Consider the following 56,802-nt stretch of genomic DNA (forward strand, 5'->3'; position numbering starts at 1 on the left):
CCCAAGAGCGGCTTCCAGCTCCTCCTCGAGGATCGCCTCGATGCAGGCCCGGACACGACCGCGCACCCCATCCTCGATCGGATCGCTCCAGCCTTCCAGCATTGGCGCAGTTGCGCACCCCATCGTAGTCTCGTCCATGGCGTGGTCTCCACGGCGGCGGCAACCGCCGTTCTGCGTTGGTTTCAAACCCGGAGACTACGCCAACCTCAAATCTCCACCACCTTCACGACAGCACCTCATCGGAGGCTGGCGCCAGCACTACCACGCCAGGCGGGACAGGACGCGGGGCCGCCCCGGCTGTCAAATGGCGCGGGTGTTGACCCCCTATCTGGAGCCCGACCGCGGCAATCTCGAAAATCGCCGCCCCTTTGGGGATCGTCGCTGACCCGACCTGGCACATCACAAGCCATCGGGGGCGCTCACACGATCAATGCCAAGCTGCCCCGGACGCCAGGTTGCGCATATATGCGCCCTGTGATTATCCAGTGTCACATCCATCTGTGAGTGTGTTCTCCAGCCTGCAGTCAGCGCGCCATCAGCGGCTGCCTGACTGACGACCTGGACGTGTTTTCCGGTTTCCGCTCGGCTGCCCACTGGCAAGAGAGACAAAATGTCGTCCGTTGTCCCACACGAGAAGCCAGAGGAGATGCCGTCCGAAGGGTTGGGTAGGATTGTCTCGAAGCCGCGCTTCATGTTTCGTCCCGATCCCGTGATTGGCTGGACACTGACGCCCCGCCACGGTGTCCGCCCCCTCATCCGCAAGTCCGTCGTGCAGACCGTCGATGGCGATGGCTGGCGCCATGTGCCGGGCCGCCCGTCCACAGGGCCGCGCGTTGGGATCTACGGATGCTCCTTCGTCTATGGGACCTGCCTCGCCGACGAGGAGACGTTCGTGGCCCGGCTCCAGCACGCCCGCCCCGATCTCCGGATGCTGAACCGAGGCATCGGCGGTCACGGCACGGTCCAGAACCTGCTGCAGATGCGTCGGGACATCGCGTCGGGTCTCGTCGATGCCGCGATCTTCGCCACGATCACGGACCACCGGTTCCGTATCGTGCCGCATCCCGCGCGGATGCGGGCCTTCCTGTCTCCGGAATGGCACGACCTCGGGGTGGAGCACCTGCCCGTCGCCCGCCATCGACCGGACGGGACCTTGCGTATCGACTACGTTCGGATCTGGCAACCGGCGCTCGGCGCGGCCGCGTTCGGCCCGTTCCTGCCCGACGATCACCTTTTGCTGCGCACGCTCTGCGATGTGCTGGACCTCGCCGAGGCCACGGCGCGGGCCGCCGGCCTCCCCGTCGGGACGGTGCTGCTGGACCGCGTCGAGCCCGAGGTTTCGGACGCCTTGCTTGGAATGCGTCCGGACATGCTCGACGCATCCGTCCCCTATGACAGCGACCATCACTTCCTGCCGCGCGACGCGCATCCGAATGCGCGCGGCAACGAGATCTTCGCCGCTCGCATCCTGCCCCTGGTCGATCGACTCCTGTCGGAGCGCGGCCAGTGACCGCGCCGATCGTCCTCGGGGTTTCGTCCCACTTCCACGACTCTGCGGCCGCGCTCGTGCAGGGTGACCGCATCCTCGCGGCGGCGCAGGAGGAACGGTTCACCCGCCGCAAGGGCGACTGGCGCTTTCCGGAGAACGCGATCGGTTTCTGCCTTTCGCGGCTGCCCGCGGGGGCGACGCTCGACCGCGTCGCGTATTTCGAGGATCCGGTGCTGAAGGTTCGCCGGATGGTCGAGACGGCGGCGTCGGTCGCCCCCTCGGGCGCGCGGCTCTGGCCGCGACTCATCGAGACCCTGGCTGAGCTGTCGGACGAGCTGCCGGGCCGGCTCGCCGCACTGGCCGGCGCCGAGAAGGTGGCCTTCGTCCCGCATCATCGGTCCCATGCGGCGTCCGCCTTCTATCCCTCGCCCTTCGAGGCGGCGGCGGTCCTCGTGGTGGATGGCGTGGGCGAAGGCGCGTCGACGACGATCTGGGACGGAACCGCCGAGGGACTGGTCCCGGTCGGCGAAGTCCGGTTTCCCCACTCGCTTGGTCTGTTCTACAGCGCCTTCACGCAGTTCTGCGGGTTCAGGGTCAACTCGGGCGAATACAAGCTCATGGGGCTGGCCCCGTTCGGCGCGCCGATCCTGGCGGACCGCCTCCGGGACGAGGTGATCGAGCTTCGCGCGGATGGCGGCTTTGCGTTGAACCTGTCCTACTTCGATCATCACCGCGGCCCGAGCACGATGTCGCGCAAGCTGGAGACGATGTTCGCTCAGCCCCCCCGCCGTCCCGAGGATCCGATCACGCCGTTCCACATGAACGTCGCGGCGTCGGTGCAGGCGGTTCTGGAGGAGGCGGTTCTCGGCCTCGCGCGGGCGGCGCTGCGGCGGACCGGGCGCGCCGATCTCTGCCTTGCCGGCGGCGTCGCATTGAACTGCGTGGCGAATGCGCGTCTGAGGCGCGAGGTGCGGAATCTCTGGGTCCAGCCTGCGGCGGGCGATGCGGGCGGCGCGCTCGGCGCCGCGCTGGAGGTCGCGCGGCAGGACGGCGCGCCGCGCAGACCGCAGAGGCCGGATGGCATGCGGCATGCGCTGCTCGGCCCGGCCTACGGCGCTGACGCCTGCCGGGCCGCGCTGGAGGCGGAAGATCTGGTCTTCGAACGGATCGAGGACGACGCCTGCGCCGACCGTCTCGCCACGCTGCTGGCCGAAGGCGGCATCGTCGGACATTTCGACGGACCGATGGAGTTCGGGCCCCGCGCCCTGGGCAATCGGTCCATCCTCGCCGATCCCCGAGGGAAGGACACGCTGAACCACGTCAACAGATCGATCAAGTTCCGCGAAGGCTGGCGGCCTTTCGCTCCGATCGTGCTGGCCGACGAAGCGTCCGCGCTCTTCGAGGGGGAGACGGACGATCCCTACATGCTCCATGTCGCGAAGCTGCGACCGGCCTGGCGCGGCAAGGGGGACATCGCCGCGGCCCGCGCGACCGGCGCCCAGCACCCCGGCGCCCTGAAGAGCCTGGTCGAAAGCCGGTTCAACGCGGCGATCCACGTCGATTACAGCGCGCGGCTTCAGACGATCCGGCGCGACGACGCACGGCGGGTGGCGGCGATCCTGGCGGCGTTCCACCGCAAGACCGGATGCCCAATGTTGCTCAACACGTCGTTCAACGTGCGGGGCGAACCCATCGTCTGCACGCCGGCGGATGCGGTGAACGCCTTTCTGAACACCCGGCTGGATGCGCTGGCCCTCGGTCCATACCTCGTGCTGCGTGCCGCGCAGAGGGTAGGGATCGATGCCCGCGTCGGAAAGGACCGCTTTGCCGAAGATTGACGCCCCGACCTTCCTGGAGCGCATGTGGGCGCTTCTCGGACCTGCCGCGGACGCCGCCGGACCCCTGCCGGAAGGCGGCCTATCGGAGCCGGCCGACGCCCATCGCACCGCGTTCCGGCCGATGACCGAGGCGCTGGGCCCCGGGATGCGGCCATTGCTGGCGGTCGCCGCCGAATCCGGCGGCGCGCTGGCCGAGACCTGCGTCGCGCTGGACGCGGCCCTGCGGGAGGGGGCGCTGGATCTGGAGGACGGGCCGGTAGAGGCGGGGCGCGACAGCCGCTTCGTCTACCCGGTCGTGTGATCGGTCCAGGGGCATTGCGTAAAACTCGACACAATTCGGGTTTCGAGAATCATGGCATTGAAACTGGCGCTTGTTATCGTCCGGGAAGCTGACGCTACGTCGCCGGCGCAGTTCCGCAAGCCAAACGAGAGTTCTCATGATGAGACCGTCCATTTCATTCCGCCTCCTGGCGGCCGCCGTCTTCGCGTCGGCAGCCATTCCCGACCGCGCCGCCGCCCAACTCGACGATTATATCGGCGACATCTTCCCGGTCGCCTTCACCTTCTGTCCACGCGGCTCGGTCGAGGCGGGGGGTCAGCTTATGGCGATCGCCATGAATACGGCGCTCTTCTCGCTTTATGGGACGACCTTCGGCGGCGACGGCCGCACGACCTTCGGCCTGCCGGACCTGCGGGGGCGCACCCCGATCCATGCGGGGACCGGCCCCGGTCTCGCCCCGCGTCAAAGCGGATCGGAGCAGGGCGCAGTCGAGCAGATCCTGACCGTCGGCCAGATCCCGAACCACAGCCATGCCGTCAGGGCCAACAACCTCGACGGCGACCTGCCGGGACCGGGCGGCAAACTGCTGGCGGCGGCCCCGACCGGAGGGACGGGAAACGAGACGATCTACTCGACTCAGCCGCCGACGGTGACGATGTCCGACCAGATGATCTCGCCCGAGGGCGGCGGGCAGCCGATCGCGACCATCGATCCGACCATCGTCATCCGGTACTGCATCGCGACCGTCGGCATCTATCCCCAACGTCCCTGACCCGTCTGATCCTCAAGCAGCATTGCGAGCCCATTCCATGATCCGAGTCGTTCCCTTGTCCCTGGCAGCCATCGCCCTGGGTGCCGCCGCCCTCAGCCCGGCGCCCGCGCAGGCGCAGCGCTACATCGGAGAAGTCGTCTCCAACGGCTACAGCTTCTGCCCGCTTGGCACCGCCCCCGCGGACGGGCAGCTTCTTTCGATTTCCAACAACGACGCGCTGTTTTCCCTGATCGGAACCACCTATGGCGGTGACGGTATCACGACCTTCGGTCTGCCCGACCTGCGCGGTCGTGCGCCGCTGCACTCCGGGACCGGTCCGGGCCTGGCCCCCGTCGGTTGGGGCCAGAGCGGCGGCGTCCAGCAGATCACCCTGAGCGAAGCGAACCTGGCGAACCATTCGCATACCGTGAACGCCAACAACCTCGACGGCGACCGTCCCGGCCCGGGGGACAAGTTGCTGGCGGCCGCCCCGCCCAGCGGGACCGGAAGCGAGACGATCTATTCCGACCAGGCACCAACCGTGACGATGAGCCCGCTGATGATCGCGCCCGTCGGAGGGGGACAGCCCGTCGCGGTCGAGGATCCCAACACGGTCGTCAATTTCTGCGTCGTGACCGAGGGTATCTACCCTCCCCGCTCCTGATGCGCCCGGAAAGGAGACACATCATGAAGACCTTCAAGCCTCTTCCCGCCCTCGCCCTTGCCGCCGCCCTGGCCGCTCCGGGCATGATCAAGGCGCAGGACTACTATCTCGGCGAGATCATCACGGTCGCCTTCGACTTCTGCCCGCGCGGCACCCTGGCGCTGGAGGGGCAAGTTCTGTCGATCAGCAACAGCTCGGCGCTCTTCTCGCTGCTCGGCACCACCTATGGAGGCGATGGCGCCAGTACCTTCGGCATTCCGGAGGCGCGGGGCCGACGCCTGATGGGAGAGGGGACCGGGACGGTCGGCCCGACCCGGGTTCAGGGGCAGCGCTTCGGCGCCGGGCCGACGGCCACGATGACCGTTGCGCAGATGCCGGCGCACAGCCACGCGGTCAATGCCAACAACCTCGACGGCGACATGCCGGGACCGGGCGGCAAGCTGTTGGCCGCCGCGCCCGATGAGGGGACGGGAACCGAGACGATCTATTCCGATCAGCCACCGACCGTCACGATGTCGGCCCAGATGATCGCCACGACCGGCGGGGGGCAGCCCTTCCAGATCCAGGACCCGTATCTCGGGATGCGGCAATGCATCGTCACGGACGGGATCTACCCGTCGCGCGACTGACCGGATCGGCCGGCGCGCCTCGGCGGGCCGGCCCTACCGCTCCAGCGCTGCAGAGGCGGAGCCGGTCCTGAGCTTCCAGTCCTCGATCAGCGTTCCCTCGGTCTCCAACCGGCTGGCGAGATAGTAGAGCCGCTGCGTCGCCGGTCCGTCCGGCGCCGTCTGGAACCGCTGCCGCAGGTAGTAGGGCGGGATCGCCTGCGAATAGAGCGTGGCCGTCACCGTCACGGAGGCCGGATCGGTGCCTTGGGGCAGGGGGATCCGGTACTCGGTGCGATCCGATCCCGGCAGGAAATCCGGGTCTTTGGTCGCGCCGCCCTCCGGACGGGTCGCCTTCATGAAGGCCGCCGTCACCTCGCTGTCGCCGAACTTGGCGCGGAAGGTGTCCGTGCCGGGCATCAGCATGCCCAGCGGGGTCAGCCGGTTGTCCTTGGGGTGATGGACCCGCTGAACGAAGCTGGTGGTGAAGACCTTCTCGGCGTTCTGCGTCAGCTCTTCGTAGATCTGGACCTGGTCCTGATCGGTGACGACCAGGTGGTGCGGCTGGAACAGGGCTTCGGTCGCGCCGGGCGGCACGACGTCCAGAAACTCGGTCACGAGCGGCACGCCGTTGCCGTCGACGATCACCCCGGCTCCGTTCGTGCAGCCCGAGCACCAGAGCAGGGACCCGTCCTGTCCGGCCGCGCGCACCTCGAGGAAGGCGCGGCGAAAACCGACCCCCGAGGGCATCCTGTGGCCCGTCAGGTTGGCGACCGTCACCTCCGCGACGAGCCCGCCGTAGCCCTCGGCCAGGGAAAGCGACACGTCCACGGTCTCCTCCGCCGCCTGCCGCGCCATCGTGTCGATCGTCAGTTCCGCGCCGTTGGTCGCGTAGGTCATCGGGTCGGTGCGGCTCATCCCCATCTCCTCGGCGAACTGGCGCAGCATCTCGACCATGAAGACGTTGAGCCCGACGAAGTTGTGGCGCTTGTAGGTGTCGCGGAAGGGCACGTCGATCTGATCGGCGGGGACGCGGTTGGCGACGTCCGGATAGGTGCTGTCCTGGATCGAGGCGATCTGCGTCGTGACTTGGTCGATGTCGATCTCTCCGTCCGCGCTCCGGAAGCCGCCGCTCATGTGGCAGTCTTGGCAGGACCGGGCGGTGCCCGGCTCGTTGAACTGGCTGTTCACCCATTCGAGGTAGGTGGCCTGCTCGACCGAATGCTGGAACTCCGTCAGCGCCTCGGGGAAGGTCACGCCGTATTCGGCATTGAGGAACGCCGCGCCGTTGCGGGCGGCCTGGTTGAAGATCTCCTGATCGGCTTCGCTGTAGCCTTCCAGCGGGTCGAAGGTGTCCGCGTCGACGTTGGGCAGGTTGATCGTGTGGCAGGCCCCGCAGAGCTCGCTTTCCTTGATATAGGGGTTGCCGACCGGCGCGATGCCCATCGCGTTCCGCATCGGGGTCTGGGCTACGTCGTCATAGGGGCCGTACAGCTCGTCGGCCGCGCCCATCCGGAAGACGCCCGTCGTGCCGTTCATCAGGTAGGTTTCGAGCGCGGTGTAATCCGGCTGGCCCTCGGCCCGCTCGGGCGGCTGGATGCGGTGGCAGACCGCGCAGGAGATGCCCTCGCGGGCGAGATTGCCGTATTCATGATAGGCAAAGGTGCCGTCGGCGACCTGCGCCTCCTTCTCGGCTTGGGTCAGTGGCGCGTGGAGCTGGGCGTAGGAGGGCTTGAAGTCGTTCGGATCCAGGCCCGCCCCGGGGTTGGCATGGGCGTCGAGCTGAAGCTGACGTTGTCCCATCGCGCCGTGGCAGGACAGGCAGGTGGTGCCGAGATCCGCCGAAAGATGGCCCGCGCCCAGCTGCTCCAGCAGCGCGAACTCGCTTTCGAGCTGGGCGAAGAACACTGGGTCCCGTCCCGCCAGCCCCATCGGAGACCAGCGCCATTCGCCGTATTCGGAGATGTTGTAGCCGTCGCCATAGGCCGGGCCGGTCTGCAGGAACATCGTCGTGCCCGATGGCGGGCCGCCGAGACCGCCATGGCAGCCGACGCAATTGTCCGACGTCAGGAAATGCTGCGGAGCGCCCGGACGGGACGGGACGCTGTCGAGCCACTGGCTGGGCAGCGTCTGCAGGTCGTCGCGTGTCGGGTCGATCCCCTCAGGCGGGAAGGTCGCGGCGAAGGCCGGGTCGATCTCGGTCGGCGAAGCGGGCAGACCGGCATTGGAGGCCGCGACGGCGTCGTCCCCGTGGAAGAGATAGTCGATCAGCGCCTGCTCGGTCCGCCCCATGGCGGGGCGCTGCACCGCCGGCAGGTCGCGCCAGCTTTCGTCGACGCGGAAGATCAGCGGCTCCCCGTCGTAGCCCTCCACGTTGTCGAGCGTCGAGAAGATCAGTTCTTCGGCGGCCGAGGCGTGGCAGCGCATGCAGAACCCGTCGCCCGCCGCCCCGCTGGGCGGCGCGAAGGGCGCATCGAACGTGTCGATCGCCGCATCCTGCCCCACGGAGGCGAAGAACCAGCCGCCATGGCTGAGGCCGCTGTCCTTGACCATTACCGTCCAGTTCAGGGCGCCGTCCGCCTTGAGGTAGGACAGTATCTCCGCCTCGACCCGCTGCGGATCGTCGGGATGGGCCCGGTCCAGCGCGGCCCGATGCTCGACGTAGCGCGCGGCGGGCGGCGTCGCCATTTCCTTGACGACGATGGCGCCATCGGGAATGCGCCCTTCGCGCCCAGCCTCCAGCCAGTCGACGATCCCGGGGGAGTAGTAGATCCGCACGGCCGGATGCACCCCGTAGTTCGAGTCGAGGATATAGGGTCCGGTGTCCCGCCAGCTCTTGTCCCGCGCCCAGCCCGCCGTCGCGAAGGCGCGGTCTGCGACGAAGGGATAGAGTTGCGCCTCGTAGTCGAGCAGCGGCAGCGTCGAAGGAAGCGGCAGGTCCTGGGCCGCAGCCGGATTGCTCGACGCCAGGGCGAAGATGCCGGTCAGGATCGCCTTCTTGAAGGACATGTCCAGGCCTCTCTGCCATGGCATGCGTCGACGCTAACGACGGACCTCCGTTCGTTCAACGAATTTCCCGGCCGGGCCTGCCGTGAGGGCGTAGGGGTCTGTCCCCTTGAGGGATCAGGGGCCGGGGCTGATCTGTCGTGGACTACGTTCCGGATGCGCAGGGCGGAGGCGGCTGCCCGGCATTCGCTTCCCCACGACCTGCGGCGGCAACCGGCCGCCTCAGCCCCCCACGCCAAGCCCGCCCGAGGTCCGCGCGCCGCCGAAGCCGCCGGAGCGGGCGACGGTCGAGCGGGTGAGGGGGGCGGCGTTGCGCGTGCTCGCCGCCTGGGTCGTCAGCGCGGAGGCGCCGACCGATCCGCGGCCCGACAGGCTGGACGCGCGCGTGGCACCGTCGGTCGTGGCGAAGCCCCCGCCGGCGGCCGGCACCATCGCGCGCGCGGCGTAGCCGCGGCCCGACAGCAGCTGGCCCATCAGGAACCCCGCCATCAGCGGCATGAAGATCGACGGGCGCGACTCGTCCTCGATGCAGGCGCCGTCCCCGTGCTCCGCCTCGCAGACCGCCAGCGCGTCGTAGCGCGGGGCCGTCTCCTCGTGCTCGGCCAGAGCTTCGGCATATTGCTCGGCGCAGAGCTCCGCCTCCAGCCCGCCCGTGGCGCAAGCCTCGGGGTCGTCGAAGATCACGACGTCCGCGCGCTCCTCCTGGCAGCCGGCGAGCGCGATCACGCTCGCCGCGCCCAGCAGCACGATCCGTTTGGGTGCCGATGCCTTCATGTCGTCCTCCTCGGGCGTGTCATGCCTCTATGTAATGCGGCTTGAAGCGGCTGAGGTCCTGCGTGATCCGCGACCTATCTTCGCGGATGCCGAGGGCCACGCAGGTCTCGCCCACGATCCAGGTCCCCATCACCGGCCGGAATCCGTCCATCTCGGGAAGGGGCGCATGCGCCTGCACCACCATCGGATGCGCGTCATAGGTCGCGTTTCCGGACGTCTCCAGCGGCGCGCCGTCCGGCCCCACGATGCGCACGCCCGCCCCCTCTCGCGAGAAGATGGGCTTTCGCACGGTGCCCTGCGCAAAGTGGCCCACGGCCTCGGCCCGGTCCCAGGCGGGCGTGCCCCCGGCGATCTCGGCTTCGAGGAAGGCGGGCAGCAGGTTCGGGTGGCCCTCGAACATCTCCCAGAGCACCGCGAGCAGCGCCTTGTTGGAGACGAGCGCCTTCCAGGGCGGCTCCAGGAAGCGTGTGCCCGAGGCGGCGAGCGCGTCCGCCGCCTCGTCGCGCAGGAAATCCTCCCACGGGTAGAGCTTGAAGAGCGTGCCGATGATCCGCGCCTCCGCGTCCACCAGCCGCCCCGACGGGTCGATCCCGATGGCGCCCATGTCCACGTAATGCGCGCCCAAACCTGCGTCGCGCGCAGCGTAAGCCATCGTCTCCACGGTCGCGTAATCCTCGGCCGCGCCCGCCATGGCGGCGAAATGAAGCTGCTCGCCCGGCGCGCAGATCTCCGCCAGCCGCTCGGCCAGCGCTTCCTGCAGGCGGTTGAGCTGGTCGGCGCCCTCGGGGATCAGCCCGGCGTCGCGCGCGCCCTCCAGCCAGTCCCACTGGAACTGAGCCGACTCGTAGAGGGAGGTTGGCGTGTCGGCGTTGTATTCCAGCAGCCTGGCCGGACCTTTGCCGTCATAGGCGAGGTCCATGCGGCCGTAGAGCTCCGGCTCGCCGTCCCGCCAGGAGCCCGCGACGAAGTCCATGTGCTCCTCGAGGATGCCGAGCCGTGCCATCTGCGCCTCGTCGCCCGCAATCCGCCCGACCGCCTCGCGCACCATGGCGTGAAGCTCGGTCGACGGGTCCTCGAGCCGCGTCTCGATCTCGTCCAGCGTGAAGGCATAGGCGCTGGTCTCGTCCCAGTAGGGCTCCCCATGCATCGAATGGAAGGTGAAGCCCGCAGCCTCCGCCCGCGCCTGCCAGTCCGCCCGCTCCGTTCCCGTGACTTTCCGCATGCCTGATCCTGCCTGTCCTGCTTCCAACTAGGGCCGACGGCCCCGGGGACGACGCGCGAGACGTCCTGCGCGATCCATGCGGCGCGGTCGATCTCTGCCGCTTCATGCCGCGCAGGCCGCAACGCGCATTCTTGACGGATTCGTCGCAAGGCGCGGAAGAGCCACCCGCCGCCGTCTCACGTCGGCCGCGGCGACGGGTTCCGACCCTGGATCGCCTTCAGCGCGCGTTCGAGGTCCCAGGGGCCGTAGGGCTTCTTGATGAACGGTCTGACCTCCCCGAACTGCCGCAGCTCGGCGGAGGCGTAACCGGAGGCGAGCGCGAAGGGGATGCCGGCCGCGCGAAGCGCCTCGACGATCGGCAGGGCGGATCGGCCGCCGAGATTGGCGTCGACGATCGCGGCATCCGGGTCGGACTGGCCGAGCAACCTGAGGGCCGCGTCGACATTTGCGACAGGTCCCAGAACCTCGTGGCCGAGATCCTCGAGCATGTCCTGGAGCTCGAAGGCGATCATCGCCTCATCCTCGACGGCGAGGATGCGGAGGCGGTCAATCTTCATCGGCGAGGGCGTTCTCGGCCGGCAGCGACATTCGACAGATGACCCCAGCCGGCGCGTAGTCCAGGTCCACGTTTCCGTCGAGCTCGTGCGCGATCCCGCGCTCCAGCATGCGCCGTCCGAACCCCTCGCGGGTCGGCGGCGCCACGGTCGGTCCGCCCTGTTCCTTCCAGATCACCTGCAACTGCCTGTCCCTGCCTTTCCCTTCAAGCTCCCAGGTCAGCAGAATTGTTCCCGCCGGCACCGAGAAGGCGCCGTACTTCACCGCGTTCGTGGCCAGCTCGTGCAGTGCCATCGACATCGGGATGGCGGCGACCGGTGCGAGCCGCACCCGCGGTCCCTCGATCCGAAGCTTGGCGTCCGCGTCCGTGAAGCTGCCGAGCAGGGCCTCGGCGAGCTTGCGCAGATCGGTGCCGCGCCAATGCTGTTCCGTCAACAGGGCGTGCGCCCGACCCAGCGCCCGCACACGCTCTCCGAAGGCGGCGGTGAACTTCGCCGGCTCGGGCGTCGACCGCAGCGTCTGGTTCGCGATCGACTGGACCACCGCGAGCATGTTCTTCACCCGGTGGTTCAGTTCGCCCATCATCAGTTCACGCTCGCGCTCGTGGCGCTTCCGCTCGGTGATGTCCTGAAACAGGATCGCGACCTGCCTTGCGTCGACCTTGGTGACGTTGATCTCGAACCAGCTGCCGAGCTGCTGGGCGAAGAGCTCGGCATGCGCCGGCTCCCCGCTCTCCAAGACCTGCGCCGGCACCGTCCGCCAATGCGGCTCGAAATCGTTGCTGATCTCGGACATGCGCCGGCCCGTGAGGTCGGCGTGCACCATCCGGATCGCCGCCGGGTTCGCATCGGCGTAGTGGATGTCGATGGCCTCGCCGGCCTCGTCGCGGATCACCTCGGCGAGCAGATAGCCCTCGTCCATGGAGTCGAAGAGCCGGCGATAGCGCGCCTCGCTCTCGCGCAGGCGTCCTTCGGCCTCGCGCCGCGCAGAGATGTCGACGAAGCTGAGGACCACGCCCTCGATCTTGTCCTCGACCGTCCGGTAGGGACGCAGGCGCATCATCAGCCAGCGGCCGTCCCGCGTCTCGACCTCCGTCTCGACCGGGGTCAGTTCGCGCAGGACCTTGGCCGCGTCCTTCTCCACGCCGTCATAGGCCAGCTTGTGGGTGAAGTCGGTGATCGGCCGGCCGACATCGCTGTCGGTGACGCTGAAGAGCTGCTCGACGGCCGGGGTCAGCATCTTGATCCGGAGCTTGGGGTCGAGGAACAGCGTGCCGATCTCGGTCGCGTTGATCAGGTTCTGAAGGTCGCTATGCGCCGAGGCGATGGCGTCGAGCTTGCCCTTCAGCTCGCTGTTGACGGTCGAGAGTTCCTCGTTGATCGACTGGAGCTCTTCCTTGCTGGTCTCGAGCTCCTCTGCGGTCGAGCGGTATTCCTCGTTGATCGACTGGAGTTCCTCGTTGGCGATCCGAAGCTCCTGGATCGACGCCTCGTGCTCGCGGCGGCTGGCGCTCAGCCGCTCCTGCGTCGTCTTGAGCTCCTCCGCCAGCTTTCGGACGCGTTCGGCATCGCCGGTATCGCCCGACGTCTCGACCGGCAGGCCCTCCGCCGAGGCGGCCCCCCCGTCGATGAACAGCACGAGCGCATGCCGCCCCGGCGAGCGCTGGCTGGCGACCGGCTGGACGTGCAGCACGACCCGCCGCCTCGAGCCGTTGAACCCGACCGAGACGGGCAGCGACAACGTCGTCTCGTCGGCCGCGAAGGCGCGATGCAGCGCGCGCGACAGCTCCGACCGAAGCTCGGGACGCACGAGGACCGGCAACTCGGAACTGAGGGGCCCCTCCGGCGGCCGGATGAAGTGTCCGGCGGTCTTGGAGAGATTGACGATGCGATGCTCCTCGTCGACCAGCGCGCTGGGCGGGGCGAACTCCTCCAGGGCCGTGGCATGGACCGAGGACGGAGCCTTCGGCGGCTGTTCGGGCTCGTGCTTGCGCCCGCCCGGCATCGGGGGCCGCTGCTCCCGCGGGAGCTGCGTCAGGAGGTCGGCGTGCCGCCCGCTCATGAGCTTCGCCGTGTAGACCCGCGCTTCGCGGTCGCAGGCGGTGAAGAGCTCGGGCTTCATGTCGACGCTCTCGGCCGAGCCGAGGAACAGGTACCGTCCCGGCTTCAGCGCGTAGTGGAAGAGCGCGAGGAGCTGACGTTGCAGTTCCCGCTCGAGATAGATCAGCAGGTTGCGGCAGACGATCAGGTCCAGGTTGATGAACGGAGGGTCCTTCAGCGCGCTGTGACGCGCGAACAGGACGAGGTCACGGATCTCCTGCCTGATCCGGTAATGCGTGCCTTCGTCGATGAAAAAGCGTTTGAGCCGGTCCTCGGAGACATCGGCCTCGATGGCCTTCGGGTAACGACCCTCCCGCGCGGTGGCGAGCGCGCCGTCGTCGAGATCGGTGGCGAAGATCTGGATGGCGGGGACCTCGCGCTGCCGCTCCGCCTCCTCGACGGCGAGCATGGCGAGGGTATACGCCTCTTCGCCCGTGGCGCAGCCGGCCGACCAGATGCGGATCTTCTCGTCCGCGTTCAGGTTGCGGAAAAGCGGCGCGATGGCCTGCTCGACCAGGCTCTCGAAGGCGCCGGGATCGCGGAAGAAGGCGGTGACCGAGATCAGCAGGTCCCCGAAGAGGTCCTGCGCCTCCTCCGGGTTCTCGCGCAGATATTGCGCGTAGGCGGCGAGGCTCGTCTGCCGCGTCACCTGCATCCGGCGGGTGATCCGCCGCAGTACCGTGGCGCGCTTGTAGCTTGAGAAGTCGTGCCCGGTGCGGGCGTGCAGGAAGGCGATGATCTGACGGACCTGGACCTCCGCCTCGTCGTCGTCCAGCCGCCGGAGCGCGGTCTTGCTTCTGGCGACCTCGGCGATCCGATCGATCAGGCGCTCCAGGGGTTCGATGAAATCGGCGACGCCGGTCGCGATGGCGCTGCGCGGCATCATCCCGTACTCCGCCTCGGCCGGATCCTGCACGAAGATGACGCCCCCCGCCTCCTTCATCTTGCGGACCCCCATCGCCCCGTCCGACCCCGCGCCGGTCAGCACGACGGCGAGCCCGTCTCCCCGCCCGGCGGCGACGGAGCGGAAGAACATGTCGATCGACGCGCGCATGTGGCGCGGCTCGGTGAAGGGCCGCGAGTGGACGTTGTTCCCTTCGATCACGAGCTCGCGGTCGGGCGCGATGACGTAGACGCAGTTCGGCTCCAGCTTCGGCGTATCGTCGACCTGACGGACCGGCATCTTCGTGCGCCCGGCCAGGATCTCGCTCATCTGGCTTTCGTGGTCCGGCGAAAGGTGCATGATCACGACGTAGGCAAGCCCCAGGTCGCCTTCGATCCGCTCGAAGAACTTCTGAAGCGCCTGCACACCCCCGGCGGATGTGCCGATCGCGCAGATCGGCGTCAGCGGCTCCTGCCGCTTCCGCGCCTCCTTGTCGACTTCAACCATCGCTGGCCTCGCTTGTTTCTTCGAGGAGACGTGCGGTCGCTTGTCTCACCCCAGCCGCGTGCTGTCGAGGCGTCCCCCGCGCCGGGCCTTGCCACGCTGTCGACGGTCCGCAGCATCTTGTGCCGTGAGCGGACCGCTTGCGAAGCATCCGGGGCCGGAGCAGGGCATATGCGACGCCGGCGGACGAGGGAGGGACGGACCGGGTCCGGAAGACCGCGTGCAGGGGGCTGAAGGAAAGGGGCCGGCGTCGAGCCGGCCAAGCGGACGGGGCATGACGGCGCTCCTGCTCGGCGATGGGATCGCCGGTTTCGCCCGCACCGAGGGGTGGCCCCGGCGAACGGGTTTCCGCGGCACACCAGTCCGGTTCGCCTCCGTCCTGGAGGAGATCCCTGACCCCGCGCCGAGAAGACCGGTCAGACCGGCTCCGCCGCGACGGTGCCGACCTCTTCGAGGATCACGAGGCCGGGCGTCACCAGGCGGAAGAGGCCCCGGCCGGTGCGTTCGATGCGCAGGCAGGCGCCGCGCTCCTCCAGGCGGCGGCGCAGCAGCACGAGCCGGGCGTCGAGGTTCTCGGCATGGGCGGGCAGCCTGAGGCGCGGGTCGAGGCGCAACTCGCGGGTGGTGAACTCGGTGCGTCCCGTCGCGGCCTGCTCCGAGAGCAGCAGCCACAGGATCGCGCCCGCGACGCCCTTGATGAGGTAGTCGTGGTCGAGGAACAGGCTGTCGTCGCGCGGGTAGTGCTGCACGGTGACCGAACTCTGCGCGCAGCCGGCGGGCAGGGGGGCGGGCGTGCCGCCCGGCACCGGCTCCTCGCGCCGCAAGAGCGCGCCCATCAGCCCCAGATGCCCCGCGACCAAAGCCAGCGCGTCCTCGTCCTCGTGGGCGAAGCGCATGATCTCGTGCGACTCCGCAAACAGCACGCCCGCGACGCGGCCCTCGGCCAGGATCGGCACGGCGATCTGGCTGTGCGGCGTCTGCAGCCCGGGCATCGGCACGCCCGCAGGCGCCTCGGCCAGTAGCCCCGCGCTGAGCGCGGCCGCCTTCAGCGCCGCACCGTAGCGGTAGTCGGCGCTGGCATGGCCGATGCGGATCGGCACGCCCTCGCGCGCGGCGGTGCCGATCACGCCTTCGCCGGGCAGGATCTCGGCGCCCGCGCCCGAGCGGCCATAGCCGCGCGAGTCGACCGCGAAGAGCCGCCCGTCCCCTTCTGCGAGGAACAGCATGACGTGCTCGATCCGCAGGTGACGCACCAGCCCGTCGAGCGCCGCGTCGACGAGCGCGTCGAAGTCCTCCGCCGCGGCCATGTCGGCGCAGCAGGCCCGCGCCGCCGCCAGCAGGCAGAGCCCGCGACGCGGCGGCACGAGGCGCGCCGGGGCGGTCTGCTCGACGCTCTCGACACTGAAGACGTCCGCGCCGAGCAGGCGGAACACGCCCTCCAGCCCGTGATGCGAGGCGATGCCCGAGAGCTTGGCGCGCATCATCTCGAACAGCGGCCCGGACTCGCGCGTCTCGACATAGTCGAGCTGCAGCCGGTACTGCGCCATGGTGCTCGGGTCGATGGCGATGACCGAGGCGCGGCGGGTGGCCAGCAGGTTGCGGCGCGTCTTGTTGAAGAACTGGTAGGAGAGCGCGACGTGCTGCTCGTCGACCCAGTGCACCTGGCTGATCATCGAGGCATTGGGCATCCCCTCCGCATCGCAGGTGCACAGGTAGGACACGCAGATGCCGTCCATCGCGCCGCGGATCGCGCGCAGGTCGAGCGCGGTCATGCGGCGGGCTCCGCGCGCAGCTCCGTGCCCGCGCCGGGGCCGGGGGTCTGCGTGAACACCTGCTCGGGGAGGAACTCGACGGAGACGAGGTCGTCCGCGTCGAAAGCCGAGATGCCGCGCGCCTGGGCGGGCTCGTAGCCGAGCCGCAGCAGGTAGTCCGTCAGCACGGCGACCTGGCGCGCCGCCTCGGTGGCGTCGTCCGGCCGGGCGGGGGTGACGGTGACAGCGCGCGCCTTGAGCTGGATGGAGCGGTGGTCGCGCGGGTGGCTGAAGGTGGCCGCGATCGCGGCGCCGGCCGCCAGCGCCTCCAGCAGGGGACCGTTGCCGAGCCGCTGGGCAAGCACACGCACCGTGCCGTCCGCCTCGACGCGGGCGGCGGTGCCGCTGCCGACCAGGGGCCGCCCGTCGGCGCCGCGCGTGCCGAGGATCGGATGCGCGCCCGATTGCAGGAAGGCGCGCAGATGCGGGGGAAGCGTGCCGGGCGCGGGCGCGGCGCCGCGCCAGGCGGCGATGTCGTCGAGGGGGGTGGCATAGCCTTGGTGGCCCATGGGCAGCGTCCGCACGCGCGGCCGCGCGACAGGATGCGGCCCGTAACAGGCCGACGATACCGCACGAGCCGCCCGCGGAGAAGCGTAATGTTCGGGCCGAGCACATGGCGACGCGCCCGGCCTCCCGCGGGGGCGGCCGGACGCAGGGCAGGGGCACGTCCCCGGGCGGTGCAAGGCCGCCCGGGGCGACAGCTCAGTTCGTGACCGGCGCCGCGTCGGGCGTGCGCGCCACGAGGCCGTCGATCGAGACGACATGCGTGCCCGCTTCCTCGTCCCAGGAGACGCTCCAGCTATCCGGCAGCGCGACCTCGCGGGCGACCTTCGCGGGCTGGTCCAGCTTGCCCCCGAACTCCCGCTTCGACGCGAGCAGGTCGCGCGTGACCATCGGCTCGACGAAGGTGACCTCTCCGTCCCAGGCGCCGTAGATCAGCACCGCCTCGAAACGCGCGCCCGCGAAGACCGGGTCCATCGCGTCGAGCCAGTGCTCGCCCATCGCCGGGATCGGCTCGGGCTGCGGGGGCGCCATGAAGGTGGCGGGCAGGTAAGACGCGTCGGGCCGGTTGGCGGCCTTCTCCTGGAAGAGCGGGTCGGCCGGGTCGATGGCCAGCCGCTCGGCTTCCGTGGTCATGTAGAAGTGAACGTCGAAATGGGGCGTGTCGAACAGGCCCGCGGGCTCGTGGCCATGCGGCATCCAGTCCAGCGAGACGTGGTCGTAGCCCGCCGCGCGCGCGGCTTCGGGCAGCGGCACGGTAACGAAGACCATGTCATGGGCGAGCGAGGCGACGGCCGCCTCGGTCATGGCGACGCCGATGCGCGTGGCGCGGCCTTCGGCGTCGGTCTCGGCGAAGGCGTGGACGGTGCCCTCGCCGAGCGACATCGCGGGGCCGGTCTGGATTTCCTGCGCCAGCGCGGGGAAGGGGGCGAGGGCGAGGCCGGCGAAAAGCGCGGCGCGGATGGAACGGGTCACTGGAGTTTCCTTCATGGTTGGGTGTTCGGGTTGGGCTCCGCCTGGCGCGCGGCCGGACAGAGGGTCGTGGGGGCCGCGCTCAGGCGGCGGCGTCCGTCCTGAGCGTGCGCAGCAGGGCGAGCTTCTCGGCGTCGCCCGGGGCGGGCGTCGTGTCGTGGCGGAAGGCGTGGGCCGCGGCCAGCGTCCGCTCGGGCGCGTCCGGCAGCGGGTCGGGACCGGACAGCCGGTAGGAGACCGGCGAGAGCGGCCCGAGCATCAGCGCATGCTCCAGCGCCGGGTGGCGGCGCGGATCGGGCTCCACCCCCGCCCCGGCGGCGAAGATCGCCGCGGCGAGGTGCATCGGCGGCTCCGGCGGCAGGACGGCGTCGAGGCCTGCGCGCATCTGCGCCTCCGACGGCATCGGCACCGCACCCGACCAGGCATAGGCGATCCAGCGGGCCTGAAGCTCCAGCGTCGGGAAGTAGGGGCCGGCCTGCGGGTAGAGCCCGAGGAAGGCGAGGCCCGGCAGGTCCGGGTGGAAGGTCAGCCCGTGCAGTCTCAGGTCGCCCTCCGGGCAGGCGGTGCTGCGGGTCTCGTCGTCGAGGAAGGGCAGCGAGACGTCGTAGCCCGTGCCCAGCACGATCGCGTCGTAGACCGACATCGCATGGTCGGTGAAGGCGACGGCGTGGCCCTCGATCCGCTCGATCCAGGGGCGTACGCGGATGCGGCCCTCGGCGACGAGCGGCAGGAAGTTCTGCGACAGCGCCAATCCCGCGGCGAAGACGTCCGCGTCGGGGGCGGGCGCGCCGACCTGCGCGGGCGAGCCGGTCCAGTCGAGGATCATCGCCTTCAGCGCATCGGCGAATGCCGAAGGCGGCAGGGTGGCGCCCGCGATGGCCGCGAAGCGGGTGAAGGCGATCAGGTCGTTGGGCACCCCGCGCACCAGCTTCGGCGCGATCCAGCGCATCCTGCGGCAGGCGAGCGTGACGCTGCGCGCGCCACCCTGGGCGAGTTCGCAGGCGATCTCCAGCGCGGAGATCGAGCAGCCCGCGACCAGCACGTCCCGCCCGCGATGGGCCGCCGCGCCCTGATAATCGAAGCTGTGGATCACGCCGCCCGCACCGGTGAAGCCGGAGAGACCGGGGATATCTGGCCGCCGCGGCGCGTTGTAGCGGCCGGAGGCGACGACCACCCGGGCGAAGACCTCCTGGCGCCGGCCATCCGGGCCGTCCGAGGCGACCAGCCAGCCCGCGCCGTCGCGGGCCACCCGCTCGACGCGGGTGTCGAGCCGGATCGCGCGGGTCAGGTCCTGCTGGCGGGCGTAGCGCTCCAGGTAGGCGAGCACGTCCTCCTGCGCCGGGAAGACCGGCGTGCCGGGCGCATGGTCGAGGTCGGAGAAGGCGGTCGTCACGCGGCTCGTGTTGGCGCGCATGCCGGGCCAGACGCCGCTCAGGGGCTGGCCGGCATTCCACTGGCCGCCGAGGCGGGAGGCGGCCTCGAAGACCGTGGGGCGGAAGCCCGCGCGCTTGAGCCAGGCCGCGGCGGCGAGACCGCCGGGACCGGCGCCGATGACGGCGACGGCGCGCGGGTCGTGGCGGAAGAAGGTGAGGGACATGGGGGTGCTCCTTGATGAGAGAGGGAAGGGGATCACTCGGCCGGCATCGCGACGGCGCGGGGCGCGCGGCGGCCCCTGAGGGCGCGGAAGCCGACCGTGAGGAACAGCGCGACGGAAAGCACGGTCAGCGCCTCGCCCGGCAGCATGATCGGCAGGCCGAGATCGGGGCGGCCCGAGACGAGCAGGCCGAGCCCGACCATGAAGGGCGGCAGGCCGATCAGCGCGGTCCAGAAATGCGCCTGCGACAGCCGCCACGACGCGGCCTCGGGGAAGAAGCGGTGGAACGCGCCGTAGAGGAAGAACGACACCCAGCCGAGCAGGTTGAGATGCGCGTGCACGGGCCGGAGCGTGAAGTCCTGGGTCTGGCCCATGTACACGGCGACGCCCACGCCGCCTGCGAAGAAGCAGAGCGCGCCGGCGAAGAAGCGGTTGGACAGGTCGGTCATGTTGGTCTCCTGGGTTCTGTCGATGTGAAGGGATCAGTCCGCCGCCGCGACACGCACGGGGGCGGGCAGGGGCGTCAGCCTTTCGGCGCCGGTCCCCGCGATCAGGGCGATCTCGGGCGTGCTCGCGACCCCGCTCCGCCGCATGCCCTCGGCAAGGAGGTCGGAGGAGGCGAAGGCGCGGGCCTCGGCGGCAGAGCGCCAGAGGAACACGGCCGTGACGGCCGCCTGGTCGCGCGGGTCCGTGACGAGATGCGCGGCCAGCTCTCCCGCCTCCCGCCGCAGGGGCAGGGCGCCGTCGAAGGCGCGGCGCCACGCGGTCAGGTCGGCGACGTCGTGGCGGACGACCAGCAGGGCCGGGGCGTCCGGCTCCGCGCCGGGTCCGATTGCGAGGGCGAACAGCAGTCCGGCCATCGCAGTCATCAGTCCGAGCTTCAGCGCGGCGTCGCGCCGTGCGGGGGCGAGATTGGCGGGGACATGGGTCGGCGGGAACATGGCGGCTCTCGGCATCGGGGCGAGCGACGCCGTCCCGCGCATCGCGGGGGCGCCGTGTCATCGGGCGGGTTCGGGGTCGGTCCGCGCATCGCGCGGAGGGTGGGATCGGCCGGTCCGCCTTCGTTTCGGCAGCGGACCGGCCGTGAGCGGTCCTCTAGAACGCAACGGGCGCTGGCGCCTGCTAGAAGGTTCCTAACCGGATGCTAAAAGACCGCTAAGCGCGGCGTCAGGCGGCCCGCTCCTCCGAATCCGGCGTGGGCGCGCGCGGAGCGGCATGGTCGAGGAAGAAGTCCTCGAAGCCACCCGGCGTGACCCGGGCCAGCATCCGCCCCGGACCGGCTTTGGAAGGGGCCGGTCGGCCGTATCGAGGGCACCCTCGGTCCGTGAAGCGCCCTGGCGCGGCGGAACAGGGAACGTCGCCGTCTGGCGGATGCCGGTCGCGGGCAAGCGGGGCGCCGCCGCGCAGAACCGACGCCTCCGGACGATCCTCTCCCTCGAGGGGATCGAAAGCGGGACTCGTTCGTTGGGAAGGATGATCAAACGGACACGCGGCACCAAATGACCACGCCAGAACGAACACGCGCCCTGAGCGATGTCCTCGACCGGCTCGAGCACTCGATCCACGACCAGAGCGTCACAGTCGAGGAGGTCGTGGAGGAGCTTGGCCACAGGTCCTTCGGCTCGCTCATGCTGATCTTCTCGCTGATCTCGACCTCGCCGGCGAGCGCGATCCCCGGCCTCACGGCGGTCACGGCGGGCATCACCTTCCTGATGGTGGTGCAGATGATCCTCGGGCGCGACAGCATCTGGCTGCCGCGGTTCATCGCCCGGCGGAAGATGTCGACGGCCAAGCTCTGCAAGGGGGTCGGCTGGCTGCGCAAGCCCGTCGAGTTCATCGAGCGCTTCCTGAAGCGGCGGCTGACCTTCCTGTTTCACCGCCCCTGGCTCTGGCTACCGCTGGTCCTGATCCTGTGCCTCACGCTCTTCATGCCGTTCATGGAGATCGTGCCGACCTCGGGCTCCATCGCCTCGGCGGTGATCGCGCTGTTCGCGGCGGGGCTGCTCACGCGGGACGGGGTGCTGGTCGTGCTGTCGCTCGCGCTGCTGCTAGCGATCCCGTTCGCCGTCTGGCAGTTCGGCTTCGCAGGCTGAGGCGCCGGGTCGGGGGTAGTCCTTCCGTGCTCCGGCCCCTAGTTGGATACCGGCCGCGAGCCGCATGGAGAGGTCGATGATCCGGAGATTCCTGAGCGATGGGGGCCGCCTGCGCGCGATCGAGGGCCCGCCCGAGCCGGAGGAGGCGGCGGTCTGGATCGACCTGCTCACCCCTTCGCCCGAGGAGGAGGACGCGGTCGAGGCGCTGGTCGGGGTGAACGTCCCCACGCGCGAGGAGATGGAGGAGATCGAGATCTCCTCCCGGCTCTACAACGAGGACGGCGCGGCCTTCATGACCGCCCTCCTGCCCGCGCTGCGCGAGGACGAGGACGACCCCGAGATGTGCCCGGTGACCTTCGTGCTGGCCGGTCGGCGCCTGGTCACGATCCGGTATCACGAGCCTCGCGCCTTCAACAGCTTCCCGGCCCGCGCGGCCAAGACCTCGGCGGGCCTCGACGACGGCGAAGCCGTGCTGATCGCGCTGCTCGAGGCGATCGTCGACCGGCTGGCCGACATCCTAGAGCGCGCCGGCCGCGAGGTCGACGGGATCTCGCGCGCGGTGTTCCGGCCCAAGCGGGGCGTGACCGGGGCCGACCGGGACTTCCAGTCGCTGCTGGAGCAGATCGGGCGCAAGGGCGACCTCGTCTCCAACATCCGCGACAGCCTCGTCACGCTCGAGCGGCTGGCGGGCTTCCTTGCGCATGGCACGCTGACGCGGGGCGGCGAGGAGGAAACGCGCGAGCGTGTGAGGACGCTCGCGCGGGATGTGGGGTCGCTGGCTGGCCATGCCGGCTTCCTGTCGCAGAAGGTGACCTTCCTGCTGGACGCGACGCTGGGCATGATCAACATCGAGCAGAACGGGGCCATCAAGGTCCTCTCGGTCGCCGCCGTCGCCTTCCTGCCGCCGACGCTGGTCGCGTCGATCTACGGCATGAACTTCGAGCACATGCCCGAGCTCGGCTGGGCCTTGGGCTATCCGTTCGCGCTGGGGCTGATGGTGGTGCTGGCGGTGCTGCCGCTGCTATACTTCAAGCGGCGGGGCTGGTTCTGACGGGCGCTCAGGCGCCCGCCGCTTCCCGCGCTGCTGCGACGCGCCCGCTCGTCTTCCACAGCGACCAGTCGATGCCGGTGCAGAGTCGATCGCGAAGAGGATGTCCGCGACCTCGATCACGATCAGCGCGAGGAACAGCGGCGACGCGAAACGCGTGACCCGCCCCGTCGCCGGATGCGGCTCGCCTACGAAGAAGGCGTGGCCGCGGATCGTGCCGGTGCCGCGCATCCGCCGCTTCAGCGGGCGCAGCAGGCGGTTGTTCTCCAGGTCCGTGTAGCTTGTCCTCGCTATGGAACATCCATGTGCGGGGACGTGTTGGTCAGGCGGACTACAACCAAAGGATGATAGATATGCCTGTTGCACGCGTTACGGAAATCTCCGCGACTTCGCCCAATAGCTTCGACGATGCCGTCGCCACTGGCATCGAGCGTGCCTGCAAGACGCTTCGCAACGTCGAAGGCGCCTGGGTCAAGGACATGAACGTCATGATCGAGAACAATGCGGTGAAGGCCTACAAGGTCAACCTCTGCATCACCTTCGTCCTCGACGACAGCGACCAGCTGTAAGCCTTCGGCAGCGACGCGCCGGTCCCGTGCCGGCGCGTCGCCCCCGTCCCGGCCGCGGCCGGGACGCTCCCCATGACGAGGTCGTCGGCGGGCGGGGGCAGCGCGGGAACGGCAGCGCGCCCTGCCGCCCCGCATCCCTGTCAGCCGGCGAGCATCAGTCCGGTTCCGAAGATCACCCCCATCACGAGCGCGAAGACGAGCCAGTGAAGCACGACCTGGAGATAGGGCCGTGACGGCTGTCCGCTGCCCGGAATCGGCCGGGCCGCATGCCGGACGGCGCGCTCGGACAGCCAGAGCGCGACGAAGCCCGTGCCGAGCCCGGCGACGAGGAGGATGAGGAGGTCAAGCATCGCACGCCACCTCACGCAGTCCGGTGGCGGGATGGAGGCGAGACGGACGCGTGGCGTCCGGTTCGACCGTTCGAAGCAGGAAAAGGGAGCCCAAGATGGTCACCTCGAAGGGGCCGCGTTCGGGCGGTCATCCAGCGGGATCGCGGGCGTGACACCGAACGCGTTCGGCGCGGTCCGACATCACGGCGGTTCACCGTCGTCAGAGGGGCCCGGCCCGCTCGCGGCAGATCGCCATGCCGCGGCGCAATTCAAGAGGGCGATGAGACCATTTTCGCAGGCCGCTCGTCAGGCCGCCAGCGGCGCGACGATCGAGGCCCCGAAGCGCAGCGCGATGCACGTGGCGGCGAGGGCGGAGGCGAGCGCCGCGCGCCGGTTCAGGATGGCGCTGCGGTTCATCGCGACGACCAGCCGATTGATGTCCGCCGCGTCCAGCACCTCATGGGCCGAGATGCGGCGCACCGTGCGGGACCCGGCCTGGTACCAGAGGACCGCCGCCGCCAACGAGGCGAAGATCGCTGCCGCATCGAGGACGTAGAACAATGGGGGCATGGAATGGCCTCCTCCGTCGGGTCAGGTCGCTTCTGGCGCAGGCGGCGCATCCGCGGACGGCGTCTGTCCGGCATCGGCAACAAGGTCGAGCATCTCTTCGGTTATCTCCTGCTCCAGCGCGACGGCACGGGCGGGCGGGCAGTAGAGGGTGATCTCCACCCGCAGCTTTCCCAGATCGGTCGTGCGGAACCTGACCTCGGGGGCGGGATCGGGCAGGTCCGCGCGCGTCCGTCGCTCCAGCCGCTCGTTGGCCTGCGCGGCGGCGGCGCGGACTGGTTCGTAGTGACGCGCGACGATCTCCCGGATCGTCCCGCGGGCGCGCAGGGTCCCGGGCGTCGCCTCCACCGTCACGACGAAGCGGTGGTAGACATGCTCGCGCAGCGCGGTGAGGTTGCGCACCGGCGAGGTCAGAAGCGCGCTGTTCGGGACGGTGACGACCGGCCCGGTCGGCATGTAGGCATGCGCGTCGGACCCATACTCGTGCAGCGTCGTGGCGAGCAGCGTGTGGTCGGCCACCTCGCCCCGCAGCGCGCCGACCTCGATAAGGTCGCCGACGCTGAAGGCCCGCGTCGACGCGCGCAGGACGGCGCCCGACAGGCACAGGATCAACTCCTTGGTCGCGACGACGATGGCGACCGCCACCGCCGTCAGCGACAGCGCCAGCGTGCGCAACTGCGGCGCCCAGATGAGGACCAGCCCGACGAGGAAGATGAACAGGAACAGATTTCGGCCGGTCGCGAGCCAGCGCCGCTGCACCTGCGGGGCGAGGTCCGCGCGGGCCCGGATCGTGCCCGTGACGATCCCGCGCGCGGCGAGCAGGACCACGAGCAGGATGAGCGAGGCGAGCAGATCGAACTTCGCGAGATCGGCGAGGTCGATCGGAAGGTCGGGCAGGGAGAGATCGTCGAACATGTCAGGGGGCGAAATGGGATCGGAGATCGCCAGGGCAAGCTTTCGGCAAGCCCGTGGCCCTTGCCCGGGGTTAGATCGATGGGGATTGCCCGAGCCTCGGCTGATTGCGGGCGCTTTCTGCCCGTGGTTGCGGAGAAGGCGGGGATGGCCCCGGGTCGTGGCGGCGACCGTCTCCGTCATGGCGCCACCTCTGCGCCGCCAGATAGTGCCAGCGCCAGTCCCCTACGGACGGCAGGATCGGCAAGAGACGAGGATCGAGAACGAGGTGGCCCTGAAGGCCATTGCGAGGGCGGCCCTCCGCTCCAATCTCGCCGCGACAAGAGCCGCTTTAGGTGCGACCTACGCTTCGTCGCTCGGCTTCGACCCGCCGCCGGACTTCCCCAAACACGGGATCCGATTCCTGACGGGCCCTAGGTTTGGGCCTCGGCGGCCGGCGGGCGCAGGCACCGGCGGCGGAGCGCGCGGGCTTCGGTCCAGAGGACCCAGGCGAAAAGCGGCCGCAGCAGCGCGGCGGAGGGCGCGTGGGCCTCCAGCGCCGTCGTGGCCCGTGTCCCCGTCCCCTCGGGCTCCACGGCATGCGTGCCCGTAAAGAGCAGGCGTCCACCGTCCCGCCGCTCCCATTCGAACAGCCGTCCGGATTCCAGCCGGGTCACCTGCCAGACCGCCTCGCGCTGCATCGGCTGGGCCACCGCGAAGCGGGCGCCGGGGCGGAGCGGCCCGTCGAGCGCCCGGACGCGCGTGACCGTCGGCATCCAGTCCGGCCAGGCCACGACATCGGCCGTCCTCTCCCAGACGAGGGCGGGCGGGGCGGCGATGCCGATGGAGCGCGAAAGCTTCACGATCGCCCTCCCGGGGTCGCGGTCATGCCGGCACGGCGAGGCCGAACCGCGCTGAAAGGGTCCCGATGCTGCCCATATCCATCTCGATCCCGTAACGCGCGCAGATTGCGGCGGCCTGCCCCCAATCCTCCGCCGCGATCGCGGGCGCCATCTCGGCGAAGTAACCCTCGAAGCCGCCCGGCACGATCAACTCGACCAGGCGCGCGGGGGCATCGGTCGCGTTCCAGAAGGCGTGCGGGACGCCGCGTGGCTTGGAGACAACGTCGCCCGGCCGCGCCTCGAGCACGCGGTCGCCGACCATGACGCCGACGCAGCCCTCGAGGATGAAGGAGAACTCGTCCTCGCGGGAATGCGTGTGGAGGGGGGCGCCGAGGCTGAGGGGCGCGAGCGGATGCTCGACCAGCGCGGCCATGCCACCGGTCGCGGCGGCGGAGGCAAGGGAACGGACGCCGAGACCGCCGAGGCGGATGGGCGCCTCGGCGGCGCGGAGAAGGACAGGATCGTGGAGGGTCATGGGGGCGCTTTCGATAAGCAGTGTGATGCACGAATAATCGAGACTGGTCAGCCCGTCAATTCGGCTCTACATGCTGCTGCATGAAAAGAGCCTACACGCAGACCCGCCGCGCCGCCGCCGCCGCCGAGACGCGCCGCCGCATCGTCGAGGCGACCGTGGCGCTGCACCGCGAGGTCGGGCCGCGCGCCACCACCGTGACAGGCATCGCCGAACGGGCCGGGGTGGATCGGGTGACGGTCTACAAGCACTTCCCCGAGGAGGCCGACCTCGTGGCCGGCTGCCAGGCGCACTGGCTGTCGCTTCACCCGCCTCCGGACCTGGCCGGGCTGGCGGGGATCGCCGACCCGGAGGCGCGCCTGAGCGCGGCGCTCGGCGCGCTTTGGGACTGGTATGCGCGGACGCGGGAGATGACGGCGCATGTGCTGCGGGACGGCCCGGCGCTCGCCTCGTTCGCGGAGGTGCTGGCCGGGATGCGGGCGCAGCGCATGGCTCTTGCCGAGGCGCTGGCAGCGGGCCGCGCGCCGCATCCGGGCCTCCTCCCCGCGCTGATGCTCGCCACCGACTTCCGCACCTGGGAGGTGCTGGTCCACGAGGGCGGGCTCGATCACGAAACCGCCCTCGCCCTCGTCGTCGGCTGGCCCCCGTGAGCCGGTCCGGGGCTAGTGCCGAGCGGGGCTTGTCGCGTCTCGCGGTGGCTCGCCGTCCGAACGTCAGGCGGTGGGTCCAATTTCGGGACCCGTGACGGACGCCCGTTCTCGGTCCGACAGCGTGCCAAGGCCCGGGAAATCCCCGGCCTTCACCGGCGTACGCTCCGGACCCGAACGCGCGCCCGGTCGCCTCGCGCAAGCGGCTCAGGGCGTGCGGACGTAGACCAGCGACATCGCGTCCTTCATCTCGATCGGCCCGCCCATGTAGTCGGGTCCGATCGGCGGCGTCCGCAGCGCAAGGCGCCAGCCGGTCCCCTTGATGCCCTCGACCGGCAGCGTCAGCGGGTCGAGTTCGGCGGTCGGCTTGCCCTCGAGGTGGCAGACGGAGAAGATCTGCTCTCCGTCCGGACCGTGGCGCAGCGAGGTGAAGACCGTGCGCCCGTCGATGGGCGCGACATAGTCGAAGCGGTCCTTCGGCCCGTAATTGTCGCGCAGCCAGGGCCGCGCGCGGCGGAAGTTGCGGACCTGCAGGCAGAAACCGGTCTGGTCGGGATCGAGCCCGGGCAGGGAGTTCGAGACGTTGCAGTAGTCGTGCATGTCGTTCATCCAGGCCCGCGCGACCTGCTTGAGCGCCGCGACCGAGTAGGTGGGACCCGCCAGCGGCGGCTCGGACATGTTGAGCAGGCGCGCGATCTCCTCCAGGTCGTATTCCGTCACCTCGACCAGCGCCGGCAGGAACTCCATGAAGCGGGCCAGCTCCTCGCGGGTGGTGAAGCCCATCTCCTTCAGGCGTCGGAAATTGCTCGGGATCGAATAGGCGTATTCGTCGACCTGCCACTTGAGGCTGATCGCCTCCTCGGCGACGACCTTCACGCCATAGAGATCGTCCTGATTGCGCACGAAGCCCCAGCTCGCCCGCGCCAGGGCGTTGAGGAAGTCCATCGGGACCCCTGGCATCATCACATAGGTCAGGACGTGGACGGCGGGGTTGTCGTAGGCCTTGTCGAGGATCTCCATCCGCGTCCGGCCGAGCCGCGTGTTGATGTTCAGCCTCGTGTCGACCTGCGTGCCCCGGCGCAGCGTGTCATGGTTGCTGGTCCCCGAGATCCAGTTGGACCCGACCTGCACCATCTCCTTGATGCGCCAGAACTTCGACAGCCAGAACGTGTAGAGGAAGGGCGTGTTGTGCGCGAAGGTGAGCGGCCCCCACTGGAACACGTCGTTGTCGCGCTGCTGCTCGATGACGGAGCGGTAGCTGGAGCTCAGCTCCCAGTCCTCCTCGGGCCAGGGGCGGCCGTCCTCGAAGATGAACCAGGGACGATAGCGGGTGCCCGCCACCTCCTGCACGATATCGGCCATCGATTGCAGGTAGGCGTCGTCGTGGCGCAGGACCTGGGCGGAGACGTCCCACCACTTGAAGTCCTGCGCGCCGTCCACGCGCACGGCATCGGCGCCGAAATCGACCTTGCGGCGCTGCAACTCCAGCAGGATCGCCCGGACGGCGGGGTTCTGGTAGTCGAGGTTCTGGCCGTACATGTTCGGCCCGGCGAAGAAATGGCCGTTCAGCGCGCGCAGGCCCTGGTTGTCGGAATGCCCGAAGACCACGTCGAAGATCAGCTTCTTGGGCTTCGACGGGAAGTTGTGCAGCACCGAAGCGAGGTCGATAAGCTCGTCCGGGCGGCCCGATTCCAGCAGCACCGGGTTCACGGTCGCCATGCCCGAGATGACGATGTCGTAGCCCCAGTTCGTCGTGTCGGGCCTGAGCAGCGAGACGGACACGGTCTCGCCGTCGCCCTCCTCCTCCTGCCAGAAGTCGGGGCCGGATTCGTAGACCGTGGTCGGCTCCACCGGCAGCAACTGCACTGCGTCGTAACCGAGGAAGAGCTGGTCCGACGGCTCCAGCGGCAGGTCTCGGGCGACCCGTTCGGCAAGGCGCTGGTAGTGGCGCGTGAGGCTGGCGAGGGTGCCGCCCGCCGTGGCGGTGGGCACGTGGATCTGCAGGATGTTGGTCGGCGGGCCGAACTTGTGGGGCTGGCCGTCCGTTCGGAGTCCCTCGAAATAGCCCTTGTCCTCGCGCGCGGCCTGCATCGCGTCCACGTCGTAAAGCTCCGCCGGGGCCATCACGCCGAAAGGCAGCGACATGGCCAGCGGGTCGAGGATGCGGTGCCACTTGTCCTCGGCATCGCGCCAGGCCAGCGCGTAGAAATCGCCGATCCGGTCGCGCGTGCCCGCCTTCAGGCCGCGCACGGCGGTGAAGCAGTGCGCCTCTTCCCGGATGACGGGGATCCAGGCCCGCTCGAAGGCCACGGACTGATGGGCGCGGGTCAGGTCCAGCGGCTCGACCGGGCGCAGGATCTCGAGGAAGACGTCGTTCTGGGGCACCCGCGCGTCGAGGATCTCGGGCGTCCAGAAGCCGAAGATCGCGACGTCCTCCTCCAGCCGCGCGCCGAGCTTGCGGGCGACGACACGTTCGCCCTCGAAATTCGTCTCGGCGGTGAGGAGCGCCTCGCGGGCGGCCTCGGCCTCGGCGCGGGCGGTGTCTTCGACGAAGGCGACGGTGTCTTTCAGCGGCATCGGTGATCCTCTTGCGTCAGCTTGTGCGGGGGTGGGTCAGGTCTTGTGGAGCAGGAAGACGGTGGAGAAGGGCGGCAGCACGAGTTCGGCGCTGGCGGGCTGGCCGTGGGACGGGACAGGCTGCGCCTCGACGCCGCCCATGTTGCCGCGGCCCTCGCCGTCGTAGATCTCGGCGTCGGTGTTGAGCGCCTCGCGCCAGCGCCCCGGGCGGGGCAGGCCGACGCGATAGGCGGAATGGGCGGTCGGGCCGAAATTGCAGATCACGACCGCCTCGGGGTCGCGGTCGCCGCCACGGCGGATCCATGCGTAGACGGAGTTGGTCGTGTCGTCCGCCACGATCCACTGGAACCCGCCGGGATCGGCGTCGCGACAGTGCAGGGCGGCCGTGCCCCGGTAGAGCGCGTTCAAGTCGCGCACCAGCCGCCGGACGCCGGCATGGCCCGGCCGATCCAGCGCATCCCAGTCGAGCTGGGCGTCGTGATCCCACTCCGCCTCCTGCGCGAAGTCCTGGCCCATGAACAGAAGCTTCTTGCCCGGATGCCCCCACATGAAGCCGTAATAGGCGCGCAGGTTGGCGAACCGCTCCGGCCCCGTTCCGGGCATCCGGCCCAGCATCGAGCCCTTGCCGTGCACGACCTCGTCATGGCTAATCGGCAGGACGAAGGTCTCGTCGAAGGCATAGGTCAGGCCGAAGGTCAGCCGGTGGTGATGCTCCCGCCGCCCGGCCGGGTCCTTCGAGACGTAGTCGAGCGTGTCGTGCATCCAGCCCATGTTCCACTTGAACCCGAAGCCCAGCCCGCCCTCGTCTGCCGGGGTGGTCACCTTCGGGAAGGCCGTGCTCTCCTCGGCGATCGTCATGGTGCCGGGATGGGCTTCGCGCGCGGCGGCAGTTACGTCGCGCAGGAAGCCGATCGCCTCGTAGTTCTCGCGCCCGCCATCCTTGTTTGGGATCCATTCGCCCGGCTTCCTCGAATAGTCGCGGTAGAGCATCGAGGCCACTGCGTCGACGCGAAGTCCGTCGACATGGTATTCCTCTAGCCAGTAGAGCGCGTTGGCGGCGAGGAAGCCGCGCACCTCTGCCTTGCCGTAATCGTAGATCAGCGTGTTCCAGTCCTGGTGGAAGCCCTCGCGCGGGTCGGCGTATTCGAAGACCGCCTCGCCGTCGAACCGGCCGAGCCCGTGGTCGTCGGTCGGGAAATGCCCCGGCACCCAGTCGAGGATCACGCCCAGCCCGGCCCGGTGGGCGGCGTCCACCAGATCGCGGAAGCCCTGCGGCGGGCCGTGGCGAACCGTCGGCGCGAAGAGCCCCACGGGCTGATAGCCCCAGGAGCCGTCGAAAGGATGCTCGCTGACCGGCAGCACCTCCAGATGGGTGAAGCCCATGTCGAGGGCATAGCCGACCAGTTCCTCGGCGGCCTCGGCATAGCTCAGGCGCCGCCCGTCCGCGTGCCGCCGCCAGGAGCCGAGATGCGCCTCGTAGATCGAGATCGGCGCGGTCGGCGCGTTGCGGCCCGCGCGGGCCTCCATCCAGTCGCCATCGGTCCAGTGCGCCCCGCGCAGGTCGCGCACGACCGAGGCGTTTTCCGGCGGGTGCTCGGAGCCGAAGCCCACGGGATCGGCCTTCAGCGGCTGGACATGGCCGTCGGGGCCGAGGATCTCGTACTTATAGGACGTGCCTTCGCCGATCCCGGGCAGGAAGATCTCCCACAACTCGCCGCGCCGGCGCATGACGTGCCGCCGCCCGTCCCAGAGGTTGAACGGCCCCACGACCGAGACCCGCCGCGCATTCGGCGCCCAGACGGCGAAGCGCGTCCCCGCGACGCCCTCGTGGGTCGTGACCTGCGCACCCAGCGCCGTCCAGAGCCGGCGATGGCTGCCCTCGGCGAGGCGGAGATCGCGTTCGGAGAGAACCGGGCCGAAGCGATAGGGGTCGTCGAACTCCCAGCGCGTGCCGTCGGCGGCCTCGGCCTCCAGCCGGTAGGGGCCGTCACCGCCGAGCGGCCCGGAGAAGAGGCCCGAGCGGTTCGGATCCTGCCGAAGCTCCGCGACGGCACCGTCTCCGCACGCGGCGACCCGGGCCGCGCCGGGAACGAAGGCGGTGATCCACCGGACCCCGTCGACAGGGTGCGGGCCGAGCACCGAGAAGGGGTCGCCATGCGCTCCGGCGGCGATCAGGTCGAGCGAGGCTTCCCGGCGGGAACCGGCCTTTGCATCGGGGCTGTCTGTCATGCGCCTACCGTAACCCTGTTTCCGAGGGCTTCAACCGCGCTCTCCCGCCCGGACCCGGGCCGCGCGAGGGGCGGGACGACGGGGTTGGTTCAACCGCTTGGCCGACGTTCCGGCGAAACCTAAGGCCGGAGGCTGAGGAATCCCGATCCCGGCCCGTCCCGTGGCAGCGGCCGTCACCGTGGGAGATGCGCCGGCGGATTAGGGTCGGATCGCCCCGAGTTTCCAAAACGAAACTAGCTACTTGTAGGCTTCTGGTGGTGGGTTGGACGGCCTGGATGTCCAACCTTCTCCACCCCGGGCGCCTCGGCTCTGTGCGAAGGGCGGAGATCGTTTATCTTCAGGTCAATGCGTTGATCTGACCCGTCAGTGTACCAATCCGTCTGACGAATCCGATCGCAGTGAATCTCGCCAAGCCAGATGTCGCCAATGACAAGGCCTCTCCGACCCAGCCAAAGGCGCTGGCAGCGGCTTGCGTCTCCCTGCACACGGCCCGCTCCGGCACGAAAGTGTCGCGTCGACGCGATGTCGGGAGAAGTGCGCCGCTCATTGCGGCGCACCTCGTCTGCTCATTCGCCCGTTGGTGTCAGCTTGTGGATGATCCCTTCGTCCACAGCGGCATAGAGGCTGCCGTCGGGGCCCATAACGAGCGAGCGGAAGCGGCCGGCTTCCATTGGCAGGGTCATCTCGGTCACGTCGACGACGGAGATCCCATCATTGCCGCTCGACAACTCGACCACGTCGATTCGCTGACCGATCGGCGTGCCGCCGAAGCCAATGCCCATCAACCCGACGACCATGTCGCCGTCCCAGCTGCCCCATGCCTCACCTTCAAGAAACGCGGCCGAGGAGCTGCCCTGCGACCAGCCGTTGTTGGTCCAGATCGGGGGCATCGCGTCGGGATAGGTCTCGAAATCCGTCATCGGCATGTATTGCGCCCGCTCGTAACGGTTCATGCCCTCCATCTGATTGGGCTCGTAGCCGCAATAGCCGTCCGGGCAGTTGTCGGCACGCCCGGCCATGTTCGGGCGGGGATCCCAGCCGGCGTTGCCGCCGTTCTCCAGGACCGTGATCTCGTCCGAATGCCACGGCCCATGCTCGACCGTGATCGCATCGCCGGTTTCCGGATGGAAGGCGATGCCCTGAACGTTCCGGTGCCCGTAGGTATAGGTCCGCGGGTCGAAGCCTTCAGGAGGGTTGTTGCCCTCGGCGGCGTTGCCGTCGGTATCGATGCGCAGCACCTTGCTGCCCATGATCGTCGGGCTCTGCGGTATCTCCGCGTTGTGATTGTCGCCAGTGGTCAGGTACAGATATCCGTCCGGACCGAACCGCACGCGACCGCCGTTGTGAGCGCCCGGTCCGCCAAAAGGCTGATCCGTCGCTTCCATCTTGTAGGGGACGTCCTCCACGATGTCGGTGCGCTCCGAGACGTCCGTGAAATCCTCGTTCACGACGAGGCGGATCAGCCGGTTCGTGTGGGGGTCCGACAGGTTCGACGTCGCGTAGACGTAGATCCGGCGGTTTTCTTCGAAGTTGGGATCTACCGCGACCCCCATCATGCCGGCCTGTCCCTCACAGAACAGATCCTCGGCCGTGGAGGCGTACATTTCCCCCGTGCCTTCCCCACCAGGCGCTCCCATGCCGAGAAGCGCATTGACCTCGCCCGAGGGCATCATCACGGAAAGACCGTTGCACTTCTCGGTGAAGAACATCGTGTCTTCATCGACGAACGCCATGTCCCACGGCTCGTCGAGGCCTTCGAGCACAACGCTATGCTCCAGGCTGCTGGTGTTGGCGCCCGTCTGGGCAAGCGCTGGGACGCCGAAGGCCACGGCGGATGCGGTGATGGCGATGATCGACAGCTCGCAGCCGCTGCTCTTTCGAAATCTCATGGTGTTCCTCCCTGTTGCTGGTGTCGTCGCAGATGCTCATATCCGTCCGCTCCCGACCCAAGAAAACGCGGCTCCGGGTCGGCAGGTTCCATGACTTCCCGAAGCTTTCGAGCAAGTTGCGCTTGCCTGAAGGCGGCCTCGACGTCAGCGAGCGGGCAGGGGGTGTCATCAGTGCAGGTGACGCAGGTTTCGAGAGCGGTCGCGCGGACGCACGGCCGACGGATCTATCCGCCCCCGACAGGTCGGAAAGCGCGACCGGATCGTCGAGAAGTTGAAAGCCGGCAGCCGCATGGAACGGCCCGCCGGCGTGTTAGAGGGTGCGTCCCGCGCGCAGTCGAAGCGATCTACCGGTCCGGGCGGTGCCTACCATCGAGGCGCGGTCCGCCATGCCCGTGCAAGTTCACTCGGTGTTGCCCTCTTCGTCCTCCGGGCCCTCTTCGTCCTCCAGGTCGGAGAAAGTCGCAAGGTAGGCATACACGTCGTGCGCTTCCTCTTCGTCGCGCAATCTGTAGGACATCTTGCTGCGGGCGCTGGAGTCATCCAGCTCCTCGCGCAGGTGGCCGCTCGGGTTCTGAAGGAATGCGACGATGTTGCTTTCCTCCCAGACGACGCCGGTTTCACCGTAAGCGACCAATGCGTCGCTGTAGTCGTCATAACCCTCCCGCGAACCAGGCGCGTCACCGACGATGCCATGCAGGTTCGGTCCCATGCCTGCGAGGCTACCGGCTATGACGTTGCCCGCATCGTCCGCGATCGCGTGACAGGCGACGCACTGGCGGCCGAAATATGTCTCGCCCGCCTCCGCGTCTCCCGCCGTATCCTGCGCGGCCAGAGGGGTCGAGAACGCCACGAGGGCCAGGATTGCATGAAGTGAGTTTCTCATCGTTTTCTTTCTTTGCTTACGGTCGCCTGCCGGTCGAACAAGGATGTACGACCCCGACGATGCTGTTGATCGAGAGGTTGCGGCATGTGCCGTCGGAGCGATGGCTCCGACTTCGAGGAAGATACGGATCCCAGGACGCCTCTAGGGAGGCTGACAGATGCCGAGCGGCAGATCATTGCAGGTCTGCATTCGTCGTGAAGAGGTAGTCATCCCCCTCTGCCGATGCGTGGCAAGAGACGCAGCCCTGTGCCGTGCCCGCGATCGGCATCCCCTCGGGCGTCTGGTCGAGCGACCCGTCGGGCAGGTATTTGGCCCAGAACCAGTTGCCGGTGTCGGGGGCATAGCCTTCCTCCCGGCGGAACATCACGGTCACGGACGCGAGGTGGTCGTCCCGGCTGCCGAGAACCTCGTCCACCGTGAGGCCTTCGGGGCCGTAGTTCCGCTTGACCACCAGCGCCCGCTCGCGACCGTCGACGGTCGCATCGGTGTAGAAGGTCTCGAGCATCATGCCGTGCGGATCGGTGCCCGCATAGGGAAATGCCTGGACGGCATCATCACCGGCCAGGTTTCGGTCCGTCATGATCTGCCAGAGCTGGTCGGCAAAGGCTCGGTCTTGCTGACCGCCGAATTGCTGCGCGGCGACAGCGCTCGCGACCAAGGCCATCGCGCTCCCAACCCATAGACCTCTCATGGCTCATGCTCCCCTGTTGTCTGCCTTTGACAACACGAAGACTTAACAAGCCCCGATGGGATTTGTTCCGGTGGTTGCATGAGCCCCGGCCCGGTCGAGGCGGTCGGCCGCCCACGCTCTTCCCTCGGAGTGCCGCGTCGGATCATGTCCGGACCGAAGCAGACCGCCAGAGACCCATTCTCGCGCAGCGAAGCGTTGCAGGACTACCAACTCAGGACGCGTCAGCGGAGCGGAGCAGGCCCGGAAATGCCCGGCAGCCATATGGCCGGACTCTCGTTGCGAGTTTCCGGGAGGCCTTGCGGAAAAACGGACCCGACCTGATCCCGACGACGCTCATCACTCGCCCCTGGCTTCGCTTCGAAATCCCCGTTCCGGTCGGCTTGGCCATCAGGGACAGGAACTCTCCGCGCCGGCCATCCGTTTCCACCCCGGCAACAGGAAACGAGGACGCCCATGAGAATGCTCGATCAGAACTTGCTTCGCGACCTTGCCGGACACGACGCATCCCTGTGCCTCAGCCTCTATCTCGAGGTTGCGGCCGGCGGAGGCGAGCACGACCATGTCCGGATCGCGCTCAAGAAGGCGAAGTCCGAAGCCGCGGCGAAGCTCGGCGCTGCGTCGAGTGACGACGCGGCCTTCGCTTCGGTGCGGGACCGGCTTGACGCCCTCGACTACGAGGATCTGGTCGGCGGGCACGACCGCCGCGTCGCGATCTTCATCGCGCCCGGGATGACCGAAGTGGTCGACGCTCGCTTCGACGAACTGGGTGTCCATCTGGGAACGCGCTTCCGGCTCTCGCCGCTCCTTGGGGATCTCGAACGCATTCCCGATCATGCAGTCCTGGTCGCCAGCCAGGAGGAGGCGCATCTCTACACGGCTTCAGCAGGAACATTCGCACGGCAGAAGGTCGAGGACATGCCGGCCTCGCTGTCCGAAATCAGCAGGTTCACGGACCAGCAGGAAAAGGGCAACATCCACGGCCGCGAGGATTCGGGCCTGCCCGGCACCTACAGAGGCGCGCAGGCGACCTCGGGCGGCGCCTCCGGACCGGAAGGCGTGCCGCATCACAGCATGGGCGGCCACGACTGGCGCGAGGACAAGGAAGAGGATCTGCGGCAGTATGCGAACCTGCTCGTCAACGCGGTCGGGCACCACCTGAGCGGCACGAATCTGCCCCTTGTCATCGTGGCTGACGAACGTCTCAACGGCATGATCCGGGAGAATTGTGAGTATCCCTTCCTCGCCCCGGAGGGCGTCCTCGTCCATCCCAGGGAGCTTGAGGAGGACGGGATCCGTGAAAGGGCCGCCCGTTGCCTTCGCGGCGATATCGACGCGGCGCGGGCGGAAGCCTGGGACAAGGTCGCGATGTCGCTCGGCCGCGACGACCATGAGGCAAGCACGGATCCTTCGGATGTCGCGACCGCCGCAGCCGCCGGTCGCGTCGCCCATCTCTTCGTGCGCGCCGGGGCAAGCGTGCCAGGACGCATCGACGAAACGACGTTCGCTGCCGAACAGGATGAAAGTGGTCCGGAGGATCTGGTTGACCGGGCGATCAGCGACACGATGCGAAACGGTGGCGCTGTGTTCTCTCTGGGCGACTATGGTGGAGAGGACATCGTTACCGCAGCCGCCTATCGCTACCCGGCATAGGCGAGCCGGTCGATAGGAGCCTTGTTGCGCGAATTGGCTGACGGTCGGTTTCGCCTTTGCCCGGTTCGCTTTGGCCGATGGGCTGCGTGACGGGGATTCCGAGAGCTGTGAAGCGGGTGAGGATGGGAGCGCGGACCTGGAGCCCGGCGGTCCGGCGGTTGAACCCGCGCGCGGTGAGGACCGAGTGCTGGCACCGGTGCACGTCGGCGAACTTGCGCCGGACCTTGGCAAGCACGCGACTTCGCGCCGCGATAGTGCTCCTCGACCCCCGCGTAGCCGTCGGCGTGCATGCAGCCCTCGGAGCTGCCAGATGCCGCGCCGGGCGGGCGCCCTTGCGGTCCTCCGAGAAGCGGTAGGGCGCCGCGGGCGATGCCCCCGCCCACGCGGCCGCTCGTTGCGCAAATGGGCCCACAGCCGCGCCATCGGCGTCCTGCCGGTGAGGGGCGCTAGCCTGCGGCCCCGGGCTATCGTCCGCATGGATCGCATGGCCCGCCACCCGCCACTCCGACCGCAAGACCGCCGAGTTCCGGGGTCGCGTCGCCATCCTCAACAGCTTCACCGCCCTCGGTATCCCCGTCCCGCAGCCCGCCCTCTGACCCCAAAAGGAGAAACAGGAAGTCAGGCCGTCGGATGCTTCGTGCAACGAGGCCCCGAGAGTCCGCTTCAGGCGACTTTCACCAGCTCCAATGCAAAAGTCAGATCCTGGCCCGCCAGTGGGTGGTTGGCATCAAGGGTCACATGGGCCTCCGTCACCTCTGCCACCGTCACCGGCATCGTCTGGCCGTCGGGGGTCTGCACCTGCAGCTGCGTACCGAGATCAAGCGGGATGTGGTCGGGCACTGCCTCGCGCGGGACTTGTTGTATCGCCTCGTCACGGCGCGCTCCGTAGGCATCGGCGGCGGGGATGGTCACGGTCTTGCTGTCGCCTTCGGCCATGCCGTCGACGGCCGCCTCAAGGCCCGGGATGATCTGGCCCGCGCCCATCTCGAAGGTCAGGGGATCGCGCCCCTCAGAGGTGTCGAAGGTGGTGCCATCGGCCAGGGTGCCGGTGTAATGCAATGACACTGTGGTTCCGGCTGTTGCCTGAGTCATGGTATATCCTTGATGTCGGGAAGGTGGGTTCTGCGGCGAGGGTGTGTCAGCCGCGGCTCAACGGGTATTTAGTCCAACCGACCCGGAAATGAAACCTGTGCGGCGAGAATTGTCCCGGCCCGTGCGACAGCCTTGTCGCGCAAACCTTCCTGGAATTCGGCTGACGGCTCCAGCGAGACAGCTGGTCTGCGTGTCCGGGCCTGCACCGGCGCGCTACCGCACTAAGGACTGGTCCGCCCAAGAACACCGCGTCGCGTTATCGTGGCTCTCTGACGGTCCGATTTGATCCGGGGATGGTCTGATACGCGGTCCCCTCGGGCAGGCGAGGAAGGCAGCAGGACTTCGCGGACGCGGCGATCAAGGCCTCCCTGACCACAGCCCGGCAGGGCATCATGCAGTGATGTCTCGAAAGGGATCAAGGTCCTGTTCGGCCTGCCGCTCCGGCAGGCGACGGGCTTGGTCGCGAGCCTGCTGGGGCTGGCAGCGCTGGACTGCCCGGTGCTGGACTCTCGACGCCGTACCGACGCCGGAAGACGCTCGCCATGCAGCTGTTCTACCGGGGCTCGGGCCGCCCGTTGCACCGGCTCGGAGATAGCACGGGCATCAAGGTCGGCGTCGAAGGCAAATGGCTTCCGCGCAAGCGCGGCGGCGCTCATCGCCTACAACATGACCCGCCTGCGATGGCTCATCGGCCGAGCCGCGTCCGGCTGACGGGCATCACGCATCGAATCCGCGGTCAGACCCGCCAGCCCGGTACGGAACCACCCCAGCCTACGCATTCCTCATCCAATACACTCATCGCAAAGCGGAAATGCGGGGTTCTCGGAGCTGTGCAGCTTGTGTGGCGCATGGATCCGGTCGTGCACATCGTCCCGCTTGCGCCACTTCCACACCGTCTGCTCGGAGACCCCGTAGAGCGCTCCGCCACCTCCCACGGCGGGTCCGTGCTAGCCTGGATCGCGCCCCGGATCTTCGGCGTCGTCGTCGTCGCGTGCTTGTACAAGGAGATCAGCGTGCTCCAGCCCCGTCCTGAACCTCAAGCAGGATCAATTTTGCCATGAACGGGGCAGACCGACGAGGGTCTGTAGGATCCTGCGGGGTGGACAGGTAGCGTCACCTGGACGCACGATATCCCCGCCATCAATTTTCCCTGTAAGGAGGTCGTTTCATGCCCACCCTCACCCTTTCCAACGCCGAGTTCATCGAAGGCAATTCCGGCTTCAGCCGCGTCACCTTTCGCGCCACGCTGGACGAAGCGCCGAACGTGCCTGCGACCTTCCGCTGGTTCACCCAGGAAGACAGCGCCACCGCAGGCGATTTCGACGCCGCCAGCGGAACGGTCACCTTCCAGGCCGGGGTGGTCGAGCAGGACATCACGATCATCCTGCGCAGCGACGGCGTGGTGGAGGGGAACGAGAGCTTCCAGATCGTCGCCTATGATCCGCGGGGGCTCGACTTCCCGCAGCAGGCCGCGGCGATGGTCGCAACCGGCACGATCCTCGACGACGACGACGGCATTCCCGACCAGCCCGCCGCCGATGCCGGCGACGCGCGGCTGATCTTCGGGCCCGAGGCCGAAGGCGGGCCGTTCCCGACGATGACCGCCCACGAGACAAGCGTCATCGAGGGCAACGGGGGCTTCAAGCGGCAATTCGTGCTGGTCACGCTGGACCGGCCGGCGACCACCGCGGCCAGCGTCGACTACTACACCGCGCAGGGCACGGCCGCGAATTCGCAGGGCGATTTCGACGGGGCCTCCGGCACCGTAAATTTCGTCGCGGGCCAGCGGTCGGCCGCCCTGCAGATCGTCACTCGCACCGACGTGCTGCCGGAGGAGGACGAAACCTTCGGCCTCATCTTCCACAACCCGCGCAGCCTGACCATCGCCGAGGGCGGGCAGGCGCTGTCCGCCGGGCTGGAGCTGGTCGACGACGACAGCGGCCGGTCCGACCTGGGCTCCGGCATCGGCGACGCGGGCACGCCGATCTTCGGGCCCGAGAAGGTCGACAGCCTGCCCACCGTCCGGATCGAGGGCGCCGACGTGATCGAGGGCGACGGCGGCTTCCAGCGCGTCTCGCTGCTGGTCACGCTGGACGAGGCGACGACCGCCCCGATCTCGTTCGATTACGCGACCCAGGACCTGACGGCGAGCGTCGCCAACGGCGATTACGACCGGGCATTCGGTACGGTCACGCTCACCGCGGGCCAGCAGAGCGCGCGGATCGAGTTCATCGTCCGCGGCGACCAGGCGATCGAGGGCGACGAGGCTTTCCAGGTCCTCTTTAGCGGCATCGACGACGCGCGCTTCGAGGGCGGGGCCGCGGCGCTGGAGACCGAGATCGGCATCCTCGGCGACGATTCCGGCCCCGTCTCGCGCTCGGCCGGGCCGACCGGCCCGGCGAGCGCCATCGAGTCGCCGGTCTCGACCGCGCCCATCGTCCCGGTCGTGCAGGTCCATGACGCCACGATGATCGAGGGCGATCGCGGCTTCGTGACGATGCAGTTCCTGGTCACGCTCGACCGTCCCGCGCCGGCGCCGGTGACCTTCGACTACGTGACGCTGGACGGCTCGGCCAGCCGCAACGAGGATTTCGATCTGGGCACGCGGTCCGTCACCATCGCCGCGGGCGAGCAGAGCGGGGTGATCTCGGTGAACCTCCGCTCCGACACCGCGCGCGAGGACGACGAGAGCTTCGACCTCTTCGTCTACAACGCCCGGAACGCCAACTTCGCCGGCAACACCATCGGCCAGGTCGCGCGCGGCACCCTGCTCGACAACGACAGGGGCGAGGTCAGCGACGAGGCCGGGCGTGGCAAGCCCGCCCCCGGCGTGCTGGGGCCCGAGCCGGACGACGACTTCGTGCGGATCGCGCCGGTCGCGATCTCGATGCGGGAGTTCGACAGCGGCAGCCAGACCTATTCGGTCCCGGTCCTGTTGTCGGAGCCTGCGCGCAGCGACGTCTCGCTGGCCTGGCGGACGGTCTCGACCGAGTCGGCGACCGCGGGCGAGGACTACCAGGACCAGAACGGCACGCTGACCATCCGCGCCGGGTCCGGCGCGGGGCTGATCTCGGTCCGGGTCTTCGGGGACACCGACATCGAGGGCGACGAGACCTTCGCGCTGGAGATCAGCCAGGTCTCGGGCGCGGTGCTCGCGAATGGTGAGAACTCCCTGCGCACAGTGTTGCGCATCGCGGGCGACGACGGCGGGGGGACGCCGCCGACCAACCCCGATTTCGAACTCTCGCTCGGCGCCTCGAACGAGAATGACCGCCTGCTCGGCTCGGGCGCAAGCGACGTGATCTCGGCCGGGGGCGGGAGGGACACCGTCGACGGGCTGGCCGGGGACGACCTGATCAACGGCGACGGAGGCAACGACATCCTGCGCGGCAACGACGGCGACGACACGCTGGCGGGCGGCTCGGGTGACGACACGCTTCAGGGTGGCGCGGGCAACGACGAGCTTGTCGGCGGCGCCGGCTCGGATCGGATGGAAGGCGGGCTCGGCAACGACACCTACTCCGTCGACGACCGTGGCGACGTGATCCGCGACAGCGGCGGCACCGACAGCGTGCGGACGACCGTCAACTTCAACATCCGCAACACCGGCGTCGAGGAGGTGGCCGCGCAAGGGACCGGAGACATCCGCATCGTCGGCGACCGGACGGACACGCGCATCGTCGGCAACGACGGCGACAACATCCTGGTCGGCGGCGGCGGCGAGGACACTCTGACCGGCGGCGCCGGGGCGGACAGCTTCGCCTTCCTGCGCGGGACCGGCCCGTCGAACGCGACGATCACCGACTTCGGTCCGGGGGACAAGCTGGCGCTGGACGACCAGTTCTTCGGGATGGGCAACGGCCGCATCCTCCCGCGGGAGCTGTCGCGCGCCGAGGTGCGGGAGCTGCTGCGCGAGGGGCTGGCCGACTTCAACACGCGGACGCTGGAGCTGTCGGTCGACACCGACGGGCCGGGCGGCGATGGCGGACTGGAGGTCATCGCGACCTTCACCCGCGCCAGCGTGCGGGAGCTGGGCGTCGACGATGTGCTGATCTTCTGAGCCGCGGTGGCGGCGCGTTGACGGCGCGCCGCGGCTGACGCAGAGGAGCGCGGTGACCGGGCCGCTCTATATCCTGCGCCATGGCGAGACGCTCTGGAACCGCGAGGGGCGGATGCAGGGCCTCCGCGACAGCGCGCTGACCGCGCTGGGTCGCGTCCAGGCGGCGCGGCAGGGCGCGATCCTGCGCCGGGCGGGGGTGGCCGCGCCCGCCTTCTCGAGCCCCCTGGGCCGCGCCCGCCGGTCGGCGGCGCTGGCCGGGCTGCACGCCGCGGTCGATCCGGACCTTGCCGAGATCGGCATGGGCGCGGGCGTGGGGCTGCCGCGCCCCGCGCAGGCGCCGCCCGGCGTGCTTTGGAAGTTCGACTGCCCCGGAGCCGAGAGCCAGGCTGCCCTGATCGCCCGGCTCGACCGGCTGCGGGCGCGGCGGGGGCCGGCGGTCCTTGTCACCCACGGCGTCGTCGTCATCGGCCTGCGCGCGATGGCGCGGGGTCTGCCGCCCGAGGCCTGGGACCGGCTCGACGACCCGCAGGGCGTGGTGATCGTTCTTGACGACGGTGGCGAGAGGATCCTGCGGTAGCCTCGGGAATCGGGCCGGCAGGCTCCGATCGGCGAGGCTCATGCCTGTCGCGTCGGAGCGGGAGGGCGGTCGCTGTTCTACATCAGCCTGAACGCCAAGCGTCACGCGATCAGCCGCGACCCCTCGCTCCGGGAGCGCGAGGTGCTGGGTGGGATCGCGACAGGCCAGTCGCACGGCGTCATCGCCCAGATCCCCGGCCTCTCGCCGCAGACGGTCGACACGATCATAGGGCGCAACGTCAACAAGCTGGAGGAGACGGAGCGGACCACGGCGGCGCTGCGGGGGGCCGGTCCCTCCGGACCCGGCCGTGATCGCCGTCCGGCCCGATCCCTCGCCATTCTTGCGGGTGCGCCGAACCTGCGCTAGGGGCCGGAACCGGGGGTGGTTAGCTCAGCTGGTAGAGCGTCTCGCTTACACCGAGAATGTCGGGGGTTCGAGCCCCTCACCACCCACCACGCCGTCAGCCGCGACGGCGGCGCAGGCCTGCCAGCCCGGCGATCGCACCCAGCAGCAGCAACGCGCCGGCCGGCAGCGGCACCGGGAAGGGCGCACCGAAACTGCCCGGATCCTCCGCCGACAGGAAGAAGCCGCCCAGATCCGGGCCGCCGGTCGTGGTCAGGCGGAAGCCGCCGACCCTGGCTCCGGCGCCGAGACCCCAGCCGGACAGGTCGAAGCCGCCGACGAACATCGCCTGCGCGGTCGAGATCTCGACGGTGTTCACGCTGAAGCCGCTATTGGCGAAACTGCCGCTGTTGATCGTCAGGGCGGAGCTGTAGATCGGGCTCTTGGCGGTGCCGCCGATCATCAGCTCGATGTCGAAGACGTCGTTGCCGCCACGTTCGAAGAAGACGAGGTCGGGCAGGCTGTCCCCGCCGATGTCGTCATAGGCCAGCGTGTTCTCGAAGGTCATCTCGAACTGCATCAGCGCCTGGCCCTCGCCGTCGGTCATCTCGCTGAGGCTGCGCGAGTTGAACGCGTTGAGCAGCGTGGCGTCCTGGATCGCCGGGTCCGTCGTCTCCTGGTTGGCCGTGGGGAAGCCGGCCTTGGCGAAGGGCGTGCCGTTGCCGTCGGCGGCCGTGTCGGTGTCGCCCCACTCGGCGTTGATCTGGGACCGGCCCTGCGTGACGGTGAAGGTCCGCGCGACGCTAAACGAGCCGAGCGTCCCGTCATAGACCGTCGTCCCGAAGGTCAGGCTGTCGAGCAGCACGTCGTCGGTATAGACGGGACCGGTCGGGTCGGTGGAGCCTGCGGGCACCGATACAGTGACCGCGCTCGGCAGGACCGTCGCCGCGACGGCGGGGCCAGACAGAAGGGTCGTCGCGAGGGCGAGCGTGGTGAGGGTATGGCGAGGCGTCATGCGGTACTCCGGTCCAAACGGGTCCTGCGCGGGGCCGTGGCGACCGGATCGCCCGGTCGGAAGCCCTCGCGCGGGACCGAAATGGTTAATGTCGTCGGAGCGAGTGTTAACTTTTGATTAGGGCAGATTGAAGACGGCTTCGTGAAGATCCTCTTCGGCGTGACCTGTCCGGCACGATCCCGGGCCATCGGGCCGCATTCAGGCGCGCAGCGCGGGCAGGCCGATCCCCGTCGCCTCGAAGCCTCCGTCGACCGCCAGCCGCTGTCCGGTCACGTAGCTGGCCTTGTCCGAGCAGAGCCAGAGGATGGCCTCGGCGATCTCCCGCTCCTGCCCGTAGCGATTGAGCGGGATCGCGTCGTGATAGGCGTCGATGATCTCCTGCGTGTGGACGGCCATGGCGAGCTTGGTGCGGACCGGACCGGGACAGACGCAGTTGACCCGGATGCCGTGCTCGCCCAGTTCCACCGCGTGCTGCGCGGTCAGATGCGCGACCCCCGCCTTCGAGGTGCCGTAGGCGACCCGCAGCGTCGAGGCGCGCAGCGCGCTGATCGAGGCGATGTTGACGATGGCGCCGCGCGTCTCGCGCAGCTGCGGCAGGAAGGCCTGGGTCATCAGGAAGGGGCCGTCGAGATTGGTAGCCATGACCGCGCGCCAGCGGTCGAAGCCCGTTTCCTCCAGCGGCCCGAAATCCGCGAGGCCCGCGTTGTTGACCAGCGCATGGACCGGGCCCGGCGCGACGCGCGCCAGTTCCGCCACGGCATCGGGGTCCGAGACGTCGCAGGGCAGGGCGGTGACGTTCCCGAGCGTCGCGGCGGCGGAGGCCAACTCCTCGGCGTCGATGTCGACCATGACGACGTGGCGCCCCTCCTCGAGGAACAGCTTCGTCGTCGCCAGCCCGATCCCCCGGGCGGCCCCCGTGATCAATGCGATGCCTGCCATGTCTCTCCCTCCGGCCTGTCCGCGCGTTTGTGCCCGAAGCGCCCGGGGTTGCAAGCGCGCGCGGCCCGGGAAGAGCGTCGAGATCTCCGAAGGTTTCGCTTCTCGTGGGGCTCCGGTCCGGAAGCGACGCGCGGGAAGCCCGGAAGCTCACGACTTACGCCTTCGAAGCCGGCGCCAATCGTCCGAGGCCCCGCGATCCCGCCGCACAGGAGCCCTGCGCGCGCGGCCGGCGACAGCTTCGCCCGCGGCGTCTATATCGTCGGGGTCAGAGAGGAGCCCGCCCCATGTCCTGGAACCCCGCCCTCGACCCCCATTGCCCGACCGGCGACGAGGTCGACGCCATCGAGACCGTCATCGTCCCCCGCGCCCGCGACCTGGGCGGCTTCGAGGTCCGCCGCGCATTGCCCGCCTCGAAGCGCCAGATGGTCGGGCCGTTCATCTTCTTCGACCAGATGGGCCCGGCCGAGTTCCTGACCGGCGAGGGGATCGACGTGCGCCCGCATCCGCATATCGGTTTGTCGACCGTGACCTACCTGCTGAAGGGCAAGATCCATCATCGGGATTCGCTCGGCACCGACCAGTGGATCGAACCGGGCGCGGTCAACCTGATGACGGCGGGCCACGGCATCACCCATTCGGAGCGGGCCGATGGCGACTACCGCCAGCAGCCCAGGTCGCTGTTCGGTTTGCAGACCTGGATGGCGCTGCCTGCCAGCCATGAGGATGCCGAGGCCAGCTTCGAGCATGTCGCCAAGGCCGACCTGCCGATGCTGGAGGGAGAGGGAAAGACGGTGCGGCTGGTGCTGGGCGAGGCCTATGGCGCGCGCACCTCGGCGCAGCATCCGAGCCGCATGTTCTATGCCGACGCCGTGCTGCAGGCCGGCGCCGCGATCCCGCTGCCCGACGATCACGAGGACCGCGGGGTCTATGTGCTCGACGGGGAGATATCCGTGGCCGGCCAGGACTTTGGGACCGGCCAGATGCTGGTCTTCCGGCCCGGCGACAGGCTGTCCGTCAAGGCCGGGGAGCGGGGGGCGCGGCTCATGCTGCTGGGCGGCGACACGCTGGAGGGGCCGCGCCACATCTGGTGGAATTTCGTCGCCTCCTCGAAGGAGCGGATCGAGGCCGCGAAGGAGGCGTGGCGCGCGGGGGACTGGCTGAACGGCCGTTTCCACCTGCCGCCCGGCGACGATGCGGAGCACATCCCCCTGCCGCCGCGCTGATGGGGTGGCGGGGCGCCGCCCTGCGGCGGCCTCGGCCCTTCCCCGATCTCTGGACACAGAAGGGATCATTCGTCGCTTGACGCCCCCCTCCACGCATCTTAGACCCCCGCTCACGCTGGAGACGGCGGTCAAGCGGGCGGTTGTAGCTCAGTTGGTTAGAGTACCGGCCTGTCACGCCGGGGGTCGCGGGTTCGAGCCCCGTCAACCGCGCCACCGCTTGCCCAAGTCCCCGGAAGATGCGCGGTTGTAGCTCAGTTGGTTAGAGTACCGGCCTGTCACGCCGGGGGTCGCGGGTTCGAGCCCCGTCAACCGCGCCATTTTCCTCCCCCTTCGAAATGACGTCCGATTCCACGGGTGATCCGGGTATGATCCACGGGTGATCCACGTCGGACGTTCGGGAGACCGGGGGGCGGGCGTTTGACTCGGCGCGTGCTCTGGGCATGGCGCGGGCGGAATGCATCGGCGCTCCTTGGGCATGTCCTTCGCCGTGCCGGAGGCTGCCCGCAGATGCTCGGCCAACCTGCGCGGTTAATCACCTCCGGACGTATCTGTCCCTGGCTTCCCGACGACCTCGCCGCCCTTGAATGCACCGATCACGGCCTTCGCCCCTTCCTTGCCGTATAGCGCCGCATAGACGGCCGGGATCGTCGCCGCCGCTGCCACGCCGGGGACCAGCGCGACCAGCCCTCCGACGGCGCTGGCTACGCCGAGGCGCATGAGGCCGCCCATCGTAGGCGAGTGGTCAGGCCGGTCGATGAACCTCGCCGCTTGCTCGATCTTGATCAAGGCCTCGTTGAAGGCGGACTTGAACCTGTCGACCTCCGCATCGGTGAGCGGACGGTCGGTGAAGTCTGCTGGCAGCGAGTCATGGACGCTCGCGGCCAAGGCACGCGCATAGACCAGAGCCTGCTCGACCTGACGATGATCCGCCAGGGCATCCTCATCGTTGGGGATGCGGATACGATGATAGGAGAGACCTTCGGCGAGGATCGCCATCGTGTGCTGGCAGCGGTCGCGCACGAGAGGGTAGTCGTTCTCCAACAGGTCGCGCGCTGCAGCTACGGTGAGCGGCGTGAAGGTCCTCGGAACGGAAGCGGCTTGGCCTTGCTTCTGACTGGTTGACGATCCAATCGGCTCCGGCCAAGGGGGCAGGCTGCGGAGATGGGCGAGGAGGGCCTTGCGTTGGGCCTCGTAGTCGTCGTGGGCTATGGCGGAGGCGATGCCGGGGTCGGAGAGGGCGGGGATATTGTTCAGCCGGATGCGATCAACCACGTCCCATGGTCCCTTGGTCAGCAGGAGTAAGTCGAGCAGCGGGCGCAGGTCGGTGATCCTCGTGTCGTTGATATAGAGGTTCTCCAAAGCGGTGAGTCCCGCGATGCGGGGCAGGCCCGCGTCGGTGATCAGCGTGTTGTCAAGGACGAGGTGCCGCAAGGCGGTGAGGCCCTCGATGCTGAGGAGGCCCGCATCGCTGATCTGCGTGTTGGCGAGGTCGAGGTGCCGCAAGTCGGTGAGACCCGAGATGTGGGGTAGGCCCGCATCGGTGGTCTGCGTGTTGGCGAGGCCGAGGTGCTGCAAGACGGTGTGGCCCTCGATGTGGGGAAGGCCGGCATCGGTGACCCGCGTGCTGTCTAGGTCGATGCTCAGCAAGGAGGCGAGGTCCGCGAGGTGGGGGAGGCCCAAGTCGGTAATTTGCGTGTTGTTGAGATAGAGGCCCTGCAAGGTGGTGAGGCCCGCGATGTGGAAAAGACCCCTGTCGGCAATATGCGTGTTGGCAAGGTCGAGGTGCCGCAAGGCGGTGAGGCCTGCGATGTGGGAGAGGCCTGCGTCGGTGATCTGCGTGTTGTTGAGGACGAGGTACCCCAAGGCGGTGAGGTTCGCGATGTGCGAGAGGCCGGCATCGGTGATCTGCGTGTTGTCGAGGACGAGGATTTGCAAGGCGGTGAGGCCTGTAATTCGGCGGAGGCCTGCGTCGTTGATCCGCGTGCCGTTGAGGTCGAGGAGTTGCAAGTTGGTGAGGTCCGCGATCTCTGGCGGCAGGCTGTCGATCTGCAGCCCGGACAGGTCGAGCCGATCCTCGCCGTTCTCCCGCGCCGCCCTCACCCGCCGGACGGCCTCGTCCCAGTCCTCGTTCGCCATCTTCGCCCCTCTGCCGTCGAAGCATCTCGGCGGGGGTGGGTCCCCGGGTCAAGCCCGGGGACGGCGGGGGGCGGGTGAGGGCGGGTGAGGGCGGGTGGGGTGTCAGGATCGGGCGCGCTCGGCGAAGCGGGGGAGCATGGCCGAGAAGTCCTTTCCGCCGCCGTCCTCCTCCTCGACGAAGGCGCGGTACTGGGCGAGGGCGGCGTCGCCCATGGGGGTGGGGGCGCCGACGCTTTCGGCCGCGTCGCGGGCGAGGCCGAGGTCCTTGAGCATGAGGGCCGCGGCGAAGCCGGGCTTGTAGCCGTTGTCGGCGGGCGATTTCGGCCCGACGCCGGGCGCGGGGCAGTAGGTGTTCATCGACCAGGACTGGCCCGACGAGGTCGAGACCACGTCGAACATCGCCTGCCGGTCGAGCCCCAGCCTGTCGGCCAGCGCGAAGGCCTCGCAGGTCGCCACCATGGTCGCGCCGAGGATCATGTTGTTGCAGATCTTCGCCGCCTGCCCGCTGCCCGAGGCGCCGCAATGCACCGTCCGGCCCCCCATCACGTCGAGCACCGGTGCGGCGATCCCTAGCGCCTCGGCCGTGCCGCCGACCATGAAGGTGAGCGTCCCGGCCTCGGCCCCGCCGATGCCGCCCGAGACCGGCGCGTCGAGCGCCTGCACGCCCGCCGCCCCGGCCTGCTCGGCCACGGCGCGGGCGCTGTCCACGTCGACGGTAGAGCAGTCGAGGAAGACCGCGCCCTTCGCCATGGCAGGCAGGATCTCCTTCGCCACGGCGCGCAGGATGGCGCCGTTCGGCAGCATGGTGACGGCGATCTCGGCGTCGCGCACGGCCTCGGCGGCGCTGCCGGCCATCGCGATGCCTTGGGGTGCGGCCTCGGTGTCGAAGCCCGTGACCTCGTGGCCGGCGGCGATCAGGTTGCGGGCCATGGGCGCGCCCATGTTGCCCAGGCCGATGAATGCGATCCTCATGGGGAAACCTCCGGAAGTGGCGTGTCTTGTGGCAGCGGGTCGAGCATCGCCGCGACATCGGCGGCGGGCACCGCCTCGGGCCCGGCATGGCGCCACCGGGGCTGGCGGTCCTTGTCGACGATCTGGGCGCGGATGCCCTCGACGAAATCGGCATGTTCCAGCGCGCGATGGGTGAAGCGGTATTCGAGCAGCAGCGCCTGGTCGATGGTCGGGGCGTCGCCCAGCCGGTGCAGCATCTCGATCGTGCAGGCCATCGAGAGCGGGCTGTTGGCGGCTAGCGCCTTCGCGGCGGCCTCGGCCAGCGGCGTGTCGGCAGCGGCGACGGCGCGGGCGATGTCACCCAGCATCGCGCCGGAGAAGAGCGCGTCGATCTCGGCCCGCTGCGCGGCGAGCGGCGCCTCGGGCGGGGTCCGGGCCGCCTCGTCCGCCAGAGTGGCGTCGCCGGTCCCGGCCAGCCGCGCCTTCAGCTCGTCCCAGCCCTCGGGGACGTAGAGGTCGGCGAAGCCCGCATGGATCGCGTCGCCCGGCCCCATGCGCGTGCCGGTGGTGCCGAGATACTCCCCCAGCCGCCCGGGCGCCCGGGCGAGGAGCATCGATCCGCCCACGTCCGGGACCAGCCCGATGGCGCATTCCGGCATCGCGACGCGGCTCGTGTCGTCGACGATCCGGTGGCTGGCATGGCAGCCGACGCCGACGCCCCCGCCCATGGTGAAGCCGTGCAGGAAGCTGACCACGGGCTTCGGGAAGCGGGAGAGCCTGGCGTTCATCCGGTATTCGTCGCGCCAGAAGCGCTGGCCGTAGTCGTAGCGACCCTCGGTCCCGGCCTTGTGCATCTCGAGGATGTCGCCCCCGGCGCAGAAGGCGCGGCCGGGCGCGGCGTCGATCAGGACCAGGGCGACGGCGGGGTCGGTGGCCCAGGCGTCGAGCGCGGCCTCGATGGCGAGGCACATCTTCCAGGAGAGGGCGTTGAGCACGTCGGGGCGGTTCAGCGTGATCCGGCCCGCGCGGCCGTCGATGCGGATGTGGATGTCGGTCATTCCGTCTCCTCGACCGGGATCGGGGCGCCCCCGCGGACGGGGGCGCAGCTTGGGTGGTCGTGACCGCGCGACGAGGGCAGGGCGCGCGTCGATGCCTGGGCGGCGGTCTTCATGCGCGGGCCAGGCGGGCCAGGACGGGGGCCGGCGTCAGCCCCACGGCGAGGGTGCGGCGGACCAGCGTGGCGGGTGTGCCGGGCAGGCCGAGCCGGGCGGCGAGGGTATGGTTCTCGGCCAGGCGGGCGGTGGTCTCGGGCGCGTCCATGCGGGCGAGGATCGCGCGGGCGGCCCCGGCGCCCAGCGCCTCGGTCGCGACGGCCTCTATGAACGGGTCCTCGGTCCGGAACGCCGTGGCGACGAGCCGGTCGTGGAGGTGGGGCGCCGCCTCTCCGGCGGCGATCAGGGCGCGGGCCGCGCGCTCGGAGGTCGGGCCGAAGAAGGCGAGCGGGCGGATGTGAAGGGGGAGGCCAAGAGCGGGAAGCCCCTCCCATTGCGGGGCGCAGAGGGGGCAGCCGCCGGAGGTGAAGAAGGTCAGAGCGTCCGGGGGCAGCGCGGCGGCCGGGTCGGGCGCGGGAGGCGGGGCGGCGGGGGTGTCGAGGCCGAGGGCCAGGGTCTGCACCGCCGTGAGCTTCGGCGTCCAGGCGAGGCGGCGAAAGCCGGGCAGGCCCGGGATGGGCTCGGTCGGCAGGGGCTTCAGGCGCGGCCAGAGGGCGGCGCCGCCCGCGACGGCGAGCGCAGGCAGGCCGAAGGCGAGCACCGTGCGGCGGTCGAGGGCCCGGGCGGTCATCCGGCCCTCACGCCGCCAGCAGCCCGCGCGCCACGATCAGCCGCATGATCTCGTTCGTGCCTTCGAGGATCTGGTGGACCCGCAGGTCGCGGGAGAGCTTCTCGATCCCGTAGTCGCCGAGATAGCCGTAGCCGCCATGGAGTTGCAGGCAGCCGTCGACCACGCGCGACCCGGCCTCGGTGACCATCTTCTTGGCCATCGCGCAGTGCATGGTCGCGTCCGGCGCGCCCCGGTCCAGCTTCCAGGCGGCCTGGCGCAGGAAGACGCGGGCCGATTGCAGCTCGATCTCCATCTCGGCGAGGCGGAACTGGGTGTTCTGGAAGTCGGCGAGCGACTGGCCGAAGGCCTTGCGCTCCTTCACGTAGGCGACGGTCTGGTCGAGCGCCTGCTGCGCGGCCCCGAGCGAGCATGCCGCGATGTTGAGGCGGCCTCCGTCGAGCCCGGCCATCGCGTAGGCGAAGCCGCGGCCCTCCTCGCCCAGCAGGTTCCCGAGGGGCGTCGGGCAGTCGTCGAGCTGGACCTGACGGGTCGGCTGCGACCGCCAGCCCATCTTGTCCTCGAGCCCGCCGAAGGACAGGCCCTCGGCCCCGTCCTCGACCACGAAGGCCGAGATGCCGCGCGGGCCGGGCTCGCCGGTGCGGGCCATGACGATATAGGCGTCGGAATAGCCGCCGCCCGAGATGAAGGCCTTTGTGCCGGTCAGGCGATACGCGTCGTTGGTCTTCACCGCCTTCGTCTTCAGCGCCGCCGCGTCCGAGCCCGAGCCGGGTTCGGTCAGGCAGTAGGAGAAGAAGGTCTCGCAGCTGAGCGCGCCGGGCAGGTATTTCGCCCGCAGATCGTCCGACCCGAAGGCGTCGATCATCTTGGCGCACATGTTGTGGATCGACAGGAAGGCGGCCACGCTGGGGCAGGCCATGCTGAGCGCCTCGAAGACCAGCGTCGCGTCGAGCCGGGTGAGGCCCGAGCCGCCCGATTCCTCGCGGACATAGAGCCCGCCGAAGCCCAGCGCGGCCAGCTTGGGCCAGAGGTCCTTGGGGATGTTCCCCTCCGCCTCCCAGGCGCGGGCGTTCGGCGCGATCTCCGCCTGGCCCACGTCGCGGGCCATGTCGAAGATCGCGGTGCTTTCCTCGGAGAGTGCGAAATCCATGGGGCCCTCCCGCGCCGCTGGAATAGAACGTGCGTTCAATTAACGCGGGAGGGGGCGCGGTGTCAAAGCCCTTCGCCGAACGCCTCCCTCAGATGCGCCATCACGGCGTCCATGCCGCCTTCGGCGAAGACGGCGCGCTGGCGGTCGGCGCCGTTGCCGTCGCGGGCGATGTCATGGGCGCGGGCGACCTCGGCGCGGCAGTCGAGCGCCTCGGCATCCTCGGCGATCAGCTCCAGCCATTCCTCGACCAGCTCGGGCAGGGGGACGATCGCACCGCGGCCGAAGTCGATCAGCCCCTCGCGCGTGCCGTGGCGCATGGCGCGCCAGCGGTTCTCCTCCAGAAGGAAGCGGTCGTAGACGCGCCAGCGCTGGTTGCGGTTCTTCAGCCGCCAGAGCATCCGGTGGGTGCATTGGACCAGCGCCGCCATTGTCAGCGCGTCGTCGATCCGGGGGCAGGCGTCGCAGATGCGCGTCTCCAGCGTCGGGAAGCTGTCGGACGGGCGCAGGTCCCACCAGATCTTGGTGCCGTCCTCGATGACGCCGAGGTTGACCAGCGTCCCGACCGTCCGGCGCCAGTCCGACCAGTTCGACAGGAGCGGCGGCAGCCCCGTGCGCGGCATGTTGTCGAAGACCGTCAGCCGGTAGCTCGACAGCCCTGTGTCCTGTCCCTGCCAGAAGGGGGAGGAGCCCGACAGCGCCAGAAGGTGCGGCAGGAAATAGGCAACCTGGGACATCAGGTCGATCCGGGTCTCCTCGTCGGGCAGGCCGACATGGACATGCATGCCGCAGATCAGCATCCGCTCGGCCACGCCGCCCATGTCGCGGGCCAGTTCCCGATAGCGGTCCTTGTCGGTGAACTGCTGGTCGCGCCAGTCCGAGAACGGATGGCAGGAGGCGGCGATGGGGGCGAGCCCGTGGGCGCGGGTCAGATCGATCACCGTGCGTCGCAGGTTCGACAGGTCGGCGCGCGCCTCGGCGATCGTCTCGCACACGCCGGTCCCGACCTCGATCTGGCAGCGCAGGAACTCGGGCGAGACCTGCCCGCCCAGCGTCTCCTGCGCCTGCTCCATCAGCTCGGGCGGGGCCTCGGCCAGCGCGCCGGTGGCGGGATTGACGAGGAGGTATTCCTCCTCGATGCCGATGGTGAAGGGCGGGTCGTCGGGCATGGCGGTCTCCTCGACCGGAGCCTAGTCGACCGGGCGGGGAAGGCGAACCTTCCCTGAGGTCAAGGCGCCGGGCCGCCGAGGGGAGGCAGGGAGATGCCGGGTCCGGGCGCGGTTCCTGTCCATGCCCGGACCCGCCGCCCCCGAGGAGGGCGGCCCGGCGGCCGGTTCAGATCAGGCGGACCTGCGTCCCGATCGGGGTGATCTCGTAGAGTTCGGCGATCTTTTCGTTGTAGAGGCCGATGCAGCCCGAGGAGGACCGGCGCCCGATCTTGCGCGTGTCGTGGGTGCCGTGGATCAGGTAGGCGGGCCAGCTGAGATACATCGCGTGGGTGCCCAGCGGGTTGCCGGGGCCGGCAGGCATGAACTCCGGCAGGGAAGGGTCGCGGGCGCGCATGTTGGCCGTGGGCGTCCAGGTCGGGCCGACGGTCTTGCGCACGATCTCGGAGTAGCCAGTGCGGGTCAGCTCGTCGGTCATCGGCACCGAGGTCGGGTAGAGCCGGTAGTCGGTGCCGGTCGAATCCCAGTAGTGCAGCGCGCGGCTGGTCGTGTCGCAGATGATCGTGGCGAGCCCGAGAGAGTCAAAGTGGTCGCGCCAGTCGATGCGCTGGAAGCTGGAGGTGTTGCGCCGCGCCTCGGACGGGCCGGTGACGCCGCCGAAATCCTCCATCGTCCGCTCCCGCTCCTGCGCGCGCAGGACGGTGGGGGCGGCCAGGGCTGCGGTCGCCCCGAGGATCAGGCTGCGGCGGGTCTGGCTGCTCATGGTGGTCTCCGTTCTGACGTGGTCCGCGAAATCAGCTGGAATGTAGCGATCCCGGCGGAAGGTCTCAACGGCGTGACGTTCACAACTGCGCGCGGGTGACCTTTCGGCAGGCGGTGAATTGCCGAACGGGGGCCGGGTCCCTGCCCGAATCGGGCCGCAATCCGGTGCGACGCCGGGCGGGACATCCCCTCGGAGGACCGGCCATGGGCCCGATCGACGCCACCTTCCGCTGCCTCGCGCGCCCTCTCACCTGGAGCGGACGGGCCGCGCCCTCGGAATACTGGTGGTTCACCCTGGTCTACACGCTGGTCGGGACGGCGGTCTGGCTGGGACTGCTCTGGCCGGTGCTGGAGCTGGTCTGGCTGGACGCGCAGGGCCTGCCGCGGCCGGTTCCGATCGAGGGCCTGCTGCAGGAAAGGCTGCAGATGATGGGCTGGGCGGCGGTGCTGGGCCTCTGGCCGAGCCTGTGCCACCTCGCCGTCATGGTCCGGCGCCTGCACGACACCGACCGGAGCGGCTGGTGGTACTGGATCACGCTCCTGCCGCTGGTCGGTCCGCTGATCCTGCTGGTGCTGCTGATCCTGCCCGGCGACCCCGGCCAAAACGATTACGGCAAGTCGCCCTACGGGCCCGCCCCCGGCGAGGTCGGGCGGCCCGGCGCAGGCGTCGCCCGCGACCTGCCGCCGCTCGACCCGGGGCTGCGCGCGCCGGTCCCGATGGGCCCGGTGCAGGCGACGGTGAGCTGCCTGCTGGCGCCCCTGACCTTCCGGGGACGCGCGGGGCCGGGGGAGTTCTGGTGGTTCATGCTGGTCGTCACCACCGCCTCGGTCGCCGCGACGACGGTGCTGGCCTGGCCCGTCCTCACGGCAATCGACGCCTGGGAGGCGGCGATGCTGGCCGAGCAGCAGCGCGCCTACGAAACATTCACCGCGGCCCAACCCGTGCCCTTCCCCGACCTGCGCCCCGTCGTGATGGCGAACTGGATCGGCTGGGCGGCCTATGCGATCGTCGGCATCCCGGTGAGCCTGTCCTGCATCGCGGTGACGATCCGGCGCCTGCACGACACCGATCACAGCGGCTGGTGGCAGCTCATCGGCCTGGTGCCGCTGATCGGGCCGGTCTTCCTTCTGGTGCTGCTGGCCGCGCCCGGGCAGATCCACCGCAATCGCTACGGTCGTGGCACCGGGGTTCGCGAGGCGCCGGTCCGGGGCAGCGACCTGCCGGTCGTGCCGCGGGACCCGCTGGCCGGCGTCACCACGCCTGAGGCACTGCGCGCGCTGCGCCAGTCGCGGATGCCGGGGAACTGAGCGGGGGCAGCGGACGGGCCGGGAAGGACCTGCCGCAGAGGCTTCTCGTGGCGGGGGTCTCGTCGGAGGTGATCCGGGCGACGGTCACGCCCGACAGGTCGAGCATGAGGGTGTCGAGATAGCTGACCGCGGTGTCGGCTTTCAGATGAGCCGACGCATTTATTCGTGCCGAGGGCTGACCCGCCATCCCGGCTGAGGAGCGTGGCGATGGTTGTCGGAAGCGCGGCGCCGAGGATGACGGACGCAAGGCGGGCCAAGGCAGTCCGGGGGGCCCTTCTGACCGATCCTCGAACGAGATCTCGTCAGTTGGTCGAGGAGGCCGCGAAGGTCTGCTGCGCGCCGATCCCGCATCGCCGCATCCCCTCTCCCTGACCGGGCAGGTCTTCCGGCATGCAGGCTCCGCCCCGACCGCAGAGGGCCGGGGCGGGGTCGCGTGTCACTCCATCAGCGGGATCGAGAACTCGCCGCCTTCCTTGATGCCCGAGGGCCAGCGCGCGGTGACGGTCTTGGTGCGCGTGTAGAAGCGGAAGCTGTCGGGGCCGTGCTGGTTCAGGTCACCGAACATCGACTTCTTCCAGCCGCCGAAGGTGTGGTAGGCCAGCGGCACCGGGATGGGCACGTTGACGCCGACCATGCCGACATTGACCCGCTTGGCGAAGTCGCGCGCCGCATCCCCGTCGCGGGTGAAGATCGCGGTGCCGTTGCCGTATTCGTGGTCCATGGCGAGGCCCAGCGCCTCCTCGTAGGTCTTGGCCCGCACGCAGGAGAGGACGGGGCCGAAGATCTCCTTGGTGTAGATCTCCATGTCCTTCGTCACGCGGTCGAACAGGACGGGCCCGACGAAGAAGCCGTTCTCGTAGCCCTGGACCGACATCTTGCTGCCGTCGACCACGGCCTCGGCGCCCGCATCCTTGCCGGACTGGATCAGGCGCAGGATGTTCTCCTTCGCGGCCGCCGTCACGACCGGGCCGAAATCGACGTCGTCGCCGGAACTGTAGGGGCCGACCTTCAGCGCCTCGACGCGCGGCGCGAGCTTCTCGATCAGGCGGTCCGCCGTCTCCTCGCCCACCGGCACGGCGACCGAGATCGCCATGCAGCGCTCGCCCGCGGCACCGTAGCCCGCGCCGACCAGCGCGTCGGCGGCCTGGTCCATGTCGGCGTCCGGCATGACGATCATGTGGTTCTTGGCGCCGCCGAAGCACTGCGCGCGCTTGCCGTTGGCGGCGGCGCGCTCATAAATATAGGCTGCGATCGGGGTGG

49 protein-coding genes, 3 tRNA genes and 1 pseudogene (1 of these 53 only partly in view) are annotated in these 56,802 nt (G+C 69.4%); 20 read left to right on the top strand and 33 right to left on the bottom strand.

Annotated elements, in window-relative coordinates; genetic code table 11:
* Window positions 1-691: 691 nt before the first annotated feature.
* The 6 genes from DR046_RS17645 to DR046_RS17670 all read left to right on the top strand — a co-directional run bounded on the left by DR046_RS17645 (window position 692) and on the right by DR046_RS17670 (window position 5,651).
* Window positions 692-1,510, top strand: coding sequence for an SGNH/GDSL hydrolase family protein (locus DR046_RS17645; protein WP_245190994.1), 819 nt, complete (start codon window positions 692-694; stop codon window positions 1,508-1,510).
* A complete protein-coding gene (locus tag DR046_RS17650) occupies window positions 1,507-3,327 on the top strand; it encodes a carbamoyltransferase family protein (protein WP_115383704.1) in 1,821 nt (606 codons plus the stop codon). Before DR046_RS17645 ends, DR046_RS17650 begins: the two co-directional genes overlap by 4 nt.
* A 22-nt stretch (window positions 3,328-3,349) precedes the next feature.
* Window positions 3,350-3,628, top strand: a complete 279-nt coding sequence (locus DR046_RS17655; protein ID WP_135227327.1) for a hypothetical protein — start codon at window positions 3,350-3,352, stop codon at window positions 3,626-3,628.
* A gap of 136 nt (window positions 3,629-3,764) precedes the next feature.
* Window positions 3,765-4,379, top strand: a complete 615-nt coding sequence (locus DR046_RS17660; RefSeq protein WP_115383706.1) for a phage tail protein — start codon at window positions 3,765-3,767, stop codon at window positions 4,377-4,379.
* Window positions 4,380-4,416: 37 nt separating this feature from the next.
* Complete coding sequence (locus DR046_RS17665; RefSeq protein ID WP_115383707.1) at window positions 4,417-5,022, top strand: phage tail protein; 606 nt, start codon at window positions 4,417-4,419, stop codon at window positions 5,020-5,022.
* Between the two features lie 23 nt (window positions 5,023-5,045).
* Window positions 5,046-5,651, top strand: a complete 606-nt coding sequence (locus DR046_RS17670) for a phage tail protein (protein ID WP_167767164.1) — start codon at window positions 5,046-5,048, stop codon at window positions 5,649-5,651.
* A gap of 33 nt (window positions 5,652-5,684) precedes the next feature.
* Here the strand turns inward: DR046_RS17670 and DR046_RS17675 are convergent, their stop codons facing one another.
* The 11 genes from DR046_RS17675 to DR046_RS23770 all read right to left on the bottom strand — a co-directional run bounded on the left by DR046_RS17675 (window position 5,685) and on the right by DR046_RS23770 (window position 20,489).
* Complete coding sequence (locus DR046_RS17675; protein WP_115383708.1) at window positions 5,685-8,660, bottom strand: cytochrome P460 family protein; 2,976 nt, start codon at window positions 8,658-8,660, stop codon at window positions 5,685-5,687.
* Between the two features lie 195 nt (window positions 8,661-8,855).
* A complete protein-coding gene (locus DR046_RS17680; protein WP_115383709.1) occupies window positions 8,856-9,407 on the bottom strand; it encodes a DUF1190 domain-containing protein in 552 nt (183 codons plus the stop codon).
* A gap of 19 nt (window positions 9,408-9,426) precedes the next feature.
* The gene (locus DR046_RS17685; RefSeq protein ID WP_115383710.1) at window positions 9,427-10,629 is read right to left on the bottom strand and encodes a glutathionylspermidine synthase family protein; all 1,203 of its coding nucleotides are present in this window, start codon (window positions 10,627-10,629) and stop codon (window positions 9,427-9,429) included.
* 176 nt (window positions 10,630-10,805) lie between these two features.
* Window positions 10,806-11,186 carry a response regulator gene (locus tag DR046_RS17690; protein ID WP_115383711.1) on the bottom strand — a complete coding sequence of 127 codons (381 nt, stop codon included), beginning with the start codon at window positions 11,184-11,186 and terminating at the stop codon, window positions 10,806-10,808.
* Window positions 11,176-14,673 (bottom strand): chemotaxis protein CheB, encoded by a 3,498-nt coding sequence (locus DR046_RS17695; RefSeq protein ID WP_115383712.1) that lies wholly within the window; start codon window positions 14,671-14,673, stop codon window positions 11,176-11,178. The genes DR046_RS17690 and DR046_RS17695 overlap by 11 nt, the downstream gene beginning before the upstream one ends.
* Window positions 14,674-15,086: 413 nt before the next feature.
* Complete coding sequence (locus DR046_RS17700; RefSeq protein WP_115383713.1) at window positions 15,087-16,442, bottom strand: GAF domain-containing protein; 1,356 nt, start codon at window positions 16,440-16,442, stop codon at window positions 15,087-15,089.
* Window positions 16,439-16,990 (bottom strand): hypothetical protein, encoded by a 552-nt coding sequence (locus tag DR046_RS17705; RefSeq protein WP_115383714.1) that lies wholly within the window; start codon window positions 16,988-16,990, stop codon window positions 16,439-16,441. The genes DR046_RS17700 and DR046_RS17705 overlap by 4 nt, the downstream gene beginning before the upstream one ends.
* Before the next feature lie 193 nt (window positions 16,991-17,183).
* Window positions 17,184-17,957 carry a DUF5602 domain-containing protein gene (locus tag DR046_RS17710; protein WP_115383715.1) on the bottom strand — a complete coding sequence of 258 codons (774 nt, stop codon included), beginning with the start codon at window positions 17,955-17,957 and terminating at the stop codon, window positions 17,184-17,186.
* Window positions 17,958-18,036: 79 nt separating this feature from the next.
* Window positions 18,037-19,551, bottom strand: a complete 1,515-nt coding sequence (locus DR046_RS23760) for a flavin-containing monooxygenase (protein WP_115383716.1) — start codon at window positions 19,549-19,551, stop codon at window positions 18,037-18,039.
* 32 nt (window positions 19,552-19,583) lie between these two features.
* Window positions 19,584-19,997: a heme-copper oxidase family protein gene (locus DR046_RS23765; RefSeq protein WP_115383717.1), complete on the bottom strand. Its 414-nt coding sequence runs from the start codon at window positions 19,995-19,997 to the stop codon at window positions 19,584-19,586.
* Window positions 19,998-20,030: 33 nt separating this feature from the next.
* Window positions 20,031-20,489: a hypothetical protein gene (locus tag DR046_RS23770; protein WP_115383718.1), complete on the bottom strand. Its 459-nt coding sequence runs from the start codon at window positions 20,487-20,489 to the stop codon at window positions 20,031-20,033.
* A gap of 558 nt (window positions 20,490-21,047) precedes the next feature.
* On the opposite strand from DR046_RS23770, the gene DR046_RS17730 reads away from it, so the two are divergent.
* The 3 genes from DR046_RS17730 to DR046_RS17740 all read left to right on the top strand — a co-directional run bounded on the left by DR046_RS17730 (window position 21,048) and on the right by DR046_RS17740 (window position 23,258).
* The gene (locus DR046_RS17730) at window positions 21,048-21,641 is read left to right on the top strand and encodes an exopolysaccharide biosynthesis protein (RefSeq protein ID WP_115383719.1); all 594 of its coding nucleotides are present in this window, start codon (window positions 21,048-21,050) and stop codon (window positions 21,639-21,641) included.
* Window positions 21,642-21,717: 76 nt separating this feature from the next.
* Window positions 21,718-22,692 carry a magnesium transporter CorA family protein gene (locus tag DR046_RS17735; protein WP_115383720.1) on the top strand — a complete coding sequence of 325 codons (975 nt, stop codon included), beginning with the start codon at window positions 21,718-21,720 and terminating at the stop codon, window positions 22,690-22,692.
* Between the two features lie 350 nt (window positions 22,693-23,042).
* Entirely contained in the window at window positions 23,043-23,258 is a 216-nt protein-coding gene (locus DR046_RS17740) for a dodecin family protein (RefSeq protein ID WP_115383721.1), read from the top strand.
* A 140-nt stretch (window positions 23,259-23,398) separates the two neighbouring features.
* Here the strand turns inward: DR046_RS17740 and DR046_RS17745 are convergent, their stop codons facing one another.
* From DR046_RS17745 to DR046_RS17765, 5 genes are all read right to left on the bottom strand, one after another.
* On the bottom strand, window positions 23,399-23,608 hold the full coding sequence (locus DR046_RS17745) for a hypothetical protein (protein WP_115383722.1): 210 nt from the start codon (window positions 23,606-23,608) through the stop codon (window positions 23,399-23,401).
* A gap of 285 nt (window positions 23,609-23,893) precedes the next feature.
* Complete coding sequence (locus tag DR046_RS17750) at window positions 23,894-24,157, bottom strand: hypothetical protein (protein ID WP_115383723.1); 264 nt, start codon at window positions 24,155-24,157, stop codon at window positions 23,894-23,896.
* A gap of 21 nt (window positions 24,158-24,178) precedes the next feature.
* Complete coding sequence (locus DR046_RS17755) at window positions 24,179-25,069, bottom strand: mechanosensitive ion channel family protein (protein WP_167767165.1); 891 nt, start codon at window positions 25,067-25,069, stop codon at window positions 24,179-24,181.
* A gap of 410 nt (window positions 25,070-25,479) precedes the next feature.
* Entirely contained in the window at window positions 25,480-25,908 is a 429-nt protein-coding gene (locus DR046_RS17760) for an SRPBCC family protein (RefSeq protein ID WP_167767166.1), read from the bottom strand.
* Between the two features lie 22 nt (window positions 25,909-25,930).
* Window positions 25,931-26,422 (bottom strand): cupin domain-containing protein, encoded by a 492-nt coding sequence (locus DR046_RS17765; protein ID WP_115383726.1) that lies wholly within the window; start codon window positions 26,420-26,422, stop codon window positions 25,931-25,933.
* Window positions 26,423-26,502: 80 nt separating this feature from the next.
* Here DR046_RS17765 and DR046_RS17770 point away from each other — a divergent pair, with 80 nt between their 5' ends.
* Window positions 26,503-27,069: a TetR/AcrR family transcriptional regulator gene (locus DR046_RS17770; RefSeq protein WP_115383727.1), complete on the top strand. Its 567-nt coding sequence runs from the start codon at window positions 26,503-26,505 to the stop codon at window positions 27,067-27,069.
* 204 nt (window positions 27,070-27,273) lie between these two features.
* Here the strand turns inward: DR046_RS17770 and gghA are convergent, their stop codons facing one another.
* The 5 genes from gghA to DR046_RS17795 form a co-directional block, all read right to left on the bottom strand.
* Window positions 27,274-29,643 carry a glucosylglycerol hydrolase gene (gghA, locus tag DR046_RS17775; RefSeq protein ID WP_115383728.1) on the bottom strand — a complete coding sequence of 790 codons (2,370 nt, stop codon included), beginning with the start codon at window positions 29,641-29,643 and terminating at the stop codon, window positions 27,274-27,276.
* Between the two features lie 36 nt (window positions 29,644-29,679).
* The gene (gene glgB / locus DR046_RS17780; RefSeq protein WP_115383729.1) at window positions 29,680-31,872 is read right to left on the bottom strand and encodes a 1,4-alpha-glucan branching protein GlgB; all 2,193 of its coding nucleotides are present in this window, start codon (window positions 31,870-31,872) and stop codon (window positions 29,680-29,682) included.
* Between the two features lie 566 nt (window positions 31,873-32,438).
* On the bottom strand, window positions 32,439-33,761 hold the full coding sequence (locus tag DR046_RS17785) for a PQQ-dependent sugar dehydrogenase (protein ID WP_115383730.1): 1,323 nt from the start codon (window positions 33,759-33,761) through the stop codon (window positions 32,439-32,441).
* A 400-nt stretch (window positions 33,762-34,161) separates the two neighbouring features.
* Window positions 34,162-34,611 carry a c-type cytochrome gene (locus tag DR046_RS17790; RefSeq protein WP_245190995.1) on the bottom strand — a complete coding sequence of 150 codons (450 nt, stop codon included), beginning with the start codon at window positions 34,609-34,611 and terminating at the stop codon, window positions 34,162-34,164.
* Between the two features lie 205 nt (window positions 34,612-34,816).
* The gene (locus DR046_RS17795) at window positions 34,817-35,308 is read right to left on the bottom strand and encodes a cytochrome P460 family protein (protein ID WP_245190996.1); all 492 of its coding nucleotides are present in this window, start codon (window positions 35,306-35,308) and stop codon (window positions 34,817-34,819) included.
* A 486-nt stretch (window positions 35,309-35,794) separates the two neighbouring features.
* On the opposite strand from DR046_RS17795, the gene DR046_RS17800 reads away from it, so the two are divergent.
* Entirely contained in the window at window positions 35,795-36,985 is a 1,191-nt protein-coding gene (locus tag DR046_RS17800; RefSeq protein ID WP_115383733.1) for a baeRF3 domain-containing protein, read from the top strand.
* Between the two features lie 73 nt (window positions 36,986-37,058).
* Here the strand turns inward: DR046_RS17800 and DR046_RS24365 are convergent.
* Together DR046_RS24365 and DR046_RS17805 are read right to left on the bottom strand one after the other, a co-directional pair.
* A pseudogene (locus tag DR046_RS24365) lies at window positions 37,059-37,163 on the bottom strand (IS5/IS1182 family transposase); the annotation flags it as partial.
* Between the two features lie 485 nt (window positions 37,164-37,648).
* A complete protein-coding gene (locus DR046_RS17805; RefSeq protein ID WP_115383734.1) occupies window positions 37,649-38,077 on the bottom strand; it encodes an FKBP-type peptidyl-prolyl cis-trans isomerase in 429 nt (142 codons plus the stop codon).
* Between the two features lie 414 nt (window positions 38,078-38,491).
* Between DR046_RS17805 and DR046_RS24920 the strand changes: the two genes are divergently transcribed.
* The 5 genes from DR046_RS24920 (at window position 38,492) to DR046_RS17830 (ending at window position 43,169) form a co-directional block, all read left to right on the top strand.
* Entirely contained in the window at window positions 38,492-38,788 is a 297-nt protein-coding gene (locus tag DR046_RS24920; protein WP_115383735.1) for a transposase, read from the top strand.
* 457 nt (window positions 38,789-39,245) lie between these two features.
* Window positions 39,246-42,137: a Calx-beta domain-containing protein gene (locus DR046_RS17815; protein ID WP_115383736.1), complete on the top strand. Its 2,892-nt coding sequence runs from the start codon at window positions 39,246-39,248 to the stop codon at window positions 42,135-42,137.
* 52 nt (window positions 42,138-42,189) lie between these two features.
* A complete protein-coding gene (locus DR046_RS17820; protein ID WP_167767167.1) occupies window positions 42,190-42,714 on the top strand; it encodes a histidine phosphatase family protein in 525 nt (174 codons plus the stop codon).
* A gap of 108 nt (window positions 42,715-42,822) precedes the next feature.
* Window positions 42,823-43,080: a LuxR C-terminal-related transcriptional regulator gene (locus tag DR046_RS17825; protein WP_280652854.1), complete on the top strand. Its 258-nt coding sequence runs from the start codon at window positions 42,823-42,825 to the stop codon at window positions 43,078-43,080.
* 13 nt (window positions 43,081-43,093) lie between these two features.
* A tRNA-Val gene (locus tag DR046_RS17830) sits at window positions 43,094-43,169 on the top strand.
* Window positions 43,170-43,174: 5 nt separating this feature from the next.
* Here DR046_RS17830 and DR046_RS17835 read toward each other — a convergent pair.
* Window positions 43,175-44,071 carry an exosortase-dependent surface protein XDP2 gene (locus DR046_RS17835; RefSeq protein WP_115383739.1) on the bottom strand — a complete coding sequence of 299 codons (897 nt, stop codon included), beginning with the start codon at window positions 44,069-44,071 and terminating at the stop codon, window positions 43,175-43,177.
* Window positions 44,072-44,269: 198 nt separating this feature from the next.
* Window positions 44,270-45,010, bottom strand: coding sequence for an SDR family NAD(P)-dependent oxidoreductase (locus tag DR046_RS17840; protein ID WP_115383740.1), 741 nt, complete (start codon window positions 45,008-45,010; stop codon window positions 44,270-44,272).
* A gap of 284 nt (window positions 45,011-45,294) precedes the next feature.
* Between DR046_RS17840 and DR046_RS17845 the strand changes: the two genes are divergently transcribed.
* From DR046_RS17845 to DR046_RS17855, 3 genes are all read left to right on the top strand, one after another.
* On the top strand, window positions 45,295-46,233 hold the full coding sequence (locus DR046_RS17845) for a pirin family protein (protein WP_115383741.1): 939 nt from the start codon (window positions 45,295-45,297) through the stop codon (window positions 46,231-46,233).
* Window positions 46,234-46,369: 136 nt separating this feature from the next.
* A tRNA-Asp gene (locus DR046_RS17850) sits at window positions 46,370-46,446 on the top strand.
* Window positions 46,447-46,473: 27 nt separating this feature from the next.
* Window positions 46,474-46,550: transfer RNA gene (locus DR046_RS17855), tRNA-Asp, on the top strand.
* A gap of 211 nt (window positions 46,551-46,761) precedes the next feature.
* Here the strand turns inward: DR046_RS17855 and DR046_RS17860 are convergent.
* From DR046_RS17860 to DR046_RS17890, 7 genes are all read right to left on the bottom strand, one after another.
* Window positions 46,762-48,369 (bottom strand): leucine-rich repeat domain-containing protein, encoded by a 1,608-nt coding sequence (locus DR046_RS17860; RefSeq protein ID WP_115383742.1) that lies wholly within the window; start codon window positions 48,367-48,369, stop codon window positions 46,762-46,764.
* Between the two features lie 102 nt (window positions 48,370-48,471).
* On the bottom strand, window positions 48,472-49,341 hold the full coding sequence (mmsB, locus tag DR046_RS17865) for a 3-hydroxyisobutyrate dehydrogenase (protein ID WP_115383743.1): 870 nt from the start codon (window positions 49,339-49,341) through the stop codon (window positions 48,472-48,474).
* The gene (locus DR046_RS17870; RefSeq protein ID WP_115383744.1) at window positions 49,338-50,378 is read right to left on the bottom strand and encodes an enoyl-CoA hydratase/isomerase family protein; all 1,041 of its coding nucleotides are present in this window, start codon (window positions 50,376-50,378) and stop codon (window positions 49,338-49,340) included. Before DR046_RS17870 ends, mmsB begins: the two co-directional genes overlap by 4 nt.
* A 109-nt stretch (window positions 50,379-50,487) precedes the next feature.
* Window positions 50,488-51,162: a DsbA family protein gene (locus tag DR046_RS17875; RefSeq protein WP_115383745.1), complete on the bottom strand. Its 675-nt coding sequence runs from the start codon at window positions 51,160-51,162 to the stop codon at window positions 50,488-50,490.
* A gap of 7 nt (window positions 51,163-51,169) precedes the next feature.
* Complete coding sequence (locus DR046_RS17880; RefSeq protein WP_115383746.1) at window positions 51,170-52,309, bottom strand: acyl-CoA dehydrogenase family protein; 1,140 nt, start codon at window positions 52,307-52,309, stop codon at window positions 51,170-51,172.
* A gap of 62 nt (window positions 52,310-52,371) precedes the next feature.
* Window positions 52,372-53,475, bottom strand: coding sequence for a carboxylate-amine ligase (locus DR046_RS17885; protein ID WP_115383747.1), 1,104 nt, complete (start codon window positions 53,473-53,475; stop codon window positions 52,372-52,374).
* A 166-nt stretch (window positions 53,476-53,641) separates the two neighbouring features.
* Entirely contained in the window at window positions 53,642-54,235 is a 594-nt protein-coding gene (locus tag DR046_RS17890) for a L,D-transpeptidase (protein WP_115383748.1), read from the bottom strand.
* 203 nt (window positions 54,236-54,438) lie between these two features.
* Between DR046_RS17890 and DR046_RS17895 the strand changes: the two genes are divergently transcribed.
* Complete coding sequence (locus tag DR046_RS17895; RefSeq protein ID WP_115383749.1) at window positions 54,439-55,542, top strand: DUF805 domain-containing protein; 1,104 nt, start codon at window positions 54,439-54,441, stop codon at window positions 55,540-55,542.
* A gap of 436 nt (window positions 55,543-55,978) precedes the next feature.
* Here DR046_RS17895 and DR046_RS17900 read toward each other — a convergent pair whose 3' ends face one another.
* Window positions 55,979-56,802 carry the 3' portion of a CoA-acylating methylmalonate-semialdehyde dehydrogenase gene (locus DR046_RS17900; RefSeq protein WP_115383750.1) on the bottom strand. It continues 673 nt past the right edge of the window, so 824 of the gene's 1,497 nt are visible here — the last part of the coding sequence; the start codon falls outside the window, past its right edge; its stop codon occupies window positions 55,979-55,981.

It is taken from the genome of Jannaschia formosa, assembly GCF_003340555.1.
Classification (GTDB): domain Bacteria; phylum Pseudomonadota; class Alphaproteobacteria; order Rhodobacterales; family Rhodobacteraceae; genus Jannaschia; species Jannaschia formosa.

Coding starts and splice junctions, on each gene's coding strand:
- DR046_RS17645 (WP_245190994.1), top strand. CDS start 692: ATGTTTCGTCCCGATCCCGTGATTGGCTGGACACTGACGCCCCGCCAC.
- DR046_RS17655 (WP_135227327.1), top strand. CDS start 3,350: ATGTGGGCGCTTCTCGGACCTGCCGCGGACGCCGCCGGACCCCTGCCG.
- DR046_RS17660 (WP_115383706.1), top strand. CDS start 3,765: ATGATGAGACCGTCCATTTCATTCCGCCTCCTGGCGGCCGCCGTCTTC.
- DR046_RS17665 (WP_115383707.1), top strand. CDS start 4,417: ATGATCCGAGTCGTTCCCTTGTCCCTGGCAGCCATCGCCCTGGGTGCC.
- DR046_RS17670 (WP_167767164.1), top strand. CDS start 5,046: ATGAAGACCTTCAAGCCTCTTCCCGCCCTCGCCCTTGCCGCCGCCCTG.
- DR046_RS17675 (WP_115383708.1), bottom strand. CDS start 8,660: ATGCCATGGCAGAGAGGCCTGGACATGTCCTTCAAGAAGGCGATCCTG.
- DR046_RS17680 (WP_115383709.1), bottom strand. CDS start 9,407: ATGAAGGCATCGGCACCCAAACGGATCGTGCTGCTGGGCGCGGCGAGC.
- DR046_RS17685 (WP_115383710.1), bottom strand. CDS start 10,629: ATGCGGAAAGTCACGGGAACGGAGCGGGCGGACTGGCAGGCGCGGGCG.
- DR046_RS17690 (WP_115383711.1), bottom strand. CDS start 11,186: ATGAAGATTGACCGCCTCCGCATCCTCGCCGTCGAGGATGAGGCGATG.
- DR046_RS17695 (WP_115383712.1), bottom strand. CDS start 14,673: ATGGTTGAAGTCGACAAGGAGGCGCGGAAGCGGCAGGAGCCGCTGACG.
- DR046_RS17700 (WP_115383713.1), bottom strand. CDS start 16,442: ATGACCGCGCTCGACCTGCGCGCGATCCGCGGCGCGATGGACGGCATC.
- DR046_RS17705 (WP_115383714.1), bottom strand. CDS start 16,990: ATGGGCCACCAAGGCTATGCCACCCCCCTCGACGACATCGCCGCCTGG.
- DR046_RS23760 (WP_115383716.1), bottom strand. CDS start 19,551: ATGTCCCTCACCTTCTTCCGCCACGACCCGCGCGCCGTCGCCGTCATC.
- DR046_RS23765 (WP_115383717.1), bottom strand. CDS start 19,997: ATGACCGACCTGTCCAACCGCTTCTTCGCCGGCGCGCTCTGCTTCTTC.
- DR046_RS23770 (WP_115383718.1), bottom strand. CDS start 20,489: ATGTTCCCGCCGACCCATGTCCCCGCCAATCTCGCCCCCGCACGGCGC.
- DR046_RS17730 (WP_115383719.1), top strand. CDS start 21,048: ATGACCACGCCAGAACGAACACGCGCCCTGAGCGATGTCCTCGACCGG.
- DR046_RS17735 (WP_115383720.1), top strand. CDS start 21,718: ATGATCCGGAGATTCCTGAGCGATGGGGGCCGCCTGCGCGCGATCGAG.
- DR046_RS17740 (WP_115383721.1), top strand. CDS start 23,043: ATGCCTGTTGCACGCGTTACGGAAATCTCCGCGACTTCGCCCAATAGC.
- DR046_RS17745 (WP_115383722.1), bottom strand. CDS start 23,608: ATGCTTGACCTCCTCATCCTCCTCGTCGCCGGGCTCGGCACGGGCTTC.
- DR046_RS17750 (WP_115383723.1), bottom strand. CDS start 24,157: ATGCCCCCATTGTTCTACGTCCTCGATGCGGCAGCGATCTTCGCCTCG.
- DR046_RS17755 (WP_167767165.1), bottom strand. CDS start 25,069: ATGTTCGACGATCTCTCCCTGCCCGACCTTCCGATCGACCTCGCCGAT.
- DR046_RS17765 (WP_115383726.1), bottom strand. CDS start 26,422: ATGACCCTCCACGATCCTGTCCTTCTCCGCGCCGCCGAGGCGCCCATC.
- DR046_RS17770 (WP_115383727.1), top strand. CDS start 26,503: ATGAAAAGAGCCTACACGCAGACCCGCCGCGCCGCCGCCGCCGCCGAG.
- gghA (WP_115383728.1), bottom strand. CDS start 29,643: ATGCCGCTGAAAGACACCGTCGCCTTCGTCGAAGACACCGCCCGCGCC.
- glgB (WP_115383729.1), bottom strand. CDS start 31,872: ATGACAGACAGCCCCGATGCAAAGGCCGGTTCCCGCCGGGAAGCCTCG.
- DR046_RS17785 (WP_115383730.1), bottom strand. CDS start 33,761: ATGAGATTTCGAAAGAGCAGCGGCTGCGAGCTGTCGATCATCGCCATC.
- DR046_RS17795 (WP_245190996.1), bottom strand. CDS start 35,308: ATGGCCTTGGTCGCGAGCGCTGTCGCCGCGCAGCAATTCGGCGGTCAG.
- DR046_RS17800 (WP_115383733.1), top strand. CDS start 35,795: ATGCTCGATCAGAACTTGCTTCGCGACCTTGCCGGACACGACGCATCC.
- DR046_RS17805 (WP_115383734.1), bottom strand. CDS start 38,077: ATGACTCAGGCAACAGCCGGAACCACAGTGTCATTGCATTACACCGGC.
- DR046_RS17815 (WP_115383736.1), top strand. CDS start 39,246: ATGCCCACCCTCACCCTTTCCAACGCCGAGTTCATCGAAGGCAATTCC.
- DR046_RS17835 (WP_115383739.1), bottom strand. CDS start 44,071: ATGACGCCTCGCCATACCCTCACCACGCTCGCCCTCGCGACGACCCTT.
- DR046_RS17840 (WP_115383740.1), bottom strand. CDS start 45,010: ATGGCAGGCATCGCATTGATCACGGGGGCCGCCCGGGGGATCGGGCTG.
- DR046_RS17845 (WP_115383741.1), top strand. CDS start 45,295: ATGTCCTGGAACCCCGCCCTCGACCCCCATTGCCCGACCGGCGACGAG.
- DR046_RS17860 (WP_115383742.1), bottom strand. CDS start 48,369: ATGGCGAACGAGGACTGGGACGAGGCCGTCCGGCGGGTGAGGGCGGCG.
- mmsB (WP_115383743.1), bottom strand. CDS start 49,341: ATGAGGATCGCATTCATCGGCCTGGGCAACATGGGCGCGCCCATGGCC.
- DR046_RS17870 (WP_115383744.1), bottom strand. CDS start 50,378: ATGACCGACATCCACATCCGCATCGACGGCCGCGCGGGCCGGATCACG.
- DR046_RS17875 (WP_115383745.1), bottom strand. CDS start 51,162: ATGACCGCCCGGGCCCTCGACCGCCGCACGGTGCTCGCCTTCGGCCTG.
- DR046_RS17880 (WP_115383746.1), bottom strand. CDS start 52,309: ATGGATTTCGCACTCTCCGAGGAAAGCACCGCGATCTTCGACATGGCC.
- DR046_RS17885 (WP_115383747.1), bottom strand. CDS start 53,475: ATGCCCGACGACCCGCCCTTCACCATCGGCATCGAGGAGGAATACCTC.
- DR046_RS17890 (WP_115383748.1), bottom strand. CDS start 54,235: ATGAGCAGCCAGACCCGCCGCAGCCTGATCCTCGGGGCGACCGCAGCC.
- DR046_RS17895 (WP_115383749.1), top strand. CDS start 54,439: ATGGGCCCGATCGACGCCACCTTCCGCTGCCTCGCGCGCCCTCTCACC.